This is a genomic window from Psychrobacter sp. Ps1 (genome assembly GCF_022129425.1).
Taxonomy (GTDB): Bacteria; Pseudomonadota; Gammaproteobacteria; order Pseudomonadales; family Moraxellaceae; genus Psychrobacter.
Window position 1 is genome coordinate 1 of sequence record NZ_JADQAN010000024.1, and the last position, 46,619, is coordinate 46,619.

44 protein-coding genes are annotated in these 46,619 nt (G+C 43.0%); 20 read left to right on the forward strand and 24 right to left on the reverse strand.

The genetic code is table 11. From position 1 onward, the window contains the following. The first annotated feature begins 155 nt into the window (after positions 1-155). The 4 genes from I3249_RS11315 (at position 156) to I3249_RS11330 (ending at position 3,400) form a co-directional block, all read left to right on the forward strand. Entirely contained in the window at positions 156-944 is a 789-nt protein-coding gene (locus I3249_RS11315; RefSeq protein ID WP_238070028.1) for a threonine/serine exporter family protein, read from the forward strand. 1 nt (position 945) lies between these two features. Continuing rightward, positions 946-1,398 (forward strand): threonine/serine exporter family protein, encoded by a 453-nt coding sequence (locus I3249_RS11320; RefSeq protein ID WP_160022269.1) that lies wholly within the window; start codon positions 946-948, stop codon positions 1,396-1,398. 174 nt (positions 1,399-1,572) lie between these two features. Then, a complete protein-coding gene (gene gorA / locus I3249_RS11325; protein ID WP_238070029.1) occupies positions 1,573-2,937 on the forward strand; it encodes a glutathione-disulfide reductase in 1,365 nt (454 codons plus the stop codon). Between the two features lie 301 nt (positions 2,938-3,238). Continuing rightward, positions 3,239-3,400: a hypothetical protein gene (locus tag I3249_RS11330; RefSeq protein ID WP_238070030.1), complete on the forward strand. Its 162-nt coding sequence runs from the start codon at positions 3,239-3,241 to the stop codon at positions 3,398-3,400. 44 nt (positions 3,401-3,444) lie between these two features. Here I3249_RS11330 and I3249_RS11335 read toward each other — a convergent pair whose 3' ends face one another. Then, a complete protein-coding gene (locus tag I3249_RS11335; protein WP_238070031.1) occupies positions 3,445-4,068 on the reverse strand; it encodes a GNAT family N-acetyltransferase in 624 nt (207 codons plus the stop codon). Between the two features lie 366 nt (positions 4,069-4,434). Further along, complete coding sequence (locus I3249_RS11340) at positions 4,435-6,084, reverse strand: FAD-dependent oxidoreductase (protein WP_238070032.1); 1,650 nt, start codon at positions 6,082-6,084, stop codon at positions 4,435-4,437. A gap of 351 nt (positions 6,085-6,435) precedes the next feature. Between I3249_RS11340 and I3249_RS11345 the strand changes: the two genes are divergently transcribed. After that, complete coding sequence (locus I3249_RS11345; RefSeq protein WP_238070056.1) at positions 6,436-7,590, forward strand: tRNA pseudouridine(13) synthase TruD; 1,155 nt, start codon at positions 6,436-6,438, stop codon at positions 7,588-7,590. Positions 7,591-7,687: 97 nt separating this feature from the next. On the opposite strand, the gene I3249_RS11350 is transcribed toward I3249_RS11345, so the two are convergent. Next, positions 7,688-9,145 carry a GGDEF domain-containing protein gene (locus tag I3249_RS11350; RefSeq protein WP_238070033.1) on the reverse strand — a complete coding sequence of 486 codons (1,458 nt, stop codon included), beginning with the start codon at positions 9,143-9,145 and terminating at the stop codon, positions 7,688-7,690. A 293-nt stretch (positions 9,146-9,438) separates the two neighbouring features. Beyond that, on the reverse strand, positions 9,439-10,320 hold the full coding sequence (locus I3249_RS11355; RefSeq protein WP_238070034.1) for a PHP domain-containing protein: 882 nt from the start codon (positions 10,318-10,320) through the stop codon (positions 9,439-9,441). A 291-nt stretch (positions 10,321-10,611) separates the two neighbouring features. Between I3249_RS11355 and ispZ the strand changes: the two genes are divergently transcribed. From ispZ to I3249_RS11385, 6 genes are all read left to right on the forward strand, one after another. Next, positions 10,612-11,163, forward strand: coding sequence for a septation protein IspZ (ispZ, locus tag I3249_RS11360; protein ID WP_101205812.1), 552 nt, complete (start codon positions 10,612-10,614; stop codon positions 11,161-11,163). A gap of 104 nt (positions 11,164-11,267) precedes the next feature. Continuing rightward, positions 11,268-11,594, forward strand: a complete 327-nt coding sequence (locus I3249_RS11365; protein WP_102092803.1) for a YciI family protein — start codon at positions 11,268-11,270, stop codon at positions 11,592-11,594. 56 nt (positions 11,595-11,650) lie between these two features. Then, complete coding sequence (locus I3249_RS11370; RefSeq protein ID WP_238070035.1) at positions 11,651-12,040, forward strand: hypothetical protein; 390 nt, start codon at positions 11,651-11,653, stop codon at positions 12,038-12,040. Positions 12,041-12,164: 124 nt separating this feature from the next. Then, positions 12,165-14,234 (forward strand): tRNA (5-methylaminomethyl-2-thiouridine)(34)-methyltransferase MnmD, encoded by a 2,070-nt coding sequence (mnmD, locus tag I3249_RS11375; RefSeq protein ID WP_238070036.1) that lies wholly within the window; start codon positions 12,165-12,167, stop codon positions 14,232-14,234. Positions 14,235-14,335: 101 nt separating this feature from the next. Next, complete coding sequence (locus I3249_RS11380; protein ID WP_238070037.1) at positions 14,336-14,770, forward strand: secondary thiamine-phosphate synthase enzyme YjbQ; 435 nt, start codon at positions 14,336-14,338, stop codon at positions 14,768-14,770. Positions 14,771-14,852: 82 nt separating this feature from the next. Continuing rightward, entirely contained in the window at positions 14,853-15,491 is a 639-nt protein-coding gene (locus I3249_RS11385) for a hypothetical protein (RefSeq protein WP_238070038.1), read from the forward strand. 151 nt (positions 15,492-15,642) lie between these two features. Here the strand turns inward: I3249_RS11385 and I3249_RS11390 are convergent, their stop codons facing one another. The 7 genes from I3249_RS11390 to ffh form a co-directional block, all read right to left on the reverse strand. Then, a complete protein-coding gene (locus I3249_RS11390; protein ID WP_238070039.1) occupies positions 15,643-16,320 on the reverse strand; it encodes a DUF4112 domain-containing protein in 678 nt (225 codons plus the stop codon). After that, positions 16,313-17,230, reverse strand: coding sequence for a 4-hydroxybenzoate octaprenyltransferase (ubiA, locus tag I3249_RS11395; protein WP_238070040.1), 918 nt, complete (start codon positions 17,228-17,230; stop codon positions 16,313-16,315). Before ubiA ends, I3249_RS11390 begins: the two co-directional genes overlap by 8 nt. Before the next feature lie 130 nt (positions 17,231-17,360). After that, the gene (locus I3249_RS11400) at positions 17,361-17,603 is read right to left on the reverse strand and encodes a hypothetical protein (protein ID WP_238070041.1); all 243 of its coding nucleotides are present in this window, start codon (positions 17,601-17,603) and stop codon (positions 17,361-17,363) included. 91 nt (positions 17,604-17,694) lie between these two features. Next, positions 17,695-18,594, reverse strand: coding sequence for a class I SAM-dependent methyltransferase (locus I3249_RS11405; RefSeq protein ID WP_238070042.1), 900 nt, complete (start codon positions 18,592-18,594; stop codon positions 17,695-17,697). A gap of 66 nt (positions 18,595-18,660) precedes the next feature. Continuing rightward, on the reverse strand, positions 18,661-19,503 hold the full coding sequence (locus I3249_RS11410) for an undecaprenyl-diphosphate phosphatase (RefSeq protein WP_201570570.1): 843 nt from the start codon (positions 19,501-19,503) through the stop codon (positions 18,661-18,663). A 158-nt stretch (positions 19,504-19,661) separates the two neighbouring features. Next, positions 19,662-20,363, reverse strand: coding sequence for a tRNA (adenosine(37)-N6)-threonylcarbamoyltransferase complex dimerization subunit type 1 TsaB (gene tsaB, locus I3249_RS11415; RefSeq protein ID WP_238070057.1), 702 nt, complete (start codon positions 20,361-20,363; stop codon positions 19,662-19,664). 270 nt (positions 20,364-20,633) lie between these two features. Next, the gene (ffh, locus tag I3249_RS11420) at positions 20,634-22,178 is read right to left on the reverse strand and encodes a signal recognition particle protein (protein ID WP_238070043.1); all 1,545 of its coding nucleotides are present in this window, start codon (positions 22,176-22,178) and stop codon (positions 20,634-20,636) included. 425 nt (positions 22,179-22,603) lie between these two features. Here ffh and ccsA point away from each other — a divergent pair, with 425 nt between their 5' ends. Continuing rightward, complete coding sequence (ccsA, locus tag I3249_RS11425) at positions 22,604-23,395, forward strand: cytochrome c biogenesis protein CcsA (protein ID WP_238070044.1); 792 nt, start codon at positions 22,604-22,606, stop codon at positions 23,393-23,395. Positions 23,396-23,480: 85 nt separating this feature from the next. Here the strand turns inward: ccsA and purU are convergent, their stop codons facing one another. Next, a complete protein-coding gene (purU, locus tag I3249_RS11430) occupies positions 23,481-24,401 on the reverse strand; it encodes a formyltetrahydrofolate deformylase (protein ID WP_227670811.1) in 921 nt (306 codons plus the stop codon). Positions 24,402-24,608: 207 nt separating this feature from the next. Next, positions 24,609-26,687, reverse strand: a complete 2,079-nt coding sequence (locus I3249_RS11435; protein WP_238070045.1) for an Ig-like domain-containing protein — start codon at positions 26,685-26,687, stop codon at positions 24,609-24,611. A gap of 483 nt (positions 26,688-27,170) precedes the next feature. On the opposite strand from I3249_RS11435, the gene rpmB reads away from it, so the two are divergent. After that, positions 27,171-27,407 carry a 50S ribosomal protein L28 gene (gene rpmB, locus I3249_RS11440; protein ID WP_057761372.1) on the forward strand — a complete coding sequence of 79 codons (237 nt, stop codon included), beginning with the start codon at positions 27,171-27,173 and terminating at the stop codon, positions 27,405-27,407. A 140-nt stretch (positions 27,408-27,547) separates the two neighbouring features. Next, complete coding sequence (gene rpmG, locus I3249_RS11445) at positions 27,548-27,703, forward strand: 50S ribosomal protein L33 (protein ID WP_010201403.1); 156 nt, start codon at positions 27,548-27,550, stop codon at positions 27,701-27,703. Positions 27,704-27,887: 184 nt separating this feature from the next. On the opposite strand, the gene I3249_RS11450 is transcribed toward rpmG, so the two are convergent. The 11 genes from I3249_RS11450 to ispH all read right to left on the reverse strand — a co-directional run bounded on the left by I3249_RS11450 (position 27,888) and on the right by ispH (position 38,216). Beyond that, a complete protein-coding gene (locus I3249_RS11450; protein WP_101205798.1) occupies positions 27,888-28,199 on the reverse strand; it encodes a hypothetical protein in 312 nt (103 codons plus the stop codon). Positions 28,200-28,420: 221 nt separating this feature from the next. Further along, on the reverse strand, positions 28,421-28,732 hold the full coding sequence (locus I3249_RS11455; RefSeq protein ID WP_057761376.1) for a hypothetical protein: 312 nt from the start codon (positions 28,730-28,732) through the stop codon (positions 28,421-28,423). A gap of 143 nt (positions 28,733-28,875) precedes the next feature. After that, positions 28,876-29,274: a hypothetical protein gene (locus I3249_RS11460; protein WP_238070046.1), complete on the reverse strand. Its 399-nt coding sequence runs from the start codon at positions 29,272-29,274 to the stop codon at positions 28,876-28,878. Positions 29,275-29,485: 211 nt separating this feature from the next. Continuing rightward, positions 29,486-30,175, reverse strand: coding sequence for a ribulose-phosphate 3-epimerase (rpe, locus tag I3249_RS11465; RefSeq protein WP_201579214.1), 690 nt, complete (start codon positions 30,173-30,175; stop codon positions 29,486-29,488). Between the two features lie 114 nt (positions 30,176-30,289). Then, a complete protein-coding gene (locus tag I3249_RS13140) occupies positions 30,290-30,574 on the reverse strand; it encodes a TIGR03643 family protein (protein WP_257019949.1) in 285 nt (94 codons plus the stop codon). A 226-nt stretch (positions 30,575-30,800) separates the two neighbouring features. After that, positions 30,801-31,691 (reverse strand): S-formylglutathione hydrolase, encoded by an 891-nt coding sequence (gene fghA, locus I3249_RS11475; RefSeq protein ID WP_238070047.1) that lies wholly within the window; start codon positions 31,689-31,691, stop codon positions 30,801-30,803. Positions 31,692-31,811: 120 nt separating this feature from the next. Then, positions 31,812-33,293, reverse strand: coding sequence for a C13 family peptidase (locus I3249_RS11480; RefSeq protein WP_238070048.1), 1,482 nt, complete (start codon positions 33,291-33,293; stop codon positions 31,812-31,814). 320 nt (positions 33,294-33,613) lie between these two features. Continuing rightward, positions 33,614-35,575, reverse strand: coding sequence for a molecular chaperone HtpG (gene htpG, locus I3249_RS11485; RefSeq protein WP_238070049.1), 1,962 nt, complete (start codon positions 35,573-35,575; stop codon positions 33,614-33,616). A 518-nt stretch (positions 35,576-36,093) separates the two neighbouring features. Then, positions 36,094-36,909, reverse strand: coding sequence for a thioesterase family protein (locus I3249_RS11490; protein ID WP_238070050.1), 816 nt, complete (start codon positions 36,907-36,909; stop codon positions 36,094-36,096). A gap of 54 nt (positions 36,910-36,963) precedes the next feature. Then, positions 36,964-37,212: a hypothetical protein gene (locus I3249_RS11495; protein ID WP_238070051.1), complete on the reverse strand. Its 249-nt coding sequence runs from the start codon at positions 37,210-37,212 to the stop codon at positions 36,964-36,966. A gap of 47 nt (positions 37,213-37,259) precedes the next feature. Next, positions 37,260-38,216: a 4-hydroxy-3-methylbut-2-enyl diphosphate reductase gene (gene ispH, locus I3249_RS11500; RefSeq protein WP_238070052.1), complete on the reverse strand. Its 957-nt coding sequence runs from the start codon at positions 38,214-38,216 to the stop codon at positions 37,260-37,262. 373 nt (positions 38,217-38,589) lie between these two features. Between ispH and gmk the strand changes: the two genes are divergently transcribed. From gmk to I3249_RS11530, 6 genes are all read left to right on the forward strand, one after another. Next, positions 38,590-39,216 carry a guanylate kinase gene (gene gmk / locus I3249_RS11505; protein WP_102091897.1) on the forward strand — a complete coding sequence of 209 codons (627 nt, stop codon included), beginning with the start codon at positions 38,590-38,592 and terminating at the stop codon, positions 39,214-39,216. 164 nt (positions 39,217-39,380) lie between these two features. Next, positions 39,381-39,641 (forward strand): DNA-directed RNA polymerase subunit omega, encoded by a 261-nt coding sequence (gene rpoZ / locus I3249_RS11510; protein ID WP_057761396.1) that lies wholly within the window; start codon positions 39,381-39,383, stop codon positions 39,639-39,641. A 339-nt stretch (positions 39,642-39,980) separates the two neighbouring features. Continuing rightward, positions 39,981-42,179, forward strand: coding sequence for an HD domain-containing protein (locus I3249_RS11515; protein WP_238070053.1), 2,199 nt, complete (start codon positions 39,981-39,983; stop codon positions 42,177-42,179). Between the two features lie 105 nt (positions 42,180-42,284). After that, positions 42,285-42,665, forward strand: coding sequence for a RidA family protein (locus tag I3249_RS11520; protein WP_057761400.1), 381 nt, complete (start codon positions 42,285-42,287; stop codon positions 42,663-42,665). A 147-nt stretch (positions 42,666-42,812) separates the two neighbouring features. Then, positions 42,813-45,101, forward strand: a complete 2,289-nt coding sequence (locus I3249_RS11525; RefSeq protein WP_238070054.1) for a primosomal protein N' — start codon at positions 42,813-42,815, stop codon at positions 45,099-45,101. A 217-nt stretch (positions 45,102-45,318) separates the two neighbouring features. Further along, positions 45,319-46,473, forward strand: coding sequence for a cation diffusion facilitator family transporter (locus I3249_RS11530; RefSeq protein ID WP_238070055.1), 1,155 nt, complete (start codon positions 45,319-45,321; stop codon positions 46,471-46,473). Positions 46,474-46,619: the final 146 nt, after the last annotated feature.

Below are 46,619 nucleotides of genomic sequence, written 5' to 3' on the forward strand. Positions count from 1 at the left end.
CTATGATCTTAGAATGAAGCTGTTTGCTGGTATCATTAATTCCGAGCTTAAATTATGACTTTTGCAAGAGGTCTAATATCTGTTAATGCCTGCGCATCAGCACCTATACCCTTTATAATAGCGTATCAATACCAACCAACCTGCGTATCTCATCCATGACTTCTATCAGCTACGTAAAGCAGCAGCGCATTACTCGACTATGCGTGCGCTGCGGACTACTCCTTATGCAGTATGGCGCTGAGTCTGCCGTGGTGGTGGACTTATCCAAACGCTTGGGGCTTGCCTTGGGAATGAACAGCGTCGAATGTTCGCTGAACTTTAATGCCATTACCTTGACGACTATCTGTGACGAACGCTGTATCACCACTACCAGAGACACGATCAATCAGAGCATCAATGTCAATTTATTGGTACAAATTCAGCAAATTGTTAATAAGACTGAATCTACTATCGATCACAATGACTTGATTGACCGCACTACCCTTGCTTTTGATGAGTTAGATAAGACCGTATACCCAACGTGGCTAGTAAGTATATTTGTTGGTGCCTCATGTGCGGCGTTTGCTTATCTGAATGGCGGTAGTTGGTCGATTACGGCGGTGACATTCATCGCGGGTATGGTGGCGATGTTTACTCGTATTTATTTATCCAAGCACCACTTTAATCCTTTTATCACGGTCATTGTGACAGCTTTTATTGCCTCGCTCATTGGCGCGACGACCTATTACTTTGATATTGGTAATAATGCGGATATCGCTGTTGCCTCCAGCGTACTGTTGCTGGTGCCCAGCTTTCCTTTGATTAACTCTTTGTCCGATATTTTAAAAGGCTATGTCAATATTGGCGTTGGGCGTGCGGTCTTTACCTATATGCTCACCTTATCCGCGTGTGTCGGTATCGTAATGGCACTGGTTTTACTTCGCATACAGCACTGGGGGTTTTAAGATGTGGTTTATTAAAACCGTCGTACTGTCTTGTATCATTACCCTTGGTTGGACGCTAATGTTTAGCGTACCCAAACGCTATATCTTGCCTTGTTTACTGATGACGGCTTTTGGCTTTGGGTTGAAGACAGCACTCGTTTATCAGCACATCCATATCGTGGTTGCTAGCTTTTTTGGGGCGATGCTTGCTAGCTTTTTGGGTGTGTACTTTTCTAAGAAATATACTCTACCGCCCAAAGCGCTCATCTCGCCTAGCGTCATTTGTATGATGCCTGGTATCGCCGCTTATAAGGCGATGGTCAGTATGGTACAGATAGGTTACTTTGGCTTTTCAGACGAGTTGTTTAGCCAAATGATGGTGTATTTGTTTGAAGCGCTGTTTGTGACCTCAGGATTGGTGCTTGGCTTGTCTATCCCTGGGCTGTTATTTTATAGACGTCGCCCTATTGTATAGATGGGTTTGAGTAGATTTAAATATCTAAATGCTAAGCTTTTCTTAACCAAGCACTGTTGAGACTCAAGCGACTCAACACATCCTAACCATAAAAAACTTGTAAGATGGATGATAAGACCCATTACAGTAGAGTCAGAAACAGCACCAATAACAACTTAATAAAGAGACCGTATTATGACCAAACATTATGACTATATCTCTATTGGCGGCGGTAGCGGCGGCATCGCATCACTCAACCGCGCAGCGAGCTACGGTAAAAAATGCGCCATTATCGAAGCCAACCAACTGGGTGGCACTTGTGTGAATTTGGGCTGTGTGCCCAAAAAAGTAATGTGGTATGGCTCGCAAGTGGCTGAAGCCATCCATAAATATGCACCAGACTATGGTTTTGATGTTGAGTTAAAAGGTTTTGACTTCCAAAAGCTGGTACAGAGCCGTCAACAATATATTGAAAACATTCACCGCGCTTATGACAATAACTTGGCCAAAAACGGCGTCGAAGTGATCAAAGGCTTTGCCAAGTTTGTCGATACCAATACCGTAGAAGTAAATGGCGAGCTGATTACCGCTGATCATATTTTGATTGCTACGGGCGGTCATCCGATTCAGCCAGATATCAAAGGCGCAGAATACGGCATCGACTCTGACGGCTTTTTTGCGTTGAATCATTTGCCAAAACGTGTGGCGATTGTAGGTGCAGGCTATATCGCTGTCGAGATCGCAGGCGTGTTAAACAGTCTGGGTGCCGAAGTGCATTTGTATGTACGTAAACACTCGCCACTACGTACGTTTGACCATACTATCGTAGAGACTTTGCTGATAGAGATGGAACAAGCTGGCATTAAGTTACACACCAACACGGTGATCAGTGAAGTCACTAAAAATGACGATGACAGCCTGGATTTGACCACCAACGATGGCGGTGAAGACTGTATCGATACTGTTGACTGCTTGATCTGGGCGATTGGTCGTGCACCATCGACAGACGGTATAAACCTACAAGTAACAGGAGTTGCCACGACTGAGACGGGTAAAATCAAAGTCGATAAGTTCCAGAATACCAACGTCGATGGTATTTATGCGGTTGGCGATATTATCGAAAATAGCGTTGATTTAACGCCAGTCGCGATTGCCGCTGGTCGCCGCTTATCTGAGCGTTTGTTTAACAATAAGCCCAATGAGCATTTAGACTATACATTGATACCGACGGTGATTTTTACCCATCCGGCTATCGGTACGATTGGGCTATCTGAAATCGACGCGGTGGAACGCTATGGCAAAGAAAACATCAAATGTTATACCTCAAGCTTTACCGATATGTATAGCGCGGTCACTCAACATCGTCAAAAATGCACCATGAAGCTAGTATGCTTGGGCGATGACGAAAAAGTCATTGGCCTGCATGGTATTGGCTTTGGTGTTGATGAGATGATTCAGGGCTTTGCAGTCGCTATCAAAATGGGCGCGACTAAAGCTGATTTTGACAATACCGTTGCCATCCATCCAACTGGCTCAGAAGAGTTTGTGACAATGCGTTAAGCTCACTGTTTAACGTTTCTCTTATTCTTAACTATTATAAAAAAGGATGCCATTTGGGCGTCCTTTTTTATTGTCAGTCATGACGTAAGCATATAGCTTCGTAGGTCTAAAACTGGCTCATTACTTTTATATCGCACTGATGACTACTGTATTTTTCTAATCATTATTTGCTTTGAAAAATTTAAAGCAAGGCATACTGACAGCGCAATCCTGATGCTGTTATGATGCGATTAATACTGACCGTTGAGAGATGACTGTGTGGCAGGTGTACTTATTTATATTACCGATTGGGCTTGGCATCATGACATTAGCAGCAAGCCTATTGTTTTTGTTTGCTTACCTAATGTCGGATGATAATGCCACGCGCTTGCCAGCATTTAACTGGTTCAAGCGCTTAATTATTGTGGCATTTATGCTGCTGAGTATCGGTCTGTTTATGACTTTTGGGTATTTCTGGGGTTAATTTAGATAGAGTATTTTTTAGTGTTTTTTACTAAGCCAACTTGATTAGCTAACGATTTTTTCGAGTTCTAATAGCTCTAAATCATCACGCTTTGGCTCGCCATTATTGCCATCGTTTGGAAACGGCATTTTATTACCATTGAACTTATAACCACGGCGCTGATAGTAAGCCAAAAGCTCAGGACGATGACTTAGTATAGACATGGTCAGACGGCTAGGCTGATTCAGCGACTGTAAGTGGCGATCTGCAAAGGTCTCAGCTGCATGTAGTATCACATTGCCAACACCCTTCCCTTGTAGCAAAGGATGTACCGCAAACATGCCGATATAAGCTTTCTTATTTGCGTCAGCATTGGTTTTGATATCGACAGCGATACAGCCAAGTATTTCACCCGTTTCTTCTCCATCACGGTCGCCAGTTGTGGTTTTCGGATAAACGAAGTAATAGTGATTAGGATCATTGATTACGGCGGCGAGCTCCGCTGATGTAGTCCTGATACCGCCGATTAAGTCGGCCTCATTGGTCCAACCTGCCGTCTCCCGATAGCAGCAATTCAATAACTGCTCAAGTGCGCCAATATCATCTAATGTCGCTTCACGCAAAAATACCGACTCTTTACTAAAGTGATCTGTGTTTACATTGCTGTCATTTATATTATTGTCGCTCATATTATAATTTTTCCTTTTCCGTCTATGTATAGTTGCATTCAAATAATTTCGATACAAGAAAACCGAATGCAAGTGATACATTAGTATACTTAATGAGGGTGACGATGTAGCGGATCTATATAGATTTAACTATAAAAAAACTGACTTAGATCACTAAGCCAGTCTAGGGGTATGTCATTAATTAGATTGTGCGGCTTATAATGAGAAAAATTGTAGATAAACGAGGAAAAAACTGCCGTTAATATGAATATATTTGTAAGATTTCTGACAATGTTTAGCAAAATTTAGCCATTTTAAGACCACTAAATGTATTCATATGCTAATTGATGACATGCCCCAAATACTAATACTTATTGTTTTATAGTACTAGCGCGATAATACATGCGCTTGCTCAATAATATCAAGCCCTGCATTAAGCTGCGCACGTGTCGGCGCATGACCAAGGCGTAATAGCTCAGAGAAAGCAACCAGCTCTTTATCACGTCCAAGCGTACTTGCGGCACTAGCCCGTGTATCTTCGCCTTCATCATCGAAATAGTATTCTATATAATCATGCGTATCTGGCGTACCAAGTAGGATATTGTGATCTGGTGTCTCGGCATGACCGCTATAGCGTAGGCTCTTGCCATATTGCATGGTCCAGAAGAAAGGAATACGCGTTTCCAGTGAGTCAACACTGTCGTCACTTAGGATTGCAGCAGCTGTGACCATGCCATGCTGCAGCGCCACGCGCCAATGCTCGATACGCATGCGACCCATTTTATTGCTGACTTTTGCAATATCACCTAGCGCGTAGACGCCATCGCGCAGCTGTAGATGCGCATCGACTTGTACACCATCTGGATCGTTAACTTCGCTCAATATCTCTGTACGTGGAGACACGCCAGTACCCAATATCACGATATCGGCATCAATATGCTCGCCATTCGCCAGCGTGACACCGCCTACATTTGAGAAAGCCTGATTATTATTATCTCCATCCTTGTCCACTTGACGATCAACCTTAGTAATTTCATTGACGGTTGCGTCAAACACAAAGTTAATGCCCTTCTCTTCATGTAATTTAACTAAGGCATTACTCACCGTTTCAGAGACAATATTGCCCATCACGCGGCTACCTTGTCCAATCACTGTAATAAAAGCTGTCGTACCAGCTTGTGCTAATGCCGAAGCGGTCTCCATACCGATAAAACCTGTACCGATGATCACCACACGCTGATCATGACTGGCCGCTTTAATTAGTTTGGCATCATTCATGCTACGTAGCGTATATACGCCATCTATCTCAGTACCTTTGATAGGTGGTAAGTTTGGTTCAGCACCAGTGGCGACAACCAAGAAGTCTGCAGTCTGTCGCTCGCTGTTGCCATCATTATCCTCTATGACGACGGTCGCTTCATTGGGTAGCACTTCGCTAACTGTCTGGTTGAGGCGTAACTCAATATTGTTGTTATCCGCCCAGTCAGCACCGCCCAAGAGCAGCTTATTCTCGTCCATCTTGCCTGCCAAAAACGCTTTGGATAATAAAGGACGATTGTAAGGAGCCTTATCCTCTTTACTAATCAACGTAATCTTGCCGCCATAGCCACCCTGACGCAACTGGTCGGCCGTCATAAATCCTGCACCGCCACCGCCAACGATAATAGTATGGGTATTAGTCAATTTGTCATTTTCGGCCTGCCCCGTTACCTGAGCTGAGGTATCAACTGTCAAATTATCACCATCATGAGTCAGCTCATACTGGGTCAAACCTTTAGTCGCTATCGGCTCTAATAGTGAGCCGTCACGACTATCAAAAGTCGCATGATGCCAAGGACAAACTACCCGATTGCCACAGCGTAATCCGTTACCCAAATCCGCACCCGCATGTGGGCATTTACCATCGAATGCACGGAACTCATCGTCATCGCGAGTGATTAAAATGATACTATCGTCTTCTTGCTTATACGATTTCATACCACCGCTTGGGATATCCGCTTTACTGATAGTGACTGTGTTGATCGTTGCGTCGGTCATAATGCTTCCTTAACAGTTATAATGATGTCTAATGACAGCAGGTTGAAAATGACCGTAACCAACCAGACAAATTCAACTTATCCTATTATTTTTAATATGCTATGCATTGATAGTAGCAAGAGCGCCTCGCACACGATGTTTTTTTGTATGTTTGCTGCGTTGCAAAACGTAATTATGCAAATTTGCTTTGCGCACTCTTTTTACTTCTAATCATTATTAATAAACAAAATAAAAGACGACCTTATGACTTCTCAAGACAACCAAAACGAAATAACTACTTCTCAAGATAGTTTAGATAGCCAAGCTGCTACTATTGATCGAACAGCTAGTGAGCAAATTGATATGACTCATATGGATATTGCTGCTATTACAGATACTGAAAATTTGCCTCAGCCAAGTTTGCAGCCAATACAGCAAGCGACTTATAAAGCCAATACGACTGATTTTATCGTTAATGAGCTATTGCCGTTAGACTTCACTGGTGAAGGTGAGCATCTATGGTTGCATATCGAAAAATCAGGCATGAATACCGCTTATCTGGCGAAACTACTGTCAGAATGGGCTGACATTCCATTGCGTGATGTCGGCTACTCAGGCTTGAAGGATCGTCATGCATTGACGACCCAGTGGTTTAGTCTACGAATACCAAAAAAACAATTACCGCCTACTGAGTTTGCACCGGTAGATATCGGTGCAAATGAGACTGTCACTATACTTGCGCAGCACTGGCACAATAAAAAACTCAATCGCGGTACGCACCGTGCCAATCAATTTGTCATTACTTTACGTGATATCCAGTTTGCGAGCGTTGATGACAAAAGTAACGTATCACCTGAGCAACTACTATCTTCAAAAGAGGCCGTCGAGCAGCATCTAACGCGCATTGGCAAAAACGGTGTACCCAATTATTTTGGTCCACAGCGTTTTGGTCGTCAAGGTAATAACGTCAGAGAGGCTTTATCACTATTTGCTCGTCCGCCACGAGAGCCTCGCCCGCAACCAAAAAAGAGCAAACGTAAGCGTGCCCCGCGCGAGCAAAATACGATGGAATTGTCTGCTGCACGTAGCTTGATATTTAATGAGATATTGGCAGCACGGGTACGCGATGGCAGCTGGAACACTGGCCTAGCAGGTGAAGTGTTTAATTTGGACGGTTCAGGATCGATATTCACTAGTGAGACACTAGATGATACGTTGTATGCTCGTATTGATAGTGGCGATATTCATCCAACTGCCGTGCTCTGGGGCACGGGTAACGATAAAGTCACCGGTAGTGCTGCAGATTTAGAGACCGAGGTAGTACAACACAGCCCCCTACTCATGCAACTAGCAACTGGATTAGAGCAGCGCGATATTAAGGCGCAAAGACGAGCGCTACGTCTACCGATTGAGGCGTTAAGCTGGGAATGGTCGGACGATCAGACGCTGGTATTAAACTTTACTTTGACTACGGGTAGCTTTGCCACAAGTGTGCTCGCAAGTTTAGTACAGCAATTAGCGTCTTGATTGTATTACATCAAAGCCTCAATTGGACCAATCAATAGAATATCAGCCATACTAATAATACTTATATAGTGTTAGGGGTATGGCTGTTTATGAACGACTAGCGACTTTTATAGAGCGATTGCTTACCGCCTTCTTTTTCGGCCCACATCTCGTTTGCACTGACAACTTGATTGCGACCACGGTGCTTGGCTTCATATAAGGCTTTATCCGCTATGCTAATAAGTCGTTGGCAGATATCACTAGGCAGCTTTTGCATTGAGGCTATTTTGCTTTCCGCGCGCTGAGTAGCAATTGGCTTGATAAGAGGTGACGTTCGAGCGACAGTCTTTTGCTGTGTGATCGTTTTGTAGCCTTGCGCGATACAATCTCGCTCTTCGTGAGTTAAGGTATATAACCCAAAGCTTGCTGTCACATTAAAATCAGCCAGACCTTCAATCTTCATGACATGTTCAGCAATATTTAGCCGTAATTGCTCGGCAATCATCATAGCGCTATCATGCTTCGTGTCTGGTAGGACAATTAAAAACTCTTCGCCGCCATAGCGACTGATAATAGTCTTATCTGTTAACGACTGCGATAGCGTCTGCGAGATTTCAATCAGAACCTGATCACCTACATCGTGTCCATAATTATCGTTAATCTGTTTGAACCAGTCCAAATCTAACAGCATGACGCTTAAGTCTTGATATTCTCGCACAGTAGCCAAGGCATACTTCATTTTTTTCAGACCGTAGCGACGATTTTTAAGCTGAGTAAGCTCGTCCTGATTTGCATGTCGTAAGGTCTCAAATCGACTATCATCTAATACCAACAGTAAGGCACGGAACATATAGACTATAAAAATTGCTTTCGGCAGCGCTAAATATAAATGCGTCGACCGCCAAAAAAATGCGGATGAGCGCTGTAGCTCGCTGATACTATCCCAATTTAAGACGTTGTTTTCAAAAGCTAACGCAGCCACCGCATTTTCAGCAGCCATGATCTCGTTGTAAGTTAGATAGTTATGACTCTCGAGCATGGGATGAATGACGGTCAACTGGCGTAAATTAGGCAGACTGATACCAAAGTAAGGTGACATGATCGCTAATAGCATCAAGATAATATGCAGCCAAAACATACGCCAAGCATAGCGGCGCCTGATCAACATCATACCTAGCATAGCAGCGCCGACGAGCGACACGCCTGCAAACAGACTGCTGTACCCTATCATCACAATAACAGTAGAAATGTAAGCGGTGTAAACCAAAACCAAAGCTATCTGCCATCGACTTAAAACAATTTCGTTGTCGTTGCTTGAGTGAAATAAGCCTTTTACCATGCACAAAAAAAACAGTCCAACAAAGCTAATCCCAAGCCATAATGGATATAGATAATGTATGTTCACATAGGTGTTTAACGCATCTTGCTGCCACCAGACATACAAGCACCAGAACCAATGCAATGATACCTCTAACACGATAAATAAGGCCATCAGCGATGTTCGGTCAGCTGCTTGCCACTCAAAAATCATTTGAGAGATTTTGTTGTAACCTAGATGGGATATCGATACAGCCATAGAAGGGTTACCGCAGAGAGTATAAATACATTAAAAGGTATAAATGCGTTGAATAGATAAGTGCTAAAATCAAAGCCAAAGCATATTGTTCGCTCTGAAATTTCCACATCAAGTGTTACAAGTTCTGGTCCTATTATCAATCTATTTTACGCATTTATTTCCCAATAATTTCTCTATGAATGCAATTTTGTTTACTTACCCATTCTTGGCCTTATTCATCATGATAAATAAGGCCCTATCGCTATTGGAAATAACCTTATTAGAAGTAACTGTAAAAAGGTAAATCCTATTCACTAAGCAAGCGTTGCAAAAGATTCCCAAACCCCTTGCTGATCATCATTTAAAGTAGGAACATCGCCCAAACGTCGCCAAGGCATGTTACTACCATGAAAGTCACTACCAATAGATGCCGCAAGATCATGCTCAGCAAGGCTACGGTCGACCATTCTGCGTGTACTAATCGGCTCACTAGTGGCTGGTAGCTCACAAGCATCTCCGCCAAGCTGCGCAAACTCTTCGATTAGTTTACGCACGCGTGTCGCTGATAGTTGATATCGCGTAGGATGTGCGAGCACCGCTTTGCCGCCGCAAGCATGAATCAGCTCGATACCATGCTGCATAGTCAACGCCTCGATTGCTACATAAGCAGGTTTGTTATCTGCTAGGTACTTATCAAAGGCTTTTTGAACGGTTTTGACTTCACCGCGCTCAAACAATACCTGTCCAATATGGGCGCGCCCGACTGCTTGTGGGTTACCGCCTGCTTTACCGAGCACTGCTTGCCATAGCTCATCATAATTAATATCTAATAACTCGCTCAATTTTTCAGCGATACGCTGACCACGAGTGGCTCGACTGTCTTGCAGTTGCTGCAGCGTTGCGTGCATTTTTTCGCGATCAGTAAAGTCCAGTCCAAGTACGTGAATAATTTTATTGGTAGACTTATTCTTTCCGTAACCACCGCTTAACGTATGCTCACAGCTGATTTCAACGCCATTAATAATTTGCATATCGCAGGCACTGGCAGCGTCTCTTGCCTCATCAATCCCTGCCAGCGTGTCATGGTCAGTCAATGCCAATACGTTGATACCCGCTGCATGGGCACGCTGTATGACCTCGGTCGGTGCGTAGGTACCATCTGAACAAGTACTATGGCAATGTAAGTCGATTTTCATAAGCTGAGCCTTAAAGTGTTAAATAAAATAGAAGTAGAATAAAAGCTAGTGAGCAGACAGTCATTGTTACTATTATGTGCGTTGTAGTTTGTCTTGCTGATTCTGTAGATTTAGCAGTTATCGGTGCTGTATTTATGTTTATATTTGGCCAGTGACATGGTCATCAGGCGCAATAAGAAAGTATTACTCTGTAGGTTGCGTATATCGCATGATTATCGTGTTGATTGCTTTTTTTTGGTGCGGTAGACGTGTAAACTACCCCATACGTTTTTGTTGGACATACCCTTTGCTATGAAAGCATTATTAGACTTTATTCCCTTAATTGCCTTTTTTATCGCGGCGCGTTATAACGGTATTTTAGCAGCGGCAGGGGCTTTGCTCGTCGCCACTATTATCGTTTACGCCATTCATTTTATTCGTCAAAAAGGTAAGTTTGATAAGCAGCAATGGGTTGTCTTATTATTAACGATTTTATTCTGCGGCGGCACATTACTGCTACGTGATGATATTTATCTGCGTTGGAAGTCGCCCATTATCAATGGTATTTTTGCATTGACGCTATTCGTCAGTGCCGCTATTAATAAGCCATTGATGCAGCTTGCTATGAAAGAGGTATTTACCCTGACGCTTAGCGGCTGGAAAAAGCTGACCGTTGCTTGGGCGCTGTTTTTTGCCCTAATGGCTGTACTACATTATATCACAGCGTTCACAATGTCAGATGAAGCATGGATCAACTTTAAGACCTATGGTTGGATTCCGATTATGCTGGTGTTTGTTGTGGCTCAATTTGCTGTACTAAAAAAGCATCTCAACCCTGCCCTAACAGACAAAGCCACTAAATAGTTTCTGTTGCCTGGTCATAGCAGCAATCACTTTGTCGCTATGACGTTTATACTAAGCCCATATAAGCTCATCATTACTTTTTTATTATTCACTAAGGAAGTCTCATGTCTTTATTTGCAATCATTGGTCATGACGTGGCTAATAGCAGTGCACAACGTCTGATCACTCGTACTGAACATATTGAACGCTTAAAAGCATTGCATCAACAAGGCCGTCTCGTTATCGCAGGTCCAACGCCTATCGAGCATGGCAAAAGTGATATGTCAGGCAGCTTAATCATTGCAGACTTTGACTCTATCGAAGCGGCTCAAGCATGGGCAAACGATGAGCCTTACTTACGTGATGGCGTGTATAGTCATGTCGATATCAAACCATTTGTTCAAGCATTGCCAGCACCAACTGACAGTAATAATCAAGTAGCTGCATCGTGATCCAGAGAGTCTCTTTTTCACCTACCTGCTTCTACAAAAGTGCCCTGACTGGCCTCATGTTAGTGACAGCCGTTTCGGTGCAGGCTGCACCTACTGCGCCCATAACACCTGCTGTCGATGCAACCGATCCGACAGCTGTGCTGCCGTTGACTGGGCCAGTAGCGGCGCGCGCTTTGCCAACGAAAAACTCAGCGCTAGATATTAATGATACCTTGGCGGCACAGTTGCAACCATCTACTAAAGCATTGTCAGCTGCCAATCAAGAATTGCTCAGCCGTAATGCACAACTACAGCGTCAAGTGAACGATTTACAGACTCAAGTAAATGTCTTGGTTTACGAAAGTAAAGGACAGTTATTTCTATACGGTGCGTTTACCGTTTTGATCAGTCTATTAGTCGGTATTTTTGTCTCGTGGTTAGTATTTGTCCGTCGTGAGCGCTGGTAGCGTAAGCTGTGCTCGCACTGACTTGCATTACTCTACTTCGCTACGTCTAACCAAATGTCGATATCATTGATCCGTCACTGCTGACCGTTTAGCTACCGTTCCTGATATTCCTAAGAAGTGCCTCATGTCTACCGCTAATCATCAAAACCCTGAACACTTAAACGTTATCACGCCTGCCAAGATTGACTGGCAAACGGATGATACCGGCAATATGGTGCCAGTATCAGGTGAGTTTAGGGATGTGTATTTTTCTCATGCAGATGGTTTGGCAGAGACACGTCACGTGTTTCTAGAGCACAATCAGTTACCAGAGCGTTTGGCACACCTTGCACCAAAGCAATGCTTTACGATTGCTGAGCTAGGCTTCGGAACTGGGCTTAATCTACTAGCGACGTGGCAATTGTGGCGACAACTGCGTGAAACCAACCCGCAATTAGCAACGGCTCGTTTGCACTTTATTACTACTGAAAAATTCCCTATACCGCTAGCGGATTTGACGCAGATACTTGCGTTATGGGGTGAGCGTGCACCGGAGCTAATGGCATTTATTGAGCCACTTTTGGCTACATATCCGCCCCTAATTGCAGGCTGTCATCGTTTAAGTTTTTCTTATGATAACTTAACTGTCGATATGTGGTTTGGTGATGCAGCAGAAAGTCTAAGCAAACTGGCATTAGACCATTCTAACCAGCATACGCCTTGTATTGATGCTTGGTTTTTAGATGGTTTTGCCCCTTCTTGCAACAGTACGTTGTGGGCTGACAGTATCTTTGGACAAATGCAGCGTCTATCACGCCCTCATACGACTGCCGCTACTTATAGCTGTGCAGGTATCGTCAAGCGCGGACTAAGAGAGCATGGCTTTCAAATTAAAAAAGTCAGAGGTTTTGGTCGAAAACGAGAAATGCTAACAGCCATTATGACTAATGCAGAAAGTAGAGACCTTACTGATGATGATAAAAATTGTGATAATAAAAGCCACGAGGCGAAGCAGGAAACGACTGATAGCACATTCGATAATACTGTCGTTATTGGTGCAGGCATTTCAGGGTTGCTCACAGCTTGGTCGCTTGCCAGTCGCGGTATTACCGTCATCTTATTAGATAAATCAGCGCCCTTAGCAGGTGCATCGGGCAATCCTAGAGCATTACTTGCGCCCAAAATGACGCCGATCCACCATGTTGACGAGCATCTGCATACCATAGGCTATCTCCATAGCAGCAGGCTATATCGATACCTTAATCAAACAGCCGTACAGCTTCATACAGCACCGGTACTTGAACTGACTGGCGCCCTTGATTTACTTATAAAAGCCAATATCGGTGCGGAACAAATTGCCGACTATCCTGACGAGATGGCGACCACCCTATCGCATGAGCAAGCACAGATTACTAGTGGCCTAAAAGACCAAGACTTATCAGAGAACTTGTACTTACCGCAGTCTGGCCTGGTCAATCCACAAGCACTAAAAGACATCATACTGACTCATCCACTCATTCATTTCCAGCAGTTAGAAGTGAATAAAATCAACGAGACTGAGCAGCAAGTTCGTATTGAAGGTATTGATGGAAACCGTAATACTGTCACTATGACTACTGATAATGTCGTCATTTGCGCAGCTTTTGAAAGTCATCAATTGGATAAGCGTATTTTTGATTGTCGTAAAATTCGTGGGCAGCTATCTTGGTTTACCCCCTCAGCGGAGCAACTAACAAAGCTACCTAAAATACCGCTTAAATATAGTGGTTACTGCGCGCGGTTCAACGCACAGGCTGGAGATGATAAGTTAAATACTGTTGTCGCTGACAATCCATATTTATTACTTGGCGCAAGTTTTATCCGCAATGACACAAGTACTGACATACGTCCTGAAGAGCATCAGATTAGCCGAGACAAGCTCATCACTGCTATACCTGAAATGGCATCTGTCATTCCGGCAGATACGAGTCTATGGCAGGGACGATCTGGCATTCGCACCCAAACGCCTGATTACCACCCTATCGTTGGACAATTGGCAAATAGTCAGCGGAGGATATGGACAATGAGTGCGATGGGCGCAAAAGGTTATGCATTGGCACCTATTTGTGCTGAAGCATTAGCAGATATGATGCTAAGGTCATTCGCACCACTGTCAGAGACGATGCTCGCACGCCTATCACCCAATCGTACACGTTTACAGACGCCGCTTGTTTAAGAATAAATGGCTCTTGTGTAAATAACAACAACGCTCTCTACGATTTATACTGGCTTATGATATCTTAATTTGATGTCGACTCTAATAATGAGATATACCCCATGAGCTATTATCAAACCACCCTTACTCTACCCGCCTATGCGCGTGGCATTCATATCATTACTCCGAAGGTTGAAGAAGCTATTTCGCAGCTGTTACCTCACTCTGCCAAGGTAGGGTTGGTTCATCTGTTTTTGCTGCATACGTCAGCCAGTCTTGCAATCAATGAAAATGCTGATCCAGATGTCAGACTAGATACAGAAGATTGGCTCAATAAAATCGCACCAGAAGACCAGCCAGAGTATCGCCATACCTTAGAAGGCTCAGACGACCTGCCAGCGCATCTCAAAAGCATGATGCTTGGGGTTAGTTTGACTATACCGCTTGTCGATGGTGAGTTAGGACTGGGTATGTGGCAAGGGGTTTATTTGTGTGAGCATAGAGACGTGACTGGATATGGCGTACAGCGCAAGCTGGTTATTACGGTCAATACGTAATAATATAGGGTCATTAACTGGCAGGTTGACTCTTGCAAATTACCATATATACGTAGAGCACCATTAACGGATAAAGCTGATTATGAATACTTCTCTCTCAAAAACACTAAACTTACGAAAATCTAAACTGCTTTATCGTACCGCTCCTGCTATTTTCTTCAGTCTGTTGCTACTGACTGCTTGTCAAAAAGATCCAGAACCTGAAGCAACTGATACAACTACAGCTGAAACCTCAACGCAAACCAAGCCCGTAACGACCAATATCAACGTTGATGAAGCTAAAGACAGCAACGTTGATGATGCTCAAAATGTAGCGCAGACTGATTCAGAACGTGATATGAGCTTAACGGAGTTAGATAAAGATCTTGGTGTTACTACATCTACGGCAAATGATAGCGCTGAAAAACCTAATCCAGAACAAGCTATCAAAGGCGCACAAATCACTGATGTCCGTTATAAAATTGCCGCAGGTGAGAGTTTATCTGTGGTCTTTGAGACCTCAGCAGCTGGTATGCTTAACGCTATCATTACTCGTCCCAACCAGCCAAAAATGACATTGAGCGCACCAGAAGGTCAAGGCAATAATCCTACCTATCAATCAGCTGACGGTAGTATCCAACTCGTCAGTCATGCTGGTGGTGGCACTATCGATCTTATCCGAAACAATAAAGTGACTAGCTTTGATGCCGTCAGTGCTGAAGCAGAAGTCATCACTGAATAAAACCTAATTCGCTTTCTGTCTCAACACTCTATTTAAAACCATAAAAAAAGGCGGCAAACGTTATTATCGTTGCCGCTTTTTTCGTTTCTATGTATTACTCTCCGCTGACTTGTCTCTACTAAGCTTTCTAATGAGTTATGAGTGATTGTATTTAACCAAACCCAGTCGATTGCCCAAACATCCCAACCAACCAACTTATCACTGTCCACAGCCCCCAACCGACAAACACAATGACTAGCAGTCCAAGAAAATCAGGGATATGCAAATACAGCCAAGCAACGATTGGATTGCGCCAAAAAAACCCAAAGCGGCTTTGCTGCTGCTTGTCTTCTAGTGACTGGTGTAAAAACGGTCGATCCATATGCATGGTTTCGGTAATACCATACTCATGATGTAGATGCTCATGCACGATACCCAGTGTCTTACGGCTAGGGCGAATAAAAATATCTAATAGCGTACCAATGCCAGGTACGATACCAACGACCATATCAATAAGTGCCAATCTAACCGCTGGCGTCATTTTATGAGCGGGCACGCCCAACTGACGCCCTAATATAAATGCATAACTGGTCAATGCCAATCCTGCTAAATCTCCTGCGAGTGGAATGGTCGAAAGCGCGGCATCCGCACCCATTCCTTGCTTGGTAAAAGGCACTCGTACTAGCGAATCCATAGTATTGGCAAACTTCGCCAGTTTACGCTCAGTTGCGATAACTTGCTCGCGAGTCAGCCCATGTTCGGCAAGTTTAGCTTGATAGTCTACGCCTGAGCCATTTGTATCAGAGGGTTTCTTTGATTTGAATTTCGGAAATTTATCGAACTTATCCATTTAGCGTCGTCCATATGCAAGTAACTACGATGAGCGCAAAGACATAGCGCCCTACCCAGATATTGGCCAAGAACGCCTGAAAACAAGCCAAAGGGTTACGACTGGCACAAGCGCTGTTTTGTTTGGCAAACATCATCGCAACAAGCGCCAATCCAAATACTGGGGTTACGCCCAATGTGGTCGGAGCAAAGTAATGCCACATAACCACGCCCATCATTAGCAAAAATAGCATCTGTAATATTGAGATGATAATCACATCATAACGACCGAATAGTATCGCTGTTGATTTCACGCCAATTTTTAAGTCATCCTCACGGTCAGCCATGGCGTACTGGGTATCGTAGGCCACTGTCCAACACATATAAGCTAAGAATAGCAGCCAACACCAAATATCGGGAGCGCCTTGCACTGCCACATAGGACATCGGTATCGCCCACCCAAAAGCAGCTGCTAAAAATACTTGCGGCAGGTGCGTATAGCGTTTCATAAATGGATAAATAAATGCCAATACAACGGCACCAAGCGACCAATAGAACACAGCTATGGGCAAGAAAAATAGCAGACTGGCGCTTAATAGCACCAGTACTAAGAATGCAGCGATGGCTTCTTTACCAGATAAGCGTCCATCTGCTAATGGGCGACCTTTAGTGCGAGTCACATGACCATCTACTTTTCGATCGGCAAAGTCGTTAATCGCACAACCAGCCGCTCGCATAAATATTGCACCAAGGGCAAATATCGCGAACACCCTGATACTTGGCAACGCTGCCGTCATTCCTTGCTGCTGCGCTTGACCCATTGCAACGAATAGTACGCCCCAAAGCGTTGGCCATAAGAGCAGCTCAATGCCGACTGGCTTATCAAAACGGGTTAGCTGGATGTAGGCTTGTAGCTTGTCTTTAAATGTCATGGCTTTTTATTATCATTAATTGGATATTTTTTATGTGCGCTTATATATTTCGCTTAGAACAACTAAATTAATTTTTGAAGGGGCTGGTTACTGAGTTTTAATGGACTAATTACTAAGTTTAATGGTCTGGTTACTGAATTTGTTGCCACAATTTATTCGCTTCGATCAGTGATAGCTCAGGATATTGCTTGCGCAAAGCTTTTAGTGCTGGGACTTTGTCTTTTTGTTTCGCTTGTTGACGCAAAAATGCCAGTTGCTCTTGTGGATTGCTCAGCTCTTTGAACCGTGCCTCAAGCCGAAGAATGCGAGTACGCAGCATGATATTAATCAACAATAGAATTGCACCCATAACCCAAATGATTAACGCTGACATTCCTTGCTCCTAAATCCATTAACTTTGAACATATAAGCTGATAACTTGCGTACATTTATACTCGTACATTCGTTATCGCAAACAGCAGCTGTCAGACAAAATACCCATCAAAGCGTACGGCTTCATTATGCCAGCTTTCACTAGCTGGCTCATCAGCAAGCAGCGGTGCAAACTGTGGACGCTTTACGATCACGCGACCTTGGCCTTGCATATTTCGTCTGACAACGGCCTGCGCCCTACTTAGCAGCTGTCGCTCTTCATCTGATGTTGGTGGACGAGCCAATTGATGCAGTGCTTGCATATGCTTACCGACTTTTGCCCCTTTACCTGTTTTGCTATCTTGATAGCTATCCTCTGGAAACATCGGATCCAGATAGATGACATCAATTGCGGTAGCGTTATCTATTGCAGTACCAGCCTCTAGATTTGCAAAATAACTGAGTGCATCAGCATTAATAATCTGTAGACGGCTCATGAGCTTTTGCCAATTGGGTAGCGCACTCATACGCTGCTGCTCTACAAGTAACAGCAATGCCATCAAAGGCTGCTGCTCAAGCATCGTGACTTGGGCACCAGTACTGGCCAATATCAAACTATCATGCCCAAAGCCAGCAGTTGCATCAATAACGTGACTATCTGATATGATTTTGGCGGCTTGTAATAGCAGCTCAGACTTACGACCAGCACTCACTACACGGCGCTGCAACTTGTCCCACTCAGGCGCCACACTGAGCCCATCACTTAGCCATGATAGCTTGTCTTTATTATCTAATAATAAAATAGGCTGAGTAGATGCTTGGCTCAATTGCTGACGGCGCCTTTGAGTTAGTTTCTCTGTAGCGACCTCTATATCTAAGATAATTGGTAATTTATGCTCAGCTATCAATGACTGTAGGCTCTCAACCTGTGCTTGCTGGCTGTCATTGACGTAGAATAACTGACAATGTACAACAGCACCTGTTTCGTCATACGTTTGGGGCACATCGGTCATAACCATCATCCTATTTGCTGCTTATTTTCACTATAAATTACTGGCGTGTTAAATCATAACGCAAATCTAGCCAGCCATTTGATAACCAAAGCCCCAAGCGGCGACCAGCACGATAACACCCGTGATAATGCGCAGCCAAGCAAAAATAGTAAAGTCGCGGCGACTTACCCATGCCACAAGTAAGCGAATACAAAGTAGCGCCACCACAAATGACACGATGGTTCCGATACCTAGCACCAGCCAGTCTTCACTGTTGGTCAGTACATCACCATGTTTGAGTAAATCCAACAGTGCTGCCCCTACAATGACAGGAATACCCAAAAAGAAAGAAAACTCAGCAGAAGCCTTACGTGAGACACCTAACCACAGCGCACCAATAATAGTGGCACCTGAGCGTGATGTCCCTGGTATTAGAGCTAAACATTGGAATAGCCCAATCATTAACGCAGTTTTTATGCTGACATCTTCAGCTTCTTCTGCAATGACCGTTTTAGGACGCTTTTCCACGTAAAATATCAGTAGACCGCCGATGATGAGCATAATGGCAACGACAATAGGATTAAACAGATAAGCTTTGATTTCATCGGCAAAGGTAAAACCAACAATCATCACAGGGATAGTAGAGACAATCAGACTCAGTCCCAGCTGTCTAGGATTGGTCATGCCTTCTGCTTTGCCAGTCAGCAAACCCATCAACGCTTGCCACAATCTACCCCAATAGTCATAAATCACTGCCAAAATAGCGCCAAGCTGTACCACTACGACAAATAAATCAACTTTTTCTTTAGTCCAGAAACCCATCACATCTGCTGATAAGATCAAATATCCCGTACTAGATATTGGTAAAAACTCAGTGATACCTTCAACGATACCCATGATGACAGCTTGAACGAATAAAACTATATCCACAGTGACTTTCCTAGAAATAGACTGGCCTAAAAAAACTGGCCTAAAAACAGACCGATTGGCTGTCCTATATTAACGTTGATTTAATATTGGTATGCGCTTGCTAAACACTAAAAAGCTGGCTGCTATCAATTGACGCTGCAAAAAGCATATTTATAAAGCTATGCTTTACCTTGCTCTTTAAGTGTTTTCCAAGCTTGATTACGTAGATATTTTGGTAATGCCTGTGACGCTTCCGTACCACCATCGTTTGCAAACTGAGCAATACCAAGCTGCCCAATAACAACAGCATCTGGCCAAACATCTTCATGGCAGTCTTGCTGATCATGTCGTGTCAATAACGGCGCGCCATTACCCGCGATAGGCAGGTTGAGCTCTGTTTGGCTATCATAATCTAATAGCTGCTCAGTGCTATCGCTATCATTAGCCAAGACTGGCTGCATAATGCTATGACCAAACTGGTCGTCAGTTACCAATTCATACTGCCCAAAGTAGACTTGCTGCATACGAGCATCAAGGGCGCTGTATAGATGTGTCAGCCCATACTTCTGATACGCGCATTGTGCGATTGCTTGCAGGCTTGAGACGCCAACACAAGGCAAATCATGCGCTACAGACAGAGCCTGTACCACTGCAGTATTGATGCGAATACCACTAAACGCACCTGGCCCGCGATTGAATATCAAAGCCTGTATATCAGCAAGACGTAACTGCGCCTCGGATAATGCAGCATCAATCATCGGTAAAATCTGTTGAGTCTGCTGACGCTTACCTGTTTCGGTATGGCTCGACAATACCTGTCCGCTCGAATCTAAAATCGCGATCGAACACTGGTCGAACACGGTATCCATTGCTAAAAACATCACAACCTCGGCTTTTACTTTTGGCGTTCTAAATGGGTTTGTCAGATTTTACTAATTTTTAATAACGATCTATCGTTCATGCACTATAAGAATACCGACAGAATGGAGCAGCGCCTATCATAGCATTTAGGGTACACGAATTTTATTAATTTCTATATTTTTCACACTTTATCCATCAGTGTTTATCTACAACTGCTAACGATAAAAAGCCCCAAAGCTTCATTGGCTTCGGGGCTTTGATCAAACTTCTCAAAAATAACTAGTCGTTATCTAAAAGCGAGTTTTGAACTTCTTTGGCGCTTGATTTTGCATTTCTTGCATCTGCTTTTGCATCTCTTCGGTGCTTGGCATGTTATTTGGATCCAGTCCCATCTGCTTGGCCATTTGTTCTGGATTCACGTCTTTAGCGCCACCTTGCTGACCGCCGCCAAACAATGGACCGCCGCCACCGCCAGCATTACCACCACCCATGAGCCCTTGCATAGATTTCATCATTTTACTGATGCCTTCAGGCTTTGAGATCATTTTCATCATTTTTGCCATTTGCTTGTGCTGCTTGAGCAAGCGGTTAACATCTTGAATCTCACGGCCTGAACCTGCAGCGATACGGCGCTTACGACTTGGGTTAATCTTATCAGGGTTTTTACGCTCAAATGGTGTCATTGAATTGATCAATGCTTCCATTTCGCGCACTTTTTCTTCTGGTTTGGCATCTTCGACGGCTTTTTGCATGTCTGAGCCGCCCATACCAGGCATTTTGTCTAAAAATCCTGCCATGCCGCCCATGCTCTTCATCTGCTGGAACTGAGTCAATAGATCCTCAAGGTCGAAGTCACCGCCCTTTTGCATCTTTTTCGCCATTTTCTCGGCTTTATCACGGTCAATCTTTTGCTCAACCTCTTCGACCAGACTCAGTACATCGCCCATACCAAGGATACGCTGCGCGATACGCTCAGGGTGGAACAGCTCTAGCTCGTCTAGTTTTTCACCGCGACCCAAGAACTTAATTGGCTTACCTGTGATAGCGCGTACAGAAAGCGCCGCACCGCCGCGAGCATCACCGTCAGTCTTAGTTAAGATAACACCCGTCAATGGCAATGCATCATTAAAGGCTTTTGCGGTATTGGCGGCATCTTGACCAGTCATTGCATCGACGACGAATAGCGTCTCAGATGGGTTAACCGCAGCCGTTAGCGCCTTAATCTCATCCATCATGGTATCGTCGATATGTAGACGACCAGCGGTATCAATGATCAGGATATCTTGATATTGGATTTTGGCTTCTTCTATCGCACGCTTTGCGATATCAATTGGATTCTCATCTGTGCTTGAGTTCACAAACTTAGCATTCACCTGACCGGCTACTTGCTCCAGCTGTTTGATAGCTGCTGGACGATAGACATCGGCAGAGACTAGCATGACTTTTTTCTTTTGGCGCTCTTGTAAATATTTGGCCAACTTACCAGCTGTAGTCGTTTTACCCGCACCTTGCAAACCCGCTAGCAAATAGACAACAGGCGGTTTGCCTGTCATCTCTAACTGCTGATTGGCGCTGCCCATCATTTCGGTCAGTTCGTCGTGTACGATTTTGACAAAGGCTTGACCTGGCGCTAACTCTTTTAGCACCTCAGCACCAAGCGCTTGTTCTTTTACGCGTTTTACAAAATCACGAGTGACAGGCAACGCCACATCAGCTTCTAACAACGCCATACGCACTTCACGTAGCGTGTCTTTGATATTGTCTTCGGTCAACTGTCCGGTACCGACGATGTTACGTAGGCTCGACGATAAGCGTTCTGTTAAGGTATCAAACATAAATAACTCTCAATTAAAATGGTTTTCAATTAAATAATACGCAATTAAAATAACTCTCAATCAAACCATTAAAATGGTTCGTAAATAATATTAGGATACGCTACAAGATATTAGGATATTGCATGACAAGGGACATGATAAAAGAATTATATTATCAATACTATAGCATTAACATGGCTCAAAATTTATAGTCGTTTCACAAAGGACACAGCGCTTATAATTGTAGTTAACTTTTTATAGATGACATATTTTATGTTTTGCGCTATGCAACACTGCCGATCATTTATAAGTTATAAGCAAGATGGTGCTCAATTGGCACCCATTTTATGATAAATTGGACGATTATTCTAATCATTCTGATAATACCACTTTAGCGACACATTGAGCGGCAGTTTATGCTCAGTATAAGATGAGGCTTTTTATCTGTGCACTTTGCATTCTTACTTGCTAGCATGGCTTATATCTTAGTCAGTATCCATATTGGTTGGGCGCTGGTTCAGGACAAACCTATCCACAAAAGCCTCAGTTTGGGCTTATTGCTGGTTGGCATGGCTGCACATGCGGCACTGCTATATCCATACGTTATGACGCTGTATGGTTTAAATTTCAACTTATTTAATATAATCAGTCTGACCAGTTTATTTTTCTTATTCTTTTATCTGTTGTTCTGTTTATACCGACCTATCCTTAGTCTTGGTATTTTGGCTGCACCCACTGCGCTAATAGGTATGACGGTCGGTTATGTCGGCCGTGCCCCTTATCAACCACTAACGGATGTCAGTATCGGGCTTGAAATTCATATCATATTATCATTGGCTGCCTATTGTGTGCTGTTGATGGCGGCGGTACAAGCGCTATTTCTACGTCTACAAATACGTGAGCTCAAGCATCATACCATTCACCGCTTTTGGGTTAATAAGCTACCCTCCTTGCAAAGTATGGAGAGTTTATTATTCGATATGCTGTTGGTCGGCTTTGTATTGCTCAGTATTGCACTGGGAATTGGGTTTATCTATGTACAAGACTTGATGGCGCAACATATCGTGCATAAGACTGTTTTTAGTCTACTATCGTGGTTATTATTTGGTGTACTACTATTCGGTAATTGGCGTGCAGGCTGGCGAGGAAAACGTGCGGCTAATATCACTATTTATGCCTTTATCCTATTAGCCATTGGCTTTGTTGGTAGCAAGTTCGTTTTAGAAATGCTCCTATAAAATATGTGTTCAAAAAAAGGCGGTCAGCAACACTAGTTACTGACCGCCTTTTTTATATTTTTAGCAGACTCACTACTGATTTTTCTTAGTTAAATACGACTGTCTTATTACCCGCCACAATCACACGGTTTTGCACATGCCAGTTTACGGCACGTGCTAATACGTTGCGTTCGATATCACGGCCGATAGCACGCAATTCTGTCACTCCTTGGCGATGCGTCACACGGTGTACATCCTGCTCGATGATAGGCCCTTGATCAAGCTCAGCTGTGACATAGTGCGCAGTTGCGCCGATAAGCTTAACGCCTTTATCATAAGCTTGACGATAAGGATCTGCGCCCACAAACGCCGGCAAGAAAGAATGATGAATATTAATAATCTGCATCGGCCAACGTTTGACAAAATCTGATGACAAAATCTGCATATAGCGCGCCAATACTAGTAAATCGTTACCTGCCATCAGCTTATGAATCTGTTCTTCTGCCTCTGCCTTATTGTCTTTGGTCACTGGCACATGATGGAAAGTAATACCAAAATTTTGTACTGCTTGCTTTAAATCAGGATGGTTGCTGACCACGCAAGTAATCTCGCAATCGAGCAATCCACGCTGATGTCGCCATAATAAATCTAACAATGCATGATCAAACTTAGATACCAAAATACCGACTTTGGTCTTCGTTGCATTATTATGTAGACGCCAATCCATATCGTGACGCTTGGCAACCGTATGCGCAAAGCTGGCTTCAAAATTCTCGATAATATCGCTTAATCCTGCCAAGGCAAACTCTAAACGCATAAAATATTGACCGCCTTCATGCGCCGTTGAATACTGATCAAGCGTAATGATATTAGCACCATAACGATGAATAAATTCAGAGACTGCCTGTACGATACCTGCCTGATCTTTGCATTTGATGAGCAACGTGGCTGTATCGATAGCACTAGGTGTCTGTTTGCTCTGAGAAGCTATGGTCGATAATGAAACCGTTTTAGTGTTGTCTGACATAATTCGCCTAATATAAAAAATGATGACTTATCGCTGAAAAATTGCTGACAGCGTAGTAAACCGGTTATTTTAATCTTTTTTGTGATACTTTGCTGAGCGAGTTGGTTGTTTTTGGTTATTTAAGGTGATTTGGTTATTTAGAAGGCTAATGCAAAAACCCCTGACATGTGGTCAGGGGTTTTTAGTTTATCAAACAGGATAGATTTTCTAGAAAATTCGAATTGTAGTATTTTTTAACGTTGGTGCTGGGGTAGTAACTGATAGCTTAATACTATCACCATTAGCACAACCTTCAGTTGAGACGGTATAACTAACATCATCGCTACCTTCGAAGAAGTTCTGATTCGTAGTACCATCTACTCGATTTAATGCAACAAGCGCAGGTACGGTCATATTACCATCTGTAATTTCTGGCTCACAAGTGAGATCATTATCAGTATTATCTTTAACGATTAGACTCAGAGCAGTTCCTGAAGGCATAGACACTGTTTTCAAACTATTACCATACATCTCAAATGAGATAGAACCTGGCATTGCTTGAAAGTTATAAAAAGTTGGAGTGTCATTAGCAAAACCCATAATAACTTGTTTGCGTAATACTGTCTGCAATAGATCATCGCACTGGGTGGCATCAGTGCTACCATCAACTATAAAATTAGGTAGGTTAGGTTGAGATAAAGTCGTTGCTGCACAAGTCGCTTGATCACCGCCTTGTTGATCACCTCTTTTATAAACAAACTCACCTGGCGTATACTTTAAATCTTCATTATTATCTCGAAAAAAATTACCAATGTTATCTAATAGCTCATCAATCCCAACAGTATAGACATTATCTCCATTTAGATCTGAATATGCCTTATCACCTTCTACATAAGCAATAACACTAACTCGACCATTTGCAGGTCTAGGGTTTTGCGATGTGAAAGTTACTGTGCAATTACCACTCTCTGTTCTACAATTTGGTGTGACAGTACCGCCTTCCGCTACGAAACTTACCACAGTCTCATCTGGAACAAAATTACCTTGGCGATCCGTTAGATATGCCGATATATTGGTAGAATCGATAGCATTGTCAGCCAAAACGTTTTTACCTATTGCTAATGTCACACCGTTTTGAGTAGGGCGACCTGTTGCCACAGATATATTTTTGGCCAGTGCAAAAGTACTGATATTTGATTTTAGGGAAGCTTTAATTTCTACTGGTCCTGGGACATTCCCAGGATATAGATTTACCGTTACTTTTCCTGAAGCATTACTTTTTATCGTTTGCGTGCTACGGTTGTTTAGTGATATAAATGCAAAGTCAGACGGCGATGACTCGTTTAAACTAAGCACTACTTCTTGATTTGCTGCAGGAACACCATTGGCGTAAACAGTAAACTCTACTTGGCTAGATGAAGAGGAGCCGCTATTTTTTGCACCTAATACAACTGCATTGGTAGTTGTATATACAATAGAACTTGCCTCGATAGCTTTAATATTGACATTAATACTTTGCGAGGACGAAGTGCTATTTGCAGCAACTGCAGTGATCGTTTGTGTACCTTCACATAGCTTACCGTTACTATCAATAGCATTATAAGTTGTGCTTACATTCCCTTGATTAGAAGAGCTTACGCTAGCCTCTTCAAACGAACCACATGTTGATGACAGATTAACAGTCACGTCATTTTGAAATTGATTAGTTTTTATGTCTTTGGTTTGCAATGTAACAATTGTAGAACCGCCAGACTCCAAAAGACTTTCACCCGTAGAAAAGTTTACTAACGTAATATCAACTGCTTGTAATGAGTAGTTATAACTAGCAGTGGTAACGCTCATATCATCGTATATCGCTGTTGCAGATAAGCTATAGCTGCCAGTATCAGTAGAGGACAACGGTATAACAGATGTTGTTGCTACGCCTTCAGCATTAGTCAGTACGGCTCCATTAGATGTACCAAACCTAACTCCTTCGCCACTAAATGTCACTAAAGCACCACTTACACCATTACCTTCAGAGTCTGTAACAACAACTCTAGCCGTAACACCCGACATAGAAATTACTCTAGTCAGATTAGCATTCGCGTCTAATAGAGATACCGTACTAACATTCAAAACGTCTCCAATATCCCCACTACCTACGCCACCGTCGCTAGTACCTACATTCACTCCCAAATCAGGCGCTGGCGCGATAGTATCAGTACCGCCATCACCGCCTCCACCACAACCTGCTAATGCTAATGCGCAAGTCAAAGAAGTGAGCTGAAACAACTTAGAAGTAAGGGGTAGAGAGCTGTATGACATGTTTTGACTCCGCATGAGCAGTAATTTATCTGAGCAAATAAGCAAAAATCATTACCTAGAATCAAAAGAGATTGGTAATGATACATAGATTTACAGTAATACTGGTGTATTAACAGATTGTATTAAATATATAACAGCAACTTTACTGACTTTTGTTATAACTTACAACTAAAAATTAATCTTTACTATTAAACAATCAACAACATAGAGCGCTCATTTCAGGGTATAATAGCCCTCCTTTAATTCGACAGTTATTGTAAAAATATTTGAGTATTCATCTGTTTTATGGTATAAATGTCGGCTTTAAAATTTTCTGAATTGGTCAGCCTGTTATTTGCCTTTAGATAGCAGCAAAACCAGCTCAACCTTCATATAGTTTTGTTTGGTGCAAAGCTGCCGCTTGCTGTGTCCATGCCGCAAAAACGTGCAACTTGCCCAGACTGGTATGAGAAAAACTCATACCTCATAGATTAGGAGTTCGCCATGTCTCGAGTTTGCCAAGTGACTGGAAAGCGCCCTATGGTGGGTAATAATGTTTCGCATGCAAACAACAAAACCCGTCGTCGCTTTCTACCAAACCTTCACAACCATCGTTTTTGGGTAGAGTCTGAAAACCGCTTTGTACGTCTACGTGTGTCTACCAAAGGTATGCGCATCATTGACAAACTTGGTATCGATAAAGTGTTAGCGGATCTACGCGCACAAGGTCAAAAAGTTTAAGTTAAAAATAGCAGCTGAGTGATGACTCTCATCATTTAGGCTGCTGTTTTGCTACATTAATTGTGGCGACTCACTCTTTGAGACACGTACCTATACACGTACCTATCGTTTGAAGACCCCTCATTTACAGGAAAGCTATCATGAGAGATAAAATTAAATTAGTATCAACAGCTGGTACTGGGTATTACTACACCACTACTAAAAACAAGCGCACTATGCCTGGTAAAATGGAAATCAAAAAGTTTGATCCAAAAGTACGCCAGCATGTGATCTTTAAAGAAGCTAAAATCAAATAACTGCCATCATTTATAGAAAGCATTTTATAAATACTTTCTATAAAGAGGTTATTTGAACAAAAAAAGGGTTTATCAATTGATAAACCCTTTTTTTATGGCTGTAGTTTCATATTGCTAAGCTACGTCTCCAGTCATTCGCTTTGACTAGTATTTGCTTTAATTAGTGCTCAGAAACAACTAAAAATCAACTGTAGTGCGTTGGTTCTTTATCATATACATGCGCATGCCACTTACTCATTTGCTTTTGCATAATGACCTGAATCGCAGCATGAATCATGTGTTGACCAATCGCCTGAGTGTCACTACCAAGTAGTTCTTTTAGCTTGTCAGAGAAATCAATCGTCATCAGCGGCGCTTCGTCTTGTTCAGCATCACGCAACAACAATCTACCATCATCTGCTTCCACCAGCTCTAACGTGGTTTCTTTGGCAAATCCTGCAAATTGATCGCTACTCTCGTTATCTACTTCTATATCATTATCGATATCGTATGGCATTAATGTGTTCCTTATTATCCCGTTTAGTACTGGTAGAGAAACTAATCATTGCAAAGCAGTCATTTCTTAAAAATAAACTCATTCGGCAAATCTATCGTCTTACAGTAACGCGGGTAAATCTGTCTTACTCATACAATGGACGCTTTAACAATGAAATTCAAGGGCTGTCACATAAGTCTTCGCTATAAAAGCAAACTTGAATGACATGTCGTTTGTATATATTAGTGCCAATAACGCAATTTTCCTAATGTAAATAAAAAGGCCACAAACATTCCAAGGTAATAAACCAGCTTTAGCTCAAGGCTAGGATCACGATACTTAAATGGCAGTGCAACGGTGGCCGTCGCAGTGGGCAATATCAGCAGCATAAGCAGCCAATTCTCAATGACATTTAGCCAACCTTGTAAGTCGGTTCCGTGACGTAGTGACGCCAATCCCATTAATAAACAAGCGATAATTAAGCTAGTAAACAAGCCATTTGGTAAGTCTTTAGGATAGATAATTTTAGCAATACTGGCTGGTACGATTCTCATATAAAATTCCAGTCATGCTTGTAGAACATGGCTTAATGATTAAAAATATAAAATATTACGACACTGTATAGGCGTGAATAAACAATATAGATGCGAATAAATAATAGAGACGCGAAAAAGCATTATATTTACAGCAATATGACTTAACTATAAGTACCCATCAGCCATAGCATCGATATACAAGAGGTCAAATAACCCAAACTAATCGCATTCCAACTCTCGATATGCAGGCCCTTAACTTTATTAAGTATGCGAGAGCCTACCCAAAAGAACAGCGGAATGCCTAGCATAAATGCAGGCACAATGACCGCAGCATGACGCAGTACGGTTTCAACGTCATCACCCACCATCAGGCGAAAGCCATAGCCTGCCAAACTAAGTACAAGTGCAAATATCGCTAAGCCAACGGTAATACCTCTAGGCACCAAGCTGCGCTGCGGTGTCTCACTTGCAAGTGATTGCCTTGCCTGCTGATTCAACGCTTCATAAGAGCTTGCTTGCTCAGAAGGCTCTTTTGAACGGCTAGAATTATTTGTGTCCATATTTTACCTTTACGTGACTGACCGTTATATATAGTTGATTCAATTTAAAAGAGATACAAGGCAACTGAGTGCAGATGTATACGTGATACTTCAAGCGAGGTTAACGCTGTAGCTCTTTTATGGAGTATTAACTATATAGTCATAAGTTATACAGCACATTCTAATATTGTTATTGTATGGCTAATAGCGTTTATTAACCATATAACGCTCGCTAGCTGTTGTTGGCTAATAGCAACTCTGCGCGCATCTCATCAATAGCCGCTTTATAATCTTCTTGATTAAAAATCGCAGAACCCGCAACGAACATATCAGCACCCGCTTCAGCAATCGCACGTATATTACTGGCTTTGATACCGCCATCAACTTCCAATCGAATATCTCGGCCACTAGTAATAATACGCTGACGTACCTGACGGACTTTATCTAAAGTACTATCGATAAACGACTGTCCACCATAGCCTGGGTTCACACTCATTAATAAAATCTGATCTACTTTATCCATGACATAATCAAGATAATGCAGCGGGGTCGCTGGGTTTAATACCAAGCCACACTCTGCACCGCCATCTTTAATCAGTTGAAGTGAGCGATCGATATGAGCGCTGGCTTCAGGATGAAAGGTAATGATACTAGCACCCGCTTCCAAGAACTGCTCAATCATGCTATCGACAGGTGAAACCATCAGATGCACATCAATTGGCGCTTCAACACCATAGTCCCGCAATGCCTTACAAATCATGCTACCAAACGTCAAATTGGGTACGTAATGATTGTCCATTACATCAAAATGAATCACATCGGCACCCGATTCTATTACCTTCTCCACTTCTTCGCCCAACCGCGCGAAATCAGCTGAGAGTATCGATGGTGCAATAAGATAAGGTTTAGCAGGACTGTTCATAATTGAGCTACCTAATTCATGTTTATATAAGATATGGATAGATTAAAAAGAAAATTTCAAGCGGCTCACATATGCTGAGAGCCTTTTATATAATGATGTTAAATACTTAATGGTTTAGCGCTGCTTATATTGAGTTTTGCAATAAGCACGGCCAACTTCGAAAGAGCGCTTTGCCTCATGTTTGGTGGCGCGATTGCTCACTCTTTGACGCCATAAGCGAAAAGATGACGGCTTTAGCTCTTGGCGCATGAGTTTGATAACCCCAGTCTCATCGAGACCATAGCTATGTTCTATAGCCCCAAATGGCGTTCTATCTTCCCATGCCATCTCTATCACGCGAGATATTTGCACATCATCAAGTACTCTATCGCCAGCGTCGTTGACGGTTTTTGCAATCAGCTCGTCTGACTTAACTTGAGAAACTTCATCACTATAATCATTGCTACGTTGTTTTTTTTGTAGAGCAGCATCCATATCAGCCTGCATAGTCGCTTTTGTAGAGCTCGCATCTGCTGACTTATTCTTTGGATTAGAAGCTGTCAAATCTTGATAACTTGCCATAAAAATTACCTGTTGAGCATGAATGGAATAGCGAAAAATGTATCACGGTCATCTGCAGGGCATCTTAGCTCATTTGAGCCATATGCCAATGATGTTCGATATGATCATTAATCACCGTTTGGATAAAATAATAGCTGTGGTCATGCCCCGCTTGATAACGTAATGTTAAGGGCTGTTTGGCTTTTGCACAAGCGTCTTGTAGTTTAGAAGTCTGTAGCTGACCTTCTGCTAAGAAGTTATCAGCCGCGCCTTGATCAACCAAAATGCTCGAATACTGCTGACCGACCTTTTCAATCATTTGTGAGGCGTCCGCTTGTGCCCATAGAGACTTATCATCACCGAAATACTCTGTGTAGGCAGCTTGCCCCCATGCAGACTCACTGGCCGCACACACTGGCGATAAAGCCGATACGCTGACAAACTTACTCGGGAACTTAAACCCTAGCAATAACGCGCCATGACCACCCATTGAGTGTCCTGTGACACCGATGCTGTGAATGGGAAACTCTGAACGTAGTAAGTCATATAACTCATCGACAATATAGCTTTGCATATTAAAATTGTCTGACCACGGCGCTTGGGTCGCGTCAACATAATAGCTAGCACCTTGACCGACAAAATAGCGCTCGTCGTTTGGTACATCGCTGTCTTCACTACTTCTAGGCGAAGTATCAGGTGCGATAAGTATCATACCAAGCTCACTGCATTTTTGCTGAAAATGCGCTTTATGAGTGACATTATCAGCATTGCATGTCAAACCTGATAGGTACAATATCGCAGGACAACGTCGTCCAGCCAAGGCTTCATCAGGTAGATAAATACTAAACGTCATAGAGGTTTTGGTAGACGTCGACTCGTGACTATAATAATGCTGCTCACCATTAAAACAGCGATTCACACTTTTTTGGGTAAGCTGCTTATTGGTAGATAAACTATGACTATAGGAATTTTGCATGAGTGATATCCTTTTATTCAAAATAGAACCAATGACGATGTTTAATAAATGCTCATCATCTAATAGTAAATCTAATATTGGCATTTATAAAATGCCAAATCATACTTTATATTTATTTAGCTATTCAGCAGCTATCTCTACTTCGTCTACCGACAGATTAGTAGCGCTGTCAGGTAGAATATTAACTGTTGTAGAAGTAGCATTATTTGTAATACTAGCAACGGATGGGCGCGCCTTATCAAACAATACTTGTTCAAATGCAGGTAATGCTGTCTCCATTAAGCTACCAATGACCATTTGCGGCTCTGATGGCTCAAAGCCCATGGCGCTCTCACGCTCATTGACCCGTATACTGGCATCCTTAAAAGCCGACTCAAAACTGGTATTCCCTCGTAGGCTTTCAGCAAAAAACGCTTGACCAAAATAGGTCATCTCAGCTGTATTCGTGCAGCCAAATGATGCTTTGTCAGCGGCTGATGCAGTAATCACTACTGTGGTTGGCGATGCCAATTCGTCAATAAACGAACCTGAGTAGCAGGCAGACACCACGATCACACGCCAGCGAACACCCGATGCATCTAGCGCCTCACGCAACCAGGTGGCATCTAAATTGTCCATCGCAAGCGGTGGATTTGCCAACTGGACGATATCCTGATTACCATGTGAGGATAACGTTAGAAACAACACGTCTTCATCAGGGTTCATCTGCTGACCAATTTTCTTTAGGCCGCGCAAAATGCTAGTCTTAGTAGCAATTGGTTCATCGAGCCAGCTATAAGTATTATTGATCAGCGATAGTGAATGGCCGCTAGTACCAAAGCGTACATCAAACAGCTCGCGCACCTTGTTAATCTCAGAGCGAAAGACGTTTTGATCAGAGAATCCTGCGACTCCCATAAAGTACCAGTCGGTTTTGCCATCGATACTTGGATCTATACTATCCAATGCTTGCTGTAATAGACGTGGCTGCTGATACAATGCCGCCTCTTCTAATACAGGCTCTACAGGTATTTGCTTAAAAATTGGCTGATCTGCGACATTACGCTGCCAAATGGTTAGCAACGCTACCGCGCCAACCAATACAATGATTCGCTCCCACCATGGTATACGCAGACGACGGGAGAAAATCCACAATAGAGCTAGCGTCTGCCATAAGAACAATACTAAAAACAGTACTGGTAAGAACGAATAACTCCAATTTGGCAACCAACCATAGCTACCAAAAAACTGCACCAAACTCTGTAATAGGGCTGATAATGTATCAGCAACCAACCACAGTACTACTGGTACAAATACCAATGCTTGGTTGCTGGCTCGCCGAGCCAAAATGATACCACCAAGCAAAATAATCATCGGCCAGATTAAATAACTGACCAATCCTTGCTCATTGAATATGCTGCCACTTTCAGCAGCTAACCATGAAAATAAGACATTACTACCAAGCGCCAATAGTGCAAATACGGCAAACTGTACAAAAGTGGGTTTAACCCAAGAAAAAGCCCGTGTTGAGCCCACTAGCATCCACAAGGTTGCAATAATATTGGCAGCGAAATTGAGCGAAAAACGCTGAAGCGAGACGGTTTTTAACGACGTAAGTGACAAAGACTTAGACCTCTAGCCAGTCGAGAAAAATAAAATGACTCAATGATAATTATCTTAATGTAACAGCCGCGCGGTGCAATCAATTAACGATTTTTTGTACAGCGTGCAGACATCGATTTATATTGAATTCACGATGGAGTGATTATAGAAGATGACCAGCACTGCTTAATATTTTAGCTCGCTAATCTATCGCGATTGTAACGGATTGTCGGTTAAGAGGATAAGGCTGATTTGTAAAATTCACTCAAATTTTGCCAAAAATTCAAATAAAAAAGGAGGCCTCTTATATAAAGCCTCCCTTTTTTGCTAATTACTAAACATTATCTCATCAATAGCTCATTGACGCGTTTTAGGTAAGCGGCTGGATCGTCTAGCTGACCGCCATCTGCCAATAATGCTTGATCAAAGATCACCTGTGCCAAATCATCAAACTGCTCACTGCTCTCAAGCTTCTTGATGAGTGGATGATCAGGGTTTACTTCTAGCGTTGGCTTACTTGCTGGTACATCCTGACCCATTTGTTGTAGCATCTGAATCATTTGTGGTGATAGCTCACCTTCACCTACAACCAAGCAAGCTGGACTATCAACCAAACGAGTAGATACTTTGACGTCTTTAGCACGCTCGCCCAACGCAGCTTTTAGCTTATCAACAACAGGCTTTAGCGTTTCTTGGGCTTTATCCGCTTCCGCTTTTTCTGCTTCATCTTGCAAGTCGCCTAAATCTACGGCGCCTTTGGCGATGTTTTGCAGCGGTGTCTCATCGAATGAGGTCAAGAAGTTCATTGCCCATTCATCAACACGGCTGGTCATCAAGATAACTTCGATGCCTTTTTTCTTGAATAATTCAAGTTGCGGGCTGTTTTTCGCAGCGGCTAGGTTATCAGCGGTGAGGTAATAGATGGCTTTTTGGCCATCTTTCATACGGCCTTTATAATCTTCAAAGCTTGTCACCAGACCGTCTTGGGTGCTAGTGGCATAACGCAATAGCTTGGCAATACGCTCTTGGTTGCCTGCGTCTTCGCCTAGGCCTTCTTTGATGACATCACCAAACTCTGCATAGAACTGAGCAAACTTCTCTTGCTTGTCACTGTCTTCGCTATTCGCAAGGCTTGCGAGTAAGGTCAAGATACGGCGAGCGTTACCATCACGAATAGATTTTACATCACGTGACTCTTGTAGGAGCTCACGGCTCACGTTCAATGGCAGGTCTGCTGAATCGATTACCCCTTTCACAAAACGCAAATACATCGGTAGCAATTGCTCAGCTTCGTCCATGATAAAGACGCGCTTCACATACAGCTTTAGACCATGCTGCTGCTCACGAGTGTATAGATCAACTGGCGCTTTTTTAGGGATATATAGTAGCTGCGTATACTGTACGCGACCCTCTACACGGTTATGCGTCCAAGTAAGCGGCGCATCCATGTCATAAGAGATATTTTTATAAAAATCGACATATTCATCGTCTTCAATTTCAGAGCTTGAGCGAGTCCATAGTGCACTGGCTTTGTTGATTGTTTCCCACTCATCAGTGAGTACCATCTGGCCACCAGCAGGTGTGTCATCGTTCTCGTCTTCTTTTACATCTTCTTGCCAGATCTCTTTACGCATCTGAATCGGCAAGCTGATATGGTCAGAGTATTTATTAACCAGGCGCTTAATTTTGCTGCGATCCAAGTAATTATCTTCGCCCTCGCTATATTCTTCTTTTAGATGCAAAGTAATCGCCGTACCGCGCATTTCTTTGGTAATAGGCTCAACAGTAAAGCTACCTGTGCCATCTGATACCCAGCGCACGCCTTTATCCGCAGGCTCACCTGCTTTGCGTGATTCAACACTGATGGTGTCAGCGACGATAAAACCTGAGTAAAAACCAACACCGAACTGACCAATCAATTGACCATCTTGTTTTTGTGATTCAGACAATTTGTCTAAAAACGCTTTGGTGCCTGATTTAGCAATTGTACCTAGGTTTTCGATTGCATCGGCTTCATTCATACCAATACCATTGTCGGTAAAGGTAATGGTTTTGGCGGCTTCGTCAACAGCGATGCGGATTTTTAATTCGCCATCATCTTCATAAAGGCTATCATCATTTGTGCCTTCAAAGCGCAACTTATCACAAGCATCCGACGCATTAGATACCAACTCGCGGACAAAAATATCAGCGTTAGAATATAGTGAATGCGTTACCAAATGCAGTAACTGCGCCACTTCCGCTTCAAACGTATGTTTTTTTAATTCTGGATTCAGACCTTCAGCTTGAGTTGCTTCACTCATAAAAACTCCTTTAAATTCTATGAAAGACCTATTATCAGATAACGATATACTCACTAAAGCCGTTCTCATAATGTTAGAGAACTTACCGTATGCAATACCGTTAAACTGTCTATACTAATAGGGGCATTGAGAAAAAATTCAAGCTCAAAATCTTTATTCAATAAAAAACACCGCGCTTGTTCATCAAGGCGGTGCTCTGGTATCAGTTATTTACTTACTCAGTTATTCACTTGCTTCGTCATTTAATTGCTCAGTTATTTTCTGATATAATAATCAACGCGCAAATAACAGCAACTATTCTGAATATGCTTCTATCAATATATCCCAGAGAGTCGTCAGCTTTTTTGAAAATTGAGTATGAGTTTTCATAGTAACCTCTATGTCGATTAACATCGGCTTGTTAGTAATATTATCTTGTTAGCTACTATTAAAACCATTTCTCTATTATTTGTATAATTAATTGATTGCAACGTATTATTTTATTTTACAAAACTATAAGCTGGCTGACTCTTAGCCTTTTAGCGTGGCATCGGACGAATAGTAAGGATTTGCTCACTACGACCAAAAGGGCCGTATACATCGTGCAATACCGCACTGGTCAATCCGATACCATCATCGCCATATTGTTGTACAGCCTCGATACCGAGCCAGCGACCTTTTGGCGAGCGATGCATATGGATTTGCAAATCAGTATTGGGAAACATCCACTCTAACTTAGACAAACCAAGACCCAATCTTGGTACAACACCATTGGCAGTATCAACCATACCTAACAGATGCACCAAGTCATCAGTCGCCTCGCCTTCTACCATGTCTAGATCATTGGTAATCCATACCATACCGCGACCAGAACGACGGTCTTCTGTCGCTACTAGACGTACGCTTTCAATAAAGCCGCCCGGCCAGCCTTTCATACCTTCCCAAACTGGCAACTCTTCAGGTTTGTATTCTGCTGGTTGATCTTCAAGTCCAGCAATCTCGCTGGTATCTTGAGTAATTAGTCGCCACGCTCTTGCAATGATAGCATCGCGGCCGCGGCTACTCATGACCGCTTCGACCAGCTCAATAGTCTTACCCGGTCGGATACAGCGAGTAGTGATAGTAAAATCGTCAAGCGGTATTAGACCCAAGATATCGAGGCTCACACGTGCGATACGAGTATTAGGTTGTGGCGCGAAGCTGTTAATCTCGGCTGTTAATAGGCCTGTTGCTGGCGCCATGTGCTGCTCATGCTCATTCCAAGCACCTTGTGCATGCTTGGTTGGCTGATAATGCGCCACACTGACACCGTCTTCTTGTAACTCTCGTTTGATAAATTTGTAATAAGCAGTCATAGCTATCCTATATTTGGCACTTTCATCTGTATTTTTTATTTATGCTTGTACTTTCTACTTATGGATAAGTTCTTGTTTTCTTAGCGTGAGAATACGGCGAGCTTTTTGTATGAAGAATAACAAACAGATCATTACTACTGCGAGCATCGCGTAGAAAAAGCTTTTTTCTGCCATAAACTTCATTATATTCATAAACAATACAAAAACTACTGCTGCCATCACTAGCATATTGAGCTTTAGTTGCTTGTTGACTTCAGCGAGCGTGGCCTTTGCCAATACAAATCTGGCTTTTGGTTCTTTCATGCGACCTTATCCATATCAATGATGGTTCATACAAATACAAACACTAATTACTTACCAACCTGAGTAACAGGAATCCGCAACGCTTTTGGCAGACTAAACGTTACGTTTTCCTCAATACCAGATAGCTCACTAGGCAGATCACCACCCCAGTCTTGCAGCTGTTGCAATACTTCTTGGATCAACACTTCGGGCGCAGATGCACCAGCGGTCACGCCTATACTCTGCACACCATCTAACCAACGCTTGTCCATCTCACTGGCATTATCGATTAAATACGCTCGGCAATTCATACGCTCAGCCAGCTCTCGCAAGCGATTGGAGTTTGATGAGTTTGGCGAACCAACTACCAAGACCACTTCACAGCGACTGGCCAAATCTTTTACCGCATCTTGGCGGTTTTGAGTAGCATAGCAAATGTCATCTTTGCGAGGGCCTTGGATACTAGGGAATTTTTCACGCAGCGCATCGATAACGCGAGCAGTATCATCCATCGATAAGGTTGTCTGAGTCACAAATGCCAAACGTTCGGCATCTTGTACAGTCAATGCAGCCACATCACTCTCATCTTCGACCAGATGAATCTGCCCACCATGGCGACGATTGAAACGCCCCATAGTACCTTCGACTTCCGGATGCCCTGCATGTCCTATCAACACTGCATCCATCCCATCTTGCGCAAACTTTGCCACTTCAATATGTACTTTAGTCACCAATGGGCATGTCGCATCAAATACTGTAATATCACGGCGGTCAGCCTCATCTTCAACCGCTTTGGAGACCCCATGAGCGGAGAAAATAACGATAGAGCCATCTGGCACTTCGTGAAGCTCTTCAACGAATACCGCACCACGATTGGCCAAGTCTGACACCACAAACTTATTATGCACAACTTCATGACGGACATAAATGGGCGGCTCGAAACGTGTCAATGCTTCATTAACAATCGCAATTGCACGGTCCACACCAGCACAAAATCCACGGGGATTGGCAAGATAAATTTGCATAAAAAGGCCTATCATTGGATAATTTATAGTTAAAACGTATTTTTGAATTTTTTATTCAAAAGTTGGGGCGAAATCAATGCTCTACTTTAGCATAATTTGCTTTTATCGCTCTCTAAAATAGCTGTCTGCTCATAGCAATATTTTGTAGGCAAACCTCAGCATACTTACGACATATTGCAAAACCAGCTTTAACTTGTATAAAAGCAGTTTATAATAATGCATCTATTATAATTTCTATCGCCATACATGATGGCGTTTTTTATTTTTTCCAGTCTTTGTTTTTGACTGAGCCACTACTTAATTTTTTATCAACACGCATTTATTACAATACATTTTACAAGTTACCAAGACACCTTCTATTAGGATACATTGTATGACAGGTTCATTATTCATCGTTACTGCCGCTTCGGGTACTGGCAAGACCTCATTGGTCAAGCAGTTGCTTGCAACCACCAATGACTTGACTGTCAGCGTCTCTCATACTACTCGCGCACCGCGTCCAGGCGAGATTGATGGTCAGCACTATCATTTCACAGATACCGATAGTTTTACCAATGGTATCAATGCGGGTCTATTTCTAGAGCATGCTGAAGTATTTGGTAACTATTACGGCACGTCAGAGGAAAGTGTACGTACTCAGCTAGCGGCGGGTATTGACGTTATTTTGGAGATTGACTGGCAAGGCGCAACGCAAATTAGAAATATCTTTCCCGATGCCATTATGGTTTTTATTCTACCACCCAGCATTGCGACATTACGTCAACGTCTCTCAACCCGCGCGCAGGATTCTGTAGAAGTTATAGAGCGCCGTCTAGCTGGCGCGGTCACCGAAATGGCACAATATGTGAATGCTGACTATGTAGTAATCAATGATAATTTTGATGTAGCCTTAGCTGAGCTAAAAGCCATCATCGTGGCCGACAGGCAGACACTTGGTCGTCAGCAGCAGCGCTATCATCGTACGATTAGCAACTTGCTAAACACTCAGGTAGAAGAGTAAACTACGCACAAGCAGCTAATCTCGTAAGTAGATATAAAAAGCAACTACGCGACTTGGCAAAAAATGCTATAATATTTAGCTATCCCCCTTTATATTTTTGATATTATTTTTATTGAGTGGCGGGCAAGGTCCGTTACTAATAAAAACAACCGAGGTAGCTATTTATGGCACGAGTGACGATTGAAGATTGTTTGGATAATGTTGATAATCGCTTTGAGCTAATTTTGGTCGCAAGCAAACGCGCCCGTCAATTGGCCAAAGGTATTGCCGAGCCGTTGGTTGACGTTGATAACGACAAGCCTACAGTATTGGCATTACGTGAAATTGCCGCTGGCAAAATCACACGCGACATCCTGAATCAGCCAGAGCATAATTTTGCTACTAGCTCATTAGATTTAGCATTGTCAGGCGACCACAGCTTCTAATAGGCTGTTTTGATAAGATGTATTTTATAGAGCCAATAGTGTTTTTATAAAATAAATACACATCTTGATCAACTATAGAGACCACAGCATAGGCTGTGGTTTTTTGGTTGTAATAATAATGTATTGGCTATTTTGGTCACCATTTATCCCCAAAATAGACCACTGAGTGAAATTTTTTCATCGCCCACACGCTTATCAGTTGACATTGAAAGCGATTTGCGATTAATTAGAGAATGGCGTACTCATCCTTAAGTTTTGTATGGTAGGTCATTATTTAGCCTCCATTTGCTTCGGTAAGTGGCCCAACAAGTAGGTCATGGAAAATAGGATCATTATTTTATGAGTCAAACCCTACCCAAACTCAGTCATCACCTCGTCGATGATGCTCAATATAATTTACTACGTTCGGTAGGTTATCTCACTGCTGCTGAGCGCCGTGATATTGTTGATGCTTGTGAGTTCGGAGATATTGCGCACATTAAAGACAAGCGCAAATCAGGGGAACCTTATATCACGCATCCAATCGCTGTCGCTGAGATATTAGCGGGCTTTCGCTTAGATCGAGATACCATCATTGCAGCAATTTTGCATGATACGGTCGAAGACACCGAAGTCAGTGATGAGCAAATCAAGCAGCGTTATGGCGAAATTGTATCAAGACTGGTCGATGGTGTGACCAAGCTAAAGTCATCTTCACATAACAAGCAGCAAAATAAAGCGGCCACCTTTCATAAAATTTTGACCGCTACCCTTGCTGATCCGCGTGTACTTATTATCAAGCTTGCTGACCGTCTACATAATATGTCTACGCTTGACGCGGTACGTCCTGAGAAGCAGCGCACCACAGCTCAAGAAACCTTAGATTTTTATGTGCCATTTGCACGGTTAATGGGTCTGAATGATATTGCTGACTATATCGAAGTATTGTGTTATCGCAATTTAGACTCTGATATGTACAATAAGTTGTCTGATAAACTGCTACAGCATGGGCTTGGACGAAACTTTCAAAGAGAGTCCATTCATCGTTATTTGAGTATCGTGCTAAACAATTTGGATCTCAATGGTTTGGTCAAAGTCTTAGACAATAGCGTGGTCATATATCGTCAATTTTTCCGCAATCGTGGTGAGATTAACGCGCTACTGCGTCACTACGCGTTTGAGATCGTCCTCGACAATATCGAAGCCTGTGACAAACTGGCCTATTACTTAATCAAAAAATATCAGATTGATGATACCCATATTGCGGATAATATTCGTCGTCCGCTACCAGGTGGTAACCAGTCCCTCACCCTCATCTATGAGCGTGATAATGATGTAGTAAAAGTCACTATATTGACTAAGCAAATGCAGAGCGCCGCTAGACTTGGGGTCATCGGCGCAGAGCACGCATCTGATGTCAGTCAGTCGGTTATCCAAGCGTCATTGCGCAATATGAAAGATTTGGTCGATGAAGACAATCTGAATGAAAACAGTCCTGATTTCTCAGCAGCTGTCTCTACCATTAATGAGCTGATGGATTATCTGCACTCTAGTAAAATCATTTGCTACAGTCCCCAAGGGCGTGCTTACGAGCTTCCTCAAGGGGCAACCGCGCTAGATTTTGCCTACGCGGTCGGGCCTATGATTGGTAACGTTGCCGTTGGTGCAAATATCGATGGTAAAGCTGCAAAGCTTGGCACCGTGGTAAAAAATGGACAATCCGTTGAGATAGAAGTGAATAGCCACTCAGAACCAAAAGCGGAGTGGTTAGGATTTGTAGTGACTAACAAAGCCCGTGAAGAGATTTTACGTTGGTTCAAAGATCTGTCTGTCGCTGACAAACAACACCATGGCAGGCAAGCATTAGATCGTGCGCTCCGAACGCATCAGAAAAGTTTTGATGATTTGACAGATGCTGATTGGAAAGACCTGACTGAATGGCGCGGTCTGACAGAAAAAGATGCGTTATTTGAACAAATAAGCTCAGGTACGCTACTTCCTCAGCTAGTCGTGACACGTTTATTTAGCGATGAGCTGAGCGATCTACAGGCAAAAGTACATAGCGACGACATGACCCAGCCGCAACAGCTGATTGCAAATGCTGCTGGCGTCGAGCTTGATTTTGCCAATTGCTGTCATCCGATATATGGCGACCCTATCGTAGGGCATTTATCGCGTCATGGTTTGGTCGTTCATCGTCATAAGTGTTTCTCACTGGATGATATCCGCAAAGACAATCCTTATCAGGTCATCCAGTTACGTTGGCGCAATGACAATGCAGTCAAACAAGGTGACATCGGCGAGCATGACTTAAAAAACAGCGGTAAGATTCGTTTTCCTGCTTATTTAAAGCTCTCTATTGCGCTTAGTGACGAGCAAATCAGCGAAGTTATCTATCACTTACGCCAGCTCAATATGGGTGTTGAAACCGTTGATGTTCGCAATACTGATACCATTATTCATATCGTGGTACGTAGTCGCAACCACTTAGCACAGGGTATTCGTGAACTACGCTCGCTGCTAGGTTTCCCTAACATTATACGGTTATATCAATTATAATAAGCTGATTTGCATCACTGATATAGTCGTGATGCAAATAGCTAAAATAGAACTGCTATTCTAGTAGCCATGAATCACTCACATAAAATATAAAAGGGACACCCCATGACTCGTCAAACCATCCAAACTGATAAAGCACCTGCAGCGGTCGGCACTTATTCACAAGCTGTAAAAGTCGGCAATACTGTTTATATCTCAGGTCAGCTTGGTTTTGATCCTGACACGATGGAACTAAGAGAAGGTTTTAAAGCACAAGCTGAGCAAGTATTTGAAAACATCAAAGCTATCTGTGAAGCAGCTGGTGGCAGTCTAAATGACGTGGTTAAATTCAATGTATCTTTGACTGACTTGAGTGATTTTGCTGTCTTGAACGAAGTGTTTGTCGCCAATCTAAGCGAGCCATATCCTGCCCGCGCTGCCGTCCAAGTAGCTGCTCTACCTAAAGGTGGCGTGGTAGAAATTGAGTCTATTCTTTATATCGAATAAGACAATATTGAATGCTTAGTATTAAGTGCTAATTTTAGCAACAGCCTATAAGTCATATCACAATAAGCTTAGCATCATGCTAAGCTTATTGGTCTCCGTTCTATTATTCTGATCTCATACTCACCTAATAAGACTGCGAAGCCGTTTATGTTGGTACAAGTTGCTCTGCCCGTTCCCCTTTATCGGGTGTTTGACTATAGCCTACCAGCTGATATGCTTGCTTTGCCAAACAGTGCGATACCGCAAATTGGCAGCCGTGTTGAGGTTTCGTTTGGTCGTCAGACTCTGATTGGTATTGTGATTGCTCATATTTCACAAGACGATAGCAACGTACCTGTTAATAAGATCAAACCCATCAATAAATGTCTAGATGCTGAGCCTATTTTGGACTCGGACATGCTAAAGCTTGCCTATTGGTTAGCACGCTATTACCACTATCCACTTGGCGACGTGTTAGCAGTTATCCTACCAAGCCTTGTCCGTCAAGGAAAACCATTAGACTTGCTGATTACCCATTGGCGCATTTTGCCTCATATTACTGATGATGATTTTCGAGCCAATGCCAAGAAACAAAAGCAGCAGTTCGACATGCTAAAGCTACATGGTCAGCACGGCGCAAGTGAAGATGTATTGCTACTAGAAGGTATGCAACGAGCCTTTTTAAAGACGCTAGAAGATAAAGGGCTAGTCGAGCGCTATATTCAGCCAAAACAAGCACCTGCTCCAGTTAAATTGGCAAAAATGCCACTTGATCTTAATGATGAGCAGAAACTTGCTGTCGACGCTATTATTGCTGCCCATGAGTCCGATACTTATACTGGTTTTTTGCTCAACGGCATTACTGGTAGTGGTAAAACCGAAGTTTATCTGCAAGCAATGCAAGCCATACTAGAGGCTGGCAAACAGGTTCTTATTTTAGTACCAGAGATTGGCCTCACACCGCAAACGCGGGCAAGATTTGCCAGTCGGTTCGCCGCCCACATTGTGCTATTGCACTCTGGTATGACCAATACTCATCGCTTGCAAGGTTGGCAAGACTGCCGTACGGGTCATGCACAAATCGTGATCGGTACACGTTCGGCTGTGCTATATCCTTTCGCAGACTTAGGCCTAATTGTCGTTGATGAGGCGCATGATGGCTCTTACAAGCAACAAGACACGTTACGTTATCATGCCGCTGATGTCGCTCTCTATCGAGGATTACGATACAAAATCCCTGTCATACTCGGCACTGCCACACCTTCTCTTGAGCATTTAAAACTGGTCGATGATGGCAAACTAGTAGAATACCAACTGCTTACTCGTCCAGGTAATGCCAAGCCTGCAACCATGCAGCTGATTGATGCTCGCTTGCAAAGTACCCATCAACAGGCTCAAGATGACGGTGCGCGCTATGATACAGGGCTGACGGATGCCATGATCGGGGCGATACGGCAAACGCTAGAGGCCGGTGATCAAGTACTAATATTTTTGAATCGTCGTGGCTATGCGCCTGTTCTCTTATGCGAGGCTTGTGGCTGGCAAGCTGACTGTCCGCGCTGTGACGCGCACCTGACCGTTCACTATAATAGCCAAGCTCAGCGAAACAGTTATTCAAACAACTCTTATTTGAAATGCCATCATTGCGACTGGCAAGCCTATATCCCTACCGTATGCCCTGATTGTGGTAGTCAAAATTTGGATGCCAAAGGTATGGGAACGACAAGGCTCAGCGAAAATCTACACGCAATCTTTGCTAATCCTCAAACTAGCAAAGAGCTCTATCCGATTATTCAAATAGACCGTGATACCACAAGACGCAAAGACAGCTGGGAAAATATTTACGAGCAAATTAATAAAGGCAACCCTGCCATATTGGTCGGTACACAGATGGTCGCCAAAGGTCATCATTTCCCTAATGTCACGTTGGTTTGCTTACCCAATGCTGATCGCGGATTTTTATCAGCAGACTTTCGCTCACCAGAGCATACCGCACAGCTCATGATTCAGGTGGCAGGCCGTGCTGGTCGAGGTGACAAAGCTGGCCGTGTATTGATTCAAACGTTGCAGCCTGATAACGAGTTATTATTAAAACTGGTCAAAGACGGCTACTTGTCATTTGCACGTGAGTTACTGCAAGAGCGTCAAATGATGGGCTTACCTCCTCATCGACATGCTGCCTTAATACGCTGTGAAGGCAAAACATTGGCAGCCACCACTCAAGCACTCAAGGATGCTATTGCGCACTTGCCTAATGCTCATAACCTCGCTGTTCTCGGTCCTATTGATGCGCCCATGAGTAAAAAGAATAGCCGCTATCATGGTCAGCTTTTGCTATTGGCTAAAGATCGTCGTCAATTGCACCATGTGTTAGGACAGTGGTGGCAGCCAGTGCTTGCCCTACCAAGTGCTAAATACCTCAAGCTTACTTTGGACATTGATCCTGTCGGTTGGTAGTTTTACCTTAAAATCTAACCAATAACCGTCTATGTTCCTGCTCATATCCGTCTTATGTTTACTTCGTCGTTACAGCTTCTTATGCTTGGCTATGTTAACTTTATAATGATCAAATGGCATACGATCAAGGCTCTATGCCTACTCTACCCATAGCAAACATCACTTATCAGTAAGTATCATCTATCGAACGTAACTATCAGCGAATTTGAGTATTATTATGAATCCAAATAGTCCAAACTCTGACGAGCATAATCATAACCAGCAGCATGATAGTACTGATGTGTCTAAGTACACTCAGGAAAACCAAGGCCATCACGATCATGATGAGCATCTAGAACAGACAACCACAGCACGAGATACTAAAGGCTATCAGCGCACCTTGCTGTTCAGCTTTATTATCATTACTGGTTATATGTTTATCGAAGCCATTGGTGGGTGGCTTACCGGTAGTTTGGCTCTGCTATCTGATGCAGGGCATATGCTAAGCGATGCGATAGCGCTTGGCGCCACTTTGGTCGCATTTAAAATCGGCGAAAAAGCGGCTACCCACCAAAAAACTTTCGGCTACAAGCGTTTTGAAATATTAGTTGCTACGGTGAATGGCGCGACACTTATCATAATCGCTTTAATGATTTTTTATGAAGCGATTAAACGCTTTAATTCACCGCCAGAAATTGCGACTCAAGGCATGCTTATTGTGGCGACTATCGGTATGCTGATCAATATTTTGGTCGCTTGGCTAATGCACCGAGGCAGTCAAAGTGGCGAGCCACACAGCCATAGTCATGGCATGGATGATGCCAAAGTCTCAGAACAAAAATCTGATAATACAGAACCCGTTAACCTCAATATGCAAAGTGCCTATTTGCACGTATTGAGCGATTTATTAGGGTCAGTGGCTGCGATTATCGCTGCACTACTTATGATGGGTTTTGGTTGGGTATGGGCAGACGCAGTGGCATCAGTAATCGTTGCTGTGCTTATTTTAATCAGTGGCTACCGTGTCGTACGTGATTCTGTGCATATATTAATGGAAGGGACACCCGCCAATATATCACTAGTCGACGTAGAGCAAAAATTACTCAAAAACGCCCAAGTACAAAAAGTACATGACCTACATGTTTGGAGTATTACTAGCGGACTTAATGCACTCTCTTGTCACGTGGTAGTCGATGGTGAGATGAGTATCCATGAGTCAAATACTCTAATTGCCAATCTCGAGAAAAGACTGCTGGAGCTTGGCATTCACCATGCTACTATTCAGGTTGAAAGCTCGTCTCATCCGCAGAATATCTCACATAGCGATGCCTTGGTCTGTGATATTTCGGGACAAGTACCTGCTGGCAACAGTCATATTGGTCATAACCATTAACGATACATTTTCAGTTAAGTGATTGAATAAAGAAGTCAGTAACTTGAAACACGACCTAGAAAATACAAGTATAACCCCACTCTCAACTTCGAAAGTGATTGAAAAAAGAAGAGCACCTCACTAATCTATTGTTTTCGACCAAGAAT

Bases quoted from the DNA above. Each gene is read 5' to 3' on its own strand.
- I3249_RS11515 (WP_238070053.1), top strand. From the start codon at position 39,981: ATGAGTCAAACCCTACCCAAACTCAGTCATCACCTCGTCGATGATGCT.
- I3249_RS11490 (WP_238070050.1), bottom strand. From the start codon at position 36,909: ATGACTGCTTATTACAAATTTATCAAACGAGAGTTACAAGAAGACGGT.
- I3249_RS11345 (WP_238070056.1), top strand. From the start codon at position 6,436: ATGGATATTGCTGCTATTACAGATACTGAAAATTTGCCTCAGCCAAGT.
- gmk (WP_102091897.1), top strand. From the start codon at position 38,590: ATGACAGGTTCATTATTCATCGTTACTGCCGCTTCGGGTACTGGCAAG.
- rpmB (WP_057761372.1), top strand. From the start codon at position 27,171: ATGTCTCGAGTTTGCCAAGTGACTGGAAAGCGCCCTATGGTGGGTAAT.
- htpG (WP_238070049.1), bottom strand. From the start codon at position 35,575: ATGAGTGAAGCAACTCAAGCTGAAGGTCTGAATCCAGAATTAAAAAAA.
- purU (WP_227670811.1), bottom strand. From the start codon at position 24,401: ATGTCAGACAACACTAAAACGGTTTCATTATCGACCATAGCTTCTCAG.
- I3249_RS11320 (WP_160022269.1), top strand. From the start codon at position 946: ATGTGGTTTATTAAAACCGTCGTACTGTCTTGTATCATTACCCTTGGT.
- rpmG (WP_010201403.1), top strand. From the start codon at position 27,548: ATGAGAGATAAAATTAAATTAGTATCAACAGCTGGTACTGGGTATTAC.
- I3249_RS11380 (WP_238070037.1), top strand. From the start codon at position 14,336: ATGAGCTATTATCAAACCACCCTTACTCTACCCGCCTATGCGCGTGGC.
- I3249_RS11330 (WP_238070030.1), top strand. From the start codon at position 3,239: ATGACATTAGCAGCAAGCCTATTGTTTTTGTTTGCTTACCTAATGTCG.
- I3249_RS11460 (WP_238070046.1), bottom strand. From the start codon at position 29,274: ATGGACACAAATAATTCTAGCCGTTCAAAAGAGCCTTCTGAGCAAGCA.
- gorA (WP_238070029.1), top strand. From the start codon at position 1,573: ATGACCAAACATTATGACTATATCTCTATTGGCGGCGGTAGCGGCGGC.
- ubiA (WP_238070040.1), bottom strand. From the start codon at position 17,230: ATGACATTTAAAGACAAGCTACAAGCCTACATCCAGCTAACCCGTTTT.
- mnmD (WP_238070036.1), top strand. From the start codon at position 12,165: ATGTCTACCGCTAATCATCAAAACCCTGAACACTTAAACGTTATCACG.
- fghA (WP_238070047.1), bottom strand. From the start codon at position 31,691: ATGCAAAATTCCTATAGTCATAGTTTATCTACCAATAAGCAGCTTACC.
- ispZ (WP_101205812.1), top strand. From the start codon at position 10,612: ATGAAAGCATTATTAGACTTTATTCCCTTAATTGCCTTTTTTATCGCG.
- I3249_RS11455 (WP_057761376.1), bottom strand. From the start codon at position 28,732: ATGAGAATCGTACCAGCCAGTATTGCTAAAATTATCTATCCTAAAGAC.
- I3249_RS11525 (WP_238070054.1), top strand. From the start codon at position 42,813: ATGTTGGTACAAGTTGCTCTGCCCGTTCCCCTTTATCGGGTGTTTGAC.
- I3249_RS11370 (WP_238070035.1), top strand. From the start codon at position 11,651: ATGTTAGTGACAGCCGTTTCGGTGCAGGCTGCACCTACTGCGCCCATA.
- I3249_RS11390 (WP_238070039.1), bottom strand. From the start codon at position 16,320: ATGGATAAGTTCGATAAATTTCCGAAATTCAAATCAAAGAAACCCTCT.
- rpe (WP_201579214.1), bottom strand. From the start codon at position 30,175: ATGAACAGTCCTGCTAAACCTTATCTTATTGCACCATCGATACTCTCA.
- I3249_RS11400 (WP_238070041.1), bottom strand. From the start codon at position 17,603: ATGTCAGCGTTAATCATTTGGGTTATGGGTGCAATTCTATTGTTGATT.
- ispH (WP_238070052.1), bottom strand. From the start codon at position 38,216: ATGCAAATTTATCTTGCCAATCCCCGTGGATTTTGTGCTGGTGTGGAC.
- I3249_RS11365 (WP_102092803.1), top strand. From the start codon at position 11,268: ATGTCTTTATTTGCAATCATTGGTCATGACGTGGCTAATAGCAGTGCA.
- I3249_RS11405 (WP_238070042.1), bottom strand. From the start codon at position 18,594: ATGACCGATGTGCCCCAAACGTATGACGAAACAGGTGCTGTTGTACAT.
- I3249_RS11340 (WP_238070032.1), bottom strand. From the start codon at position 6,084: ATGACCGACGCAACGATCAACACAGTCACTATCAGTAAAGCGGATATC.
- I3249_RS11435 (WP_238070045.1), bottom strand. From the start codon at position 26,687: ATGTCATACAGCTCTCTACCCCTTACTTCTAAGTTGTTTCAGCTCACT.
- I3249_RS11530 (WP_238070055.1), top strand. From the start codon at position 45,319: ATGAATCCAAATAGTCCAAACTCTGACGAGCATAATCATAACCAGCAG.
- I3249_RS11495 (WP_238070051.1), bottom strand. From the start codon at position 37,212: ATGAAAGAACCAAAAGCCAGATTTGTATTGGCAAAGGCCACGCTCGCT.
- I3249_RS11450 (WP_101205798.1), bottom strand. From the start codon at position 28,199: ATGCCATACGATATCGATAATGATATAGAAGTAGATAACGAGAGTAGC.
- I3249_RS11520 (WP_057761400.1), top strand. From the start codon at position 42,285: ATGACTCGTCAAACCATCCAAACTGATAAAGCACCTGCAGCGGTCGGC.
- I3249_RS11315 (WP_238070028.1), top strand. From the start codon at position 156: ATGACTTCTATCAGCTACGTAAAGCAGCAGCGCATTACTCGACTATGC.
- I3249_RS11355 (WP_238070034.1), bottom strand. From the start codon at position 10,320: ATGAAAATCGACTTACATTGCCATAGTACTTGTTCAGATGGTACCTAC.
- ffh (WP_238070043.1), bottom strand. From the start codon at position 22,178: ATGTTTGATACCTTAACAGAACGCTTATCGTCGAGCCTACGTAACATC.
- I3249_RS11385 (WP_238070038.1), top strand. From the start codon at position 14,853: ATGAATACTTCTCTCTCAAAAACACTAAACTTACGAAAATCTAAACTG.
- I3249_RS11350 (WP_238070033.1), bottom strand. From the start codon at position 9,145: ATGGCTGTATCGATATCCCATCTAGGTTACAACAAAATCTCTCAAATG.
- rpoZ (WP_057761396.1), top strand. From the start codon at position 39,381: ATGGCACGAGTGACGATTGAAGATTGTTTGGATAATGTTGATAATCGC.
- I3249_RS11335 (WP_238070031.1), bottom strand. From the start codon at position 4,068: ATGAGCGACAATAATATAAATGACAGCAATGTAAACACAGATCACTTT.
- tsaB (WP_238070057.1), bottom strand. From the start codon at position 20,363: ATGTTTTTAGCAATGGATACCGTGTTCGACCAGTGTTCGATCGCGATT.